Source organism: Streptomyces sp. NPDC096040 (assembly GCF_040303265.1).
Lineage (GTDB): Bacteria > Actinomycetota > Actinomycetes > Streptomycetales > Streptomycetaceae > Streptomyces.
This window is the reverse complement of record NZ_JBEOTA010000010.1, coordinates 114,754-165,630: the sequence shown is the minus strand read 5'-3', so window position 1 is coordinate 165,630 and position 50,877 is coordinate 114,754. Positions and strand designations below refer to the sequence as shown.

General features: G+C 70.3%; 44 protein-coding genes and 3 pseudogenes (2 of these 47 cut by a window edge). 18 read left to right on the top strand and 29 right to left on the bottom strand.

Annotation, left to right across the window (positions count from 1 at the left end; genetic code table 11):
• Both ABTY98_RS42290 and metG read left to right on the top strand, forming a co-directional pair.
• Positions 1 to 733, top strand: a pseudogene (locus ABTY98_RS42290) (VWA domain-containing protein); it begins 1,306 nt to the left of the window's first position.
• Positions 734 to 866: 133 nt separating this feature from the next.
• Positions 867 to 2,582: a methionine--tRNA ligase gene (metG, locus tag ABTY98_RS15825; RefSeq protein ID WP_352221477.1), complete on the top strand. Its 1,716-nt coding sequence runs from the start codon at positions 867 to 869 to the stop codon at positions 2,580 to 2,582.
• Positions 2,583 to 2,638: 56 nt separating this feature from the next.
• On the opposite strand, the gene ABTY98_RS15820 is transcribed toward metG, so the two are convergent.
• From ABTY98_RS15820 to ABTY98_RS15810, 3 genes and pseudogenes are all read right to left on the bottom strand, one after another.
• Complete coding sequence (locus ABTY98_RS15820; RefSeq protein WP_352221476.1) at positions 2,639 to 2,986, bottom strand: DoxX family protein; 348 nt, start codon at positions 2,984 to 2,986, stop codon at positions 2,639 to 2,641.
• Between the two features lie 521 nt (positions 2,987 to 3,507).
• The gene (locus tag ABTY98_RS15815; RefSeq protein ID WP_352221475.1) at positions 3,508 to 3,720 is read right to left on the bottom strand and encodes a DUF397 domain-containing protein; all 213 of its coding nucleotides are present in this window, start codon (positions 3,718 to 3,720) and stop codon (positions 3,508 to 3,510) included.
• Positions 3,717 to 4,592: pseudogene (locus ABTY98_RS15810) on the bottom strand (helix-turn-helix domain-containing protein). Before ABTY98_RS15810 ends, ABTY98_RS15815 begins: the two are co-directional and overlap by 4 nt.
• Positions 4,593 to 4,747: 155 nt before the next feature.
• On the opposite strand from ABTY98_RS15810, the pseudogene ABTY98_RS15805 reads away from it, so the two are divergent.
• Positions 4,748 to 5,199: pseudogene (locus ABTY98_RS15805) on the top strand (ATP-binding protein).
• Positions 5,196 to 5,573: a hypothetical protein gene (locus tag ABTY98_RS15800; protein WP_352221474.1), complete on the top strand. Its 378-nt coding sequence runs from the start codon at positions 5,196 to 5,198 to the stop codon at positions 5,571 to 5,573. The pseudogene ABTY98_RS15805 and the gene ABTY98_RS15800 overlap by 4 nt, the downstream one beginning before the upstream one ends.
• Before the next feature lie 177 nt (positions 5,574 to 5,750).
• Here the strand turns inward: ABTY98_RS15800 and ABTY98_RS15795 are convergent, their stop codons facing one another.
• Positions 5,751 to 6,134, bottom strand: a complete 384-nt coding sequence (locus ABTY98_RS15795; protein ID WP_352221473.1) for a hypothetical protein — start codon at positions 6,132 to 6,134, stop codon at positions 5,751 to 5,753.
• A gap of 229 nt (positions 6,135 to 6,363) precedes the next feature.
• Positions 6,364 to 7,713 carry a pectate lyase family protein gene (locus tag ABTY98_RS15790; RefSeq protein ID WP_352221472.1) on the bottom strand — a complete coding sequence of 450 codons (1,350 nt, stop codon included), beginning with the start codon at positions 7,711 to 7,713 and terminating at the stop codon, positions 6,364 to 6,366.
• Positions 7,714 to 7,852: 139 nt separating this feature from the next.
• On the opposite strand from ABTY98_RS15790, the gene ABTY98_RS15785 reads away from it, so the two are divergent.
• On the top strand, positions 7,853 to 8,326 hold the full coding sequence (locus ABTY98_RS15785) for a hypothetical protein (protein ID WP_351738215.1): 474 nt from the start codon (positions 7,853 to 7,855) through the stop codon (positions 8,324 to 8,326).
• Between the two features lie 21 nt (positions 8,327 to 8,347).
• Here ABTY98_RS15785 and ABTY98_RS15780 read toward each other — a convergent pair whose 3' ends face one another.
• Together ABTY98_RS15780 and aspS are read right to left on the bottom strand one after the other, a co-directional pair.
• Complete coding sequence (locus ABTY98_RS15780) at positions 8,348 to 8,524, bottom strand: hypothetical protein (protein ID WP_352221471.1); 177 nt, start codon at positions 8,522 to 8,524, stop codon at positions 8,348 to 8,350.
• 162 nt (positions 8,525 to 8,686) lie between these two features.
• Positions 8,687 to 10,450, bottom strand: a complete 1,764-nt coding sequence (gene aspS / locus ABTY98_RS15775) for an aspartate--tRNA ligase (RefSeq protein ID WP_352221470.1) — start codon at positions 10,448 to 10,450, stop codon at positions 8,687 to 8,689.
• A gap of 156 nt (positions 10,451 to 10,606) precedes the next feature.
• On the opposite strand from aspS, the gene ABTY98_RS15770 reads away from it, so the two are divergent.
• Positions 10,607 to 12,712, top strand: a complete 2,106-nt coding sequence (locus ABTY98_RS15770; RefSeq protein WP_352221469.1) for a SpoIIE family protein phosphatase — start codon at positions 10,607 to 10,609, stop codon at positions 12,710 to 12,712.
• Between the two features lie 31 nt (positions 12,713 to 12,743).
• Here the strand turns inward: ABTY98_RS15770 and ABTY98_RS15765 are convergent, their stop codons facing one another.
• The 4 genes from ABTY98_RS15765 to ABTY98_RS15750 all read right to left on the bottom strand — a co-directional run bounded on the left by ABTY98_RS15765 (position 12,744) and on the right by ABTY98_RS15750 (position 17,671).
• Positions 12,744 to 13,775, bottom strand: a complete 1,032-nt coding sequence (locus tag ABTY98_RS15765; protein ID WP_352221468.1) for an AI-2E family transporter — start codon at positions 13,773 to 13,775, stop codon at positions 12,744 to 12,746.
• 101 nt (positions 13,776 to 13,876) lie between these two features.
• A complete protein-coding gene (locus tag ABTY98_RS15760) occupies positions 13,877 to 14,854 on the bottom strand; it encodes a pirin family protein (protein WP_352221467.1) in 978 nt (325 codons plus the stop codon).
• A gap of 114 nt (positions 14,855 to 14,968) precedes the next feature.
• Positions 14,969 to 16,924 (bottom strand): YncE family protein, encoded by a 1,956-nt coding sequence (locus ABTY98_RS15755; RefSeq protein WP_352221466.1) that lies wholly within the window; start codon positions 16,922 to 16,924, stop codon positions 14,969 to 14,971.
• A 267-nt stretch (positions 16,925 to 17,191) separates the two neighbouring features.
• Entirely contained in the window at positions 17,192 to 17,671 is a 480-nt protein-coding gene (locus tag ABTY98_RS15750; protein ID WP_352221465.1) for an SseB family protein, read from the bottom strand.
• A gap of 176 nt (positions 17,672 to 17,847) precedes the next feature.
• Here ABTY98_RS15750 and ABTY98_RS15745 point away from each other — a divergent pair, with 176 nt between their 5' ends.
• From ABTY98_RS15745 to ABTY98_RS15735, 3 genes are all read left to right on the top strand, one after another.
• On the top strand, positions 17,848 to 19,674 hold the full coding sequence (locus ABTY98_RS15745; RefSeq protein WP_352221464.1) for an acyl-CoA dehydrogenase: 1,827 nt from the start codon (positions 17,848 to 17,850) through the stop codon (positions 19,672 to 19,674).
• Between the two features lie 116 nt (positions 19,675 to 19,790).
• Complete coding sequence (locus ABTY98_RS15740; RefSeq protein WP_352221463.1) at positions 19,791 to 21,089, top strand: M18 family aminopeptidase; 1,299 nt, start codon at positions 19,791 to 19,793, stop codon at positions 21,087 to 21,089.
• A gap of 74 nt (positions 21,090 to 21,163) precedes the next feature.
• Entirely contained in the window at positions 21,164 to 21,409 is a 246-nt protein-coding gene (locus ABTY98_RS15735) for a DUF6458 family protein (RefSeq protein WP_352221462.1), read from the top strand.
• Between the two features lie 9 nt (positions 21,410 to 21,418).
• Here ABTY98_RS15735 and ABTY98_RS15730 read toward each other — a convergent pair whose 3' ends face one another.
• Both ABTY98_RS15730 and ABTY98_RS15725 read right to left on the bottom strand, forming a co-directional pair.
• The gene (locus ABTY98_RS15730; protein WP_352221461.1) at positions 21,419 to 23,254 is read right to left on the bottom strand and encodes a thioredoxin-like domain-containing protein; all 1,836 of its coding nucleotides are present in this window, start codon (positions 23,252 to 23,254) and stop codon (positions 21,419 to 21,421) included.
• 66 nt (positions 23,255 to 23,320) lie between these two features.
• On the bottom strand, positions 23,321 to 23,713 hold the full coding sequence (locus ABTY98_RS15725) for a cupin domain-containing protein (protein ID WP_352221589.1): 393 nt from the start codon (positions 23,711 to 23,713) through the stop codon (positions 23,321 to 23,323).
• 74 nt (positions 23,714 to 23,787) lie between these two features.
• On the opposite strand from ABTY98_RS15725, the gene ABTY98_RS15720 reads away from it, so the two are divergent.
• Both ABTY98_RS15720 and ABTY98_RS15715 read left to right on the top strand, forming a co-directional pair.
• Complete coding sequence (locus ABTY98_RS15720; RefSeq protein WP_352221460.1) at positions 23,788 to 24,786, top strand: GlxA family transcriptional regulator; 999 nt, start codon at positions 23,788 to 23,790, stop codon at positions 24,784 to 24,786.
• The gene (locus tag ABTY98_RS15715) at positions 24,783 to 25,277 is read left to right on the top strand and encodes an LURP-one-related/scramblase family protein (RefSeq protein ID WP_352221459.1); all 495 of its coding nucleotides are present in this window, start codon (positions 24,783 to 24,785) and stop codon (positions 25,275 to 25,277) included. Before ABTY98_RS15720 ends, ABTY98_RS15715 begins: the two co-directional genes overlap by 4 nt.
• 7 nt (positions 25,278 to 25,284) lie before the next feature.
• Here ABTY98_RS15715 and ABTY98_RS15710 read toward each other — a convergent pair whose 3' ends face one another.
• Entirely contained in the window at positions 25,285 to 26,103 is an 819-nt protein-coding gene (locus ABTY98_RS15710) for a carbon-nitrogen family hydrolase (protein WP_352221458.1), read from the bottom strand.
• A 181-nt stretch (positions 26,104 to 26,284) separates the two neighbouring features.
• Between ABTY98_RS15710 and ABTY98_RS15705 the strand changes: the two genes are divergently transcribed.
• Both ABTY98_RS15705 and ABTY98_RS15700 read left to right on the top strand, forming a co-directional pair.
• Entirely contained in the window at positions 26,285 to 27,109 is an 825-nt protein-coding gene (locus ABTY98_RS15705; protein ID WP_352221457.1) for a maleylpyruvate isomerase family mycothiol-dependent enzyme, read from the top strand.
• An 80-nt stretch (positions 27,110 to 27,189) separates the two neighbouring features.
• On the top strand, positions 27,190 to 27,954 hold the full coding sequence (locus ABTY98_RS15700) for an SAM-dependent methyltransferase (protein WP_352221456.1): 765 nt from the start codon (positions 27,190 to 27,192) through the stop codon (positions 27,952 to 27,954).
• 450 nt (positions 27,955 to 28,404) lie between these two features.
• On the opposite strand, the gene ABTY98_RS15695 is transcribed toward ABTY98_RS15700, so the two are convergent.
• Both ABTY98_RS15695 and ABTY98_RS15690 read right to left on the bottom strand, forming a co-directional pair.
• Positions 28,405 to 29,706 carry an MFS transporter gene (locus ABTY98_RS15695; protein WP_352221455.1) on the bottom strand — a complete coding sequence of 434 codons (1,302 nt, stop codon included), beginning with the start codon at positions 29,704 to 29,706 and terminating at the stop codon, positions 28,405 to 28,407.
• On the bottom strand, positions 29,703 to 30,353 hold the full coding sequence (locus ABTY98_RS15690; protein ID WP_352221454.1) for a GntR family transcriptional regulator: 651 nt from the start codon (positions 30,351 to 30,353) through the stop codon (positions 29,703 to 29,705). The genes ABTY98_RS15695 and ABTY98_RS15690 overlap by 4 nt, the downstream gene beginning before the upstream one ends.
• 196 nt (positions 30,354 to 30,549) lie before the next feature.
• Here ABTY98_RS15690 and ABTY98_RS15685 point away from each other — a divergent pair, with 196 nt between their 5' ends.
• Positions 30,550 to 31,449 (top strand): D-alanyl-D-alanine carboxypeptidase family protein, encoded by a 900-nt coding sequence (locus tag ABTY98_RS15685; RefSeq protein WP_352221453.1) that lies wholly within the window; start codon positions 30,550 to 30,552, stop codon positions 31,447 to 31,449.
• A gap of 88 nt (positions 31,450 to 31,537) precedes the next feature.
• Here the strand turns inward: ABTY98_RS15685 and ABTY98_RS15680 are convergent, their stop codons facing one another.
• From ABTY98_RS15680 to pdhA (ABTY98_RS15670), 3 genes are read right to left on the bottom strand one after another with little or no spacing between them, the layout of a single operon-like run.
• A complete protein-coding gene (locus ABTY98_RS15680; protein ID WP_352221452.1) occupies positions 31,538 to 32,965 on the bottom strand; it encodes a dihydrolipoamide acetyltransferase family protein in 1,428 nt (475 codons plus the stop codon).
• 10 nt (positions 32,966 to 32,975) lie between these two features.
• Positions 32,976 to 33,956, bottom strand: a complete 981-nt coding sequence (locus tag ABTY98_RS15675; protein ID WP_352221451.1) for an alpha-ketoacid dehydrogenase subunit beta — start codon at positions 33,954 to 33,956, stop codon at positions 32,976 to 32,978.
• Between the two features lie 2 nt (positions 33,957 to 33,958).
• A complete protein-coding gene (gene pdhA, locus ABTY98_RS15670) occupies positions 33,959 to 35,173 on the bottom strand; it encodes a pyruvate dehydrogenase (acetyl-transferring) E1 component subunit alpha (protein WP_352221450.1) in 1,215 nt (404 codons plus the stop codon).
• A 544-nt stretch (positions 35,174 to 35,717) separates the two neighbouring features.
• On the opposite strand from pdhA (ABTY98_RS15670), the gene ABTY98_RS15665 reads away from it, so the two are divergent.
• On the top strand, positions 35,718 to 36,761 hold the full coding sequence (locus ABTY98_RS15665) for a phosphotransferase (RefSeq protein ID WP_352221449.1): 1,044 nt from the start codon (positions 35,718 to 35,720) through the stop codon (positions 36,759 to 36,761).
• Between the two features lie 37 nt (positions 36,762 to 36,798).
• Here ABTY98_RS15665 and ABTY98_RS15660 read toward each other — a convergent pair whose 3' ends face one another.
• Entirely contained in the window at positions 36,799 to 38,391 is a 1,593-nt protein-coding gene (locus tag ABTY98_RS15660) for a protein kinase domain-containing protein (protein WP_352221448.1), read from the bottom strand.
• A gap of 318 nt (positions 38,392 to 38,709) precedes the next feature.
• Here ABTY98_RS15660 and ABTY98_RS15655 point away from each other — a divergent pair, with 318 nt between their 5' ends.
• Positions 38,710 to 40,383, top strand: coding sequence for a protein kinase domain-containing protein (locus ABTY98_RS15655; protein ID WP_352221447.1), 1,674 nt, complete (start codon positions 38,710 to 38,712; stop codon positions 40,381 to 40,383).
• Positions 40,384 to 40,512: 129 nt separating this feature from the next.
• Here the strand turns inward: ABTY98_RS15655 and ABTY98_RS15650 are convergent, their stop codons facing one another.
• Positions 40,513 to 41,055, bottom strand: a complete 543-nt coding sequence (locus ABTY98_RS15650; protein ID WP_352221446.1) for a bacterial proteasome activator family protein — start codon at positions 41,053 to 41,055, stop codon at positions 40,513 to 40,515.
• 184 nt (positions 41,056 to 41,239) lie between these two features.
• On the opposite strand from ABTY98_RS15650, the gene ABTY98_RS15645 reads away from it, so the two are divergent.
• Complete coding sequence (locus ABTY98_RS15645) at positions 41,240 to 41,758, top strand: hypothetical protein (RefSeq protein ID WP_352221445.1); 519 nt, start codon at positions 41,240 to 41,242, stop codon at positions 41,756 to 41,758.
• Between the two features lie 248 nt (positions 41,759 to 42,006).
• On the opposite strand, the gene ABTY98_RS15640 is transcribed toward ABTY98_RS15645, so the two are convergent.
• From ABTY98_RS15640 to pdhA (ABTY98_RS15610), 7 genes are read right to left on the bottom strand one after another with little or no spacing between them, the layout of a single operon-like run.
• Positions 42,007 to 42,987 carry an NAD(P)H-quinone oxidoreductase gene (locus tag ABTY98_RS15640; protein ID WP_352221444.1) on the bottom strand — a complete coding sequence of 327 codons (981 nt, stop codon included), beginning with the start codon at positions 42,985 to 42,987 and terminating at the stop codon, positions 42,007 to 42,009.
• Between the two features lie 37 nt (positions 42,988 to 43,024).
• Positions 43,025 to 44,122 carry a potassium channel family protein gene (locus ABTY98_RS15635; protein ID WP_352221443.1) on the bottom strand — a complete coding sequence of 366 codons (1,098 nt, stop codon included), beginning with the start codon at positions 44,120 to 44,122 and terminating at the stop codon, positions 43,025 to 43,027.
• On the bottom strand, positions 44,119 to 45,513 hold the full coding sequence (locus tag ABTY98_RS15630; RefSeq protein ID WP_352221442.1) for a molybdopterin molybdotransferase MoeA: 1,395 nt from the start codon (positions 45,511 to 45,513) through the stop codon (positions 44,119 to 44,121). Before ABTY98_RS15630 ends, ABTY98_RS15635 begins: the two co-directional genes overlap by 4 nt.
• Positions 45,510 to 46,412 (bottom strand): NTP transferase domain-containing protein, encoded by a 903-nt coding sequence (locus tag ABTY98_RS15625; RefSeq protein ID WP_352221441.1) that lies wholly within the window; start codon positions 46,410 to 46,412, stop codon positions 45,510 to 45,512. Before ABTY98_RS15625 ends, ABTY98_RS15630 begins: the two co-directional genes overlap by 4 nt.
• Before the next feature lie 58 nt (positions 46,413 to 46,470).
• Positions 46,471 to 47,808 carry a dihydrolipoamide acetyltransferase family protein gene (locus ABTY98_RS15620; protein ID WP_352221440.1) on the bottom strand — a complete coding sequence of 446 codons (1,338 nt, stop codon included), beginning with the start codon at positions 47,806 to 47,808 and terminating at the stop codon, positions 46,471 to 46,473.
• A complete protein-coding gene (locus tag ABTY98_RS15615; protein ID WP_352221439.1) occupies positions 47,808 to 48,812 on the bottom strand; it encodes an alpha-ketoacid dehydrogenase subunit beta in 1,005 nt (334 codons plus the stop codon). Before ABTY98_RS15615 ends, ABTY98_RS15620 begins: the two co-directional genes overlap by 1 nt.
• Entirely contained in the window at positions 48,812 to 49,954 is a 1,143-nt protein-coding gene (gene pdhA, locus ABTY98_RS15610; RefSeq protein ID WP_352221438.1) for a pyruvate dehydrogenase (acetyl-transferring) E1 component subunit alpha, read from the bottom strand. Before pdhA (ABTY98_RS15610) ends, ABTY98_RS15615 begins: the two co-directional genes overlap by 1 nt.
• 175 nt (positions 49,955 to 50,129) lie before the next feature.
• On the opposite strand from pdhA (ABTY98_RS15610), the gene ABTY98_RS15605 reads away from it, so the two are divergent.
• On the top strand, positions 50,130 to 50,630 hold the full coding sequence (locus ABTY98_RS15605; protein WP_471503838.1) for an Lrp/AsnC family transcriptional regulator: 501 nt from the start codon (positions 50,130 to 50,132) through the stop codon (positions 50,628 to 50,630).
• A gap of 16 nt (positions 50,631 to 50,646) precedes the next feature.
• On the opposite strand, the gene ABTY98_RS15600 is transcribed toward ABTY98_RS15605, so the two are convergent.
• Positions 50,647 to 50,877 carry the 3' portion of a TetR/AcrR family transcriptional regulator gene (locus ABTY98_RS15600; RefSeq protein ID WP_352221437.1) on the bottom strand. Its footprint extends 357 nt past the window's final position, so 231 of the gene's 588 nt are visible here — the last part of the coding sequence; its start codon lies off the right edge, out of view — the gene reads right to left on this strand; its stop codon occupies positions 50,647 to 50,649.

The following is a 50,877-nucleotide window of genomic DNA, read 5'->3' as shown; positions in this document are numbered from 1 at the left end:
GCACGGGTGGGCGCAGCGGCACCCTGCCGGCACCGGTTAAGCGACGCCCCCGCCCTCAGCCCCCGCCGCCCCCACCACCCCCACCGCCACCGCCACCGCCACCGACAACGACGCCGCCGCCACCGCCCTCGCCAAGGCCGGCCTCACCGGCACCCGCGCCGTCACCTACCTCGTCCTCGACCGCTCCGCGAGCATGCGCCCGTACTACAAGGACGGCTCCGCCCAGGCCCTGGCCGACCAGACCCTCGCCCTGGCCACCCACCTCGCCCCGAACCCCGAGGCCCCCTCCGTCCACGTCGTCTTCTTCTCCACCGAGGTCGACGGCACCATCGACCTCACCCCCGCCTCCCCCGAGAACGCGATCGACGAGGCACACGCGGGCCTCGGCCGTATGGGCCGTACCAGCTACCACGCCGCCGTGGAAGCCGTACTCGCGCACTACGACAAGAACGCCACCCCCGGCGCCCCGGCGACCCCCGCCCTCGTCGTCTTCCAGACCGACGGCGCCCCGGATGCCAAGACCCCCGCCACCCAGTCCCTCACCGACGCCGCGAAGACCCACCCCTCGGTGTTCTTCTCCTTCGTCGCGTTCGGCGAGCACGAGAACAAGGCCTTCGACTACCTCCGCAAGCTGAAGACCGACAACACGGCCTTCTTCCACGCGGGCCCGACGCCCCTGGAGCTCACGGACGCGGAGCTCTACGATGGCGTCCTGATCGACTGGCGCCCGTAGCACCTGTGTCCCATGCCGCCCGCTTCTCACCCAATAAAACGGGAAGCGGGCGGCATACACATGTCGGCTACGATTTCAAGGTTCACACCTGTAGGAACCAGCTACAGCAACCGCGACCTGGGAGCAGCCCCCGATGGCTCGACACCTCATCACCAGCGCCCTTCCGTACATCAACGGGATCAAGCACCTGGGCAACATGGTGGGGTCCATGCTCCCGGCGGACGTGTACTCCCGGTACCTCCGCCAGCGCGGCCACGACGTCCTCTACATCTGCGCGACGGACGAGCACGGCACCCCCGCCGAGCTCGCGGCCAAGGAGCAGGGCCTCCCGGTCGACGAGTTCTGCGCCCAGGCGCACGACGCCCAGAAGGCGGTCTACGACGGCTTCGCACTCGCGTTCGACTACTTCGGCCGCAGCTCCAGCCCCGAGAACCGCGAGATCACCCAGCACTTCGCCCGCCGCCTGAACGAGAACGGCTTCATCGAGGAGCGGTCGATCCGCCAGGTGTACTCCCCGGTCGACGGCCGTTTCCTCCCGGACCGCTATGTCGAGGGCACCTGCCCGCACTGCGGCTACGACAAGGCGCGCGGCGACCAGTGCGAGAACTGCACCCGCGTTCTTGACCCGACCGACCTGATCAACCCGCGCTCGGCGATCTCCGGTTCCACGGACCTGGAGATCCGCGAGACCAAGCACCTCTTCCTCCTCCAGTCCAAGCTGGAGAACGAGGTGCGGGAGTGGGTGGCGAAGCACGACAAGGACTGGCCGCAGCTGGCCTCCTCCATCGCCCACAAGTGGCTCACCGAGGGCCTGCACGACCGCGCGATCACCCGCGACCTGGACTGGGGCGTCCCGGTTCCGGCCGACACCTGGCCGGAGCTGGCGGCCGAGGGAAAGGTCTTCTACGTCTGGTTCGACGCCCCGATCGAGTACATCGGCGCGACAAAGGAGTGGGCGGACCAGGACCCGTCCACCCGCGACTGGAAGTCCTGGTGGTACGACGTCGACACCGACGTCCGCTACACGGAGTTCATGGCGAAGGACAACGTCCCCTTCCACACGGTCATGTTCCCGGCCACCGAACTCGGCGTCCGCGAGCCGTGGAAGAAGGTCGACTACGTCAAGGCCTTCAACTGGCTGACGTACTACGGCGGAAAGTTCTCGACCTCCCAGAAGCGAGGCGTCTTCACCGACCAGGCGCTGGACATCCTCCCGGCGGACTACTGGCGCTACTTCCTCATCGCCAACGCCCCCGAGTCGGACGACTCGTCCTTCACCTGGGAGCACTTCACGGCCACGGTGAACAAGGACCTGGCCGACACCCTCGGCAACTTCGTCAACCGCGTCCTGTCCTTCTCCAAGAAGCGCTTCGGCGAGGAGGTCCCGGCCGGCGGCGAGCCCGGCGAGGCCGAGGCGAAGCTGGGCGAGCAGATCGCAGAACTCCTCGCCGAGTACGAGTCCCAGATGGAGTCCCTCCAGTTCCGCAAGGCCGCGGCAGCCCTGCGCGCCCTGTGGTCGGCCGGCAACTCCTACCTGGAGGAGAAGGCCCCCTGGCTGGAGATCAAGACGAACAAGGACGGCGCGGCCCTGACCCTGCGCACGGCGATGAACCTGATCCACCTTTACGCGGTGGTCTCGGAGCCCTTCATCCCGTCGACGGCGAAGACGATGCGCGAGACGTTCGCCCTGACCGAAGACACGGCGACCTGGGTCACGGCCGCCGAGGCGAAGTCCCTGGCCTCCGTCCCCACCGGCACTCCCTTCACGGTCCCCCCGGTCCTCTTCGCCAAGCTCACGGACGAGGACCTGGAGACCTACAAGGAGCGCTTCGGCGGCACGGAGGCCTGACCGCCCGCCCGGCCCCTTGACGACCCCGCCCACCGGCGTCAAGGGGCCGCCGCACGTCAGCTCAGCAGCCCCAGCACCAGCGCCCCCGCCACCGGCGCCGCGTACACCAGCGGGAACGGGATGTGCGAGTACCACCTCGCCCGCGCGACGGTGACCGCGGCGCCGGTGAAGTAGAGCAGCAGCCCCACCCCCGCCAGCACCCCGACCACCGGCACGGCCAGCCCGACCACCAGCCCCACCGCCCCGGCGGCCTTGGCCACCCCGAGCGGCGTCCACCAGGCCCGCGGCACCCGGTAGTCGGTGAGCGCCTTGACGATCCACTCAGCCCGCACCAGAAGCACGGTCCCGGAGAACCCGGCCAGCACAGCGGCGACCAGGGTGACGACGACATGGGCGATACGCACGAAGGACTCCCCTCACAACAACCTGCCGAACACCTCACTGACGCGCACGCCGCGATTTGTGTGACAAGGCAGCAAAGATCGCGCTAGCCCCCATCCCCTTGCATGGCTCTGCGGGCCCTGAGCACATAGCGCTCACGACGGGTTTCACCACCCATCCCGCACCTAGACTCTTACGAGCGCCGAGGAGAGGGAAGCCAGTGGCAGCTGGGGGGACGAGCGAGACGGTCGTGCAGCCGACAAGCCCTGACACCGTCAGTACGCAGGTACCGGCACCAGGGCAACGGCCGGTACAAGGCAGAGGTAGAGAAGGGCCTGCACACCCCGGAGGCCAAGCGTCGCCGCGCTGCTGCCCGCAAGGCAAAGGCGAAGGCTCGAGCCGCCGCGCGCACTTCGCAGAGCGCCAGCGCCCCGGAGACCTTCGACGACGGTGGGCTCTTCCCTGAGCCGGACGCCCTCTTCTGAGCTACACGACAGCGCCCCGCGCCAATGACAACCAGGCGCGGGCGCGTGCAGTTGAGGAGTCAGCTCCCCGACGCGTATGCCACGAAGTCCGCCCAGGCTTCCGGCGCCAGCGCGAGGCGCGGGCTGACCTCGCGGTACTTGGAGTCGCGGACGTGGATGATGCCGGGGGTGGTGGCGACCTCGACGCAGGAGTCGCCCTCGTTGCCGTCGCTATAGCTGCTCTTGAACCACGCCAGTTCGGAGGCGTCTCCGGCGTAGGGCTTGCGGATCATGTCTCTCCCAGCAATTGCTCAATGAAGGCCAGCAGCGACTCCCGAGGCGCAAGAGCCTGAGCCCGGATGGTGCCCTAGCGCAGCTCAAGGATGTGCACCTGCCTCGGGTCCGCAACAGGACGGCCGTTGAACGCACCGTCGGAGCGCCCTGTCGCCGTACCGTCCGCGAACTTCAGCAGCTCGATCCGTCCGTCCAGACCGGGGTGGACCTCGACGTGCGTAGGCATCACCTGAAGTGTGACGTTACGCAACCGGCCCACCTCCAACAGACGTTCGAGCTGCCGTCGCCACACCATTGTGCCGCCCAGAGGCCGCCGCAACAGCGTCTCTTCCAGCACGAAGCCGAGCGCGGGGGCTGGATCTCGCTCGAAGATGGACTGCCGAGCCACGCGCGCGGCAACCAAGCGCTCCACCTCGGCTTGTGGGTAAGGGGGTTGCCGCGACTCGAACGCGGCACGAGCATGATCCGACGTCTGCAACAACCCATTGATGCTGTTGCAGACGTACACCCCGATCTCGACCGCCTTCGCCTCCATGTCCGCCAGATCCCGCACCTTCTTCGGGTACCGGACCTTCTTCACGTCCTCCCAAGTCGCCGCGATGAGGCCGCCCGCGCCCAACACCTCGTCGGCCTTGTACAGATACTCCTGCCGAGGAATCCGCTGCCCGGACTCGATCTTGTACACCATGTCCTCGCCGTACCCGAGCCGCTTGCCGAACTCCCCGGCCCGCATGCCCACCGACTCCCGCCGCAGCTTCAACTGCCGCCCCACGGTGGCGACAACGGCCACGCCCCACTCGTCGTCCGGGTCCACCTCCCAACCCGGCTCGTCTGCCTCGGTCCTGAGCCGTACCTCGCCGTCCACCGACATGCGCACCCCTCCGCCGTACCGCCTCGAACCGCGACGCCCCTACCCGCACGCACCGCCCCGACAAGCCCGGACACCACCGGACAACCCTGGACAGTGACTGTACGCAACAGCGTCGTCACTCCTCACGGTAGGCGCATCCGGCCACGCTGAGTGACGTGAATCAGAAACTCGCCGAACAGACAGCCCCACCCACCCAGCCCGCCGAACCCGCCCGCCCCCTCCGCAACTTCCACGTCCTCCTGTCCCCCACCCCACGCGGCGCCCGCCTCGCCCGCCTGCTCACCACCGAACAACTGCGCGCCTGGGGACTCCACTTGGACCCGGCGGCGCTCGTCGTCGCCGAACTCGCGAACAACGCCGCCACCCACGGCCGCGTCCCCGGCCGGAACTTCCAGCTCCTGCTCTACGTCGTCGGCGACACCCTCCGCGTCGAAGTCACCGACACCCGCAGTGACCGGCTACCGCACCCCCAAGCCCCACCACCCCCGCCCGCGAAACCGGCCGTGGCCTGTTCCTCGTAGACGCTCTCGCCGACCGCTGGGGAGTGACTCAGGACCGACCGCCCCGCAAAACGGTCTGGGCCGAACTCACATACTCAAGTCAATGACGACCGTTCTGCGGGACACACCGCAGAGTGTCGCCAACCCGATCATCGAACTCGTCGCACAAGGCCTGGGCAAGCACCCAGCCGCACAACTGTGGAGGAAACTGGTGGCCGTGGACCTCTCCTTTTACAAGTCAGACCTCGCCCAGGAAACCCTCAAGGAAATCCGCGAGGAAATCCGCGCCGAGGGCTTGGCTCAGGGCGAGGCGCAACGCGCCGCCGAGGACGTCCTGGCCATCCTGGAAGTGCGTGGCATCGACGTCCCCGAAGCGGTCCGGGAACGCATCACCAGGTGTGGCGACCCCGAGATCCTGAGCCGCTGGCTGCGGCGTGCCGTCACAGCCCCCACGGTCGAAGACGTCTTCACGGACGAGTAGCCCGAGGCCATGGCAGAGAGGCCGACCCGGTACGCGGGCCGGCCTCGGGAGGCAGGGCGGTGAACGGCGAGAGCTGGCCGGAGCGCAGGCGTGCGCTCCTGAGGGACGACCCGGCGGCTGCCAAGAGAAGGCAGTGCGCGAGTGCGCTTCTCTACTCCGGCTGCACCACGAACACTGTCACCCCCCGCATCCGCACCCCGTACCACGCGGCTCCAAGTCCCCCGTCACGGCCACCTCCAGCCCACGTCGCCAGGCATCGGTGGCCTTGTCGATGTCTTCCTGGCGAAGCTCCACCCGGACCCGCCGCTGCCGCGAGGTGTCCTCGTGTACGAAGGAGCCGTAGATCGTCGCCTCACGCGGGTTCACGTCGCGGTGCAGTTTCGTCACCACCTCGTGCAGAACGGCCCCTTGCTCCCGCCCCAGCCGTTCACGGAGATCCTTCGCCACCGCCTCCAGCGCCCCCGCATGGTCACGGCTGAAGGCGACTGGTGGTGAGGGCTGTTCGACCGGCAGCTCGGACGACCACGCGAAGGACAGCGAGAAGTCCCCACAGAGATTCACGGACCTCACTGACCGGGCATTGTCCGACAACATCGAACTCGGTGTGGTTGCCCGTGATCCGCACCTGGTGGAGCCGCTCGTGGACCATTTCCGCTGGCTTCTGGCCCCCGAAAACCAGGTCATGCGGCCTGCGTGAACCCGGCTCAGAGCCGACCGCTGTGCGTGCAGTTGCGGACCGAGGGAAGGGCGTTCGACCTGAGACGCGCCGCTTCCCCCGGTACCCGGTCGGTCAGCTCGCGGTCAGCACGCCCGCGCCCGTCGTCTTCGCCAGCTCCGTCGGCAGGTTCTTCACGCTCGACTCCAGGCCCGCCGTCAGGGTCGGTGTCCAGTTGACCGTCGTCTTGATCTTCTTGGAGTTCGCGGCGTTGTAGGCGGCGACGAGGTCGGTCGTCGTGCCGTTGACGAGGTTGCCGCTGCCCGCGACGGAGCCGGTGCCGTCGCCGCTCAGGAGCTTGGAGACCTTGAGGGAGCTGGGCACGGTCCAGTAGTTGTTCTGGGCCACGACCTGCGCTTTCGCGCGGGAGTTGATGCTGTACTGCAGCGAGTAGCCGTTGAGGGGCGTGACGTCGTAGACGTTGTTGTAGATGTGTACCTGGCCGACGCGGGTCAGCGGGGCGCGCTGGACGATGCCCTTCCAGATGTTGTGGTGCAGGGTGACGCGCAGCTTGCCGCTGGGCTCGCTGTCGCTGCTGCCGATCAGCATCGTCTTGTCGTGGCTGGTGAACTGGTTGTGTTCGACGGTCACCAGGTCCGAGCTCTTGGTGATGTCGAGTTCACCGTCGTGGACCTGGTACTCACGGCCGTAGTACTTCGGGTTGGTGCTGTCGAAGTGTCCGGCGTCGGTGAACGTGTTGTGGTCCGCCCAGACGTGCGTCGCGCCGCGGAGCGTCACCGAGTCGTACGCGGAGTTCCAGTTGCCGTCGTCGCCGTCGGTCGGATCCCACTGGGGGAAGCAGTCCTCGGTGTCGGCGAAGGTCAGGTTGCGGACGATGACGTTGTCGACCTTCTGGATCTGCAGCATGCCGCCGGTGATGCCGGCGTTGGTGCCGGGGACGCCGACGATCGTGGTGTTGGCCGGCACCCTGAAGACGATGTTCTTCGCCTGCTTGTCCTGGGCCGCGGCACGGGCCTTCTCCTGGGTGCCGGAGGGCAGCTTCGAGCGGCCGTAGGTGGCGGGGTCGAACGCCTTCAGATAGGCCGACAGCGAGTACCCCGTGCCCGCCGCGTAGTCGGCGCAGGTCAGCTTCTTGCCGGAGTCGTCGGTGTTGGCGTCGATGGTCCCCTTGACCTTGATGATGCGCGGGCTGGTGGCGGAGACGGAGCCGAGCGCCTTCACCAGCTGGGCACGGGTGGAGACGGTGAAGGTGTGCGCGGAGTCGGCCTTCGCACCGCCGGTCGTACCGGCACCGGAGGACGCCCAGCCGTCCTTGGCGGCGAGTGTCCGGTGGTAGAGATCGGTGCCGGAGGCATTCGCGTTCAGCACGAGCGCACCGGCACCGGCACCGGCGGCCACGACGGCGGCGGAGACGACGAGGGTACGGCGCGTGCGAAGGGACCGACGGTGAGAGGCAGAGGCCACGGGGGAGTCCTTACGTGCTTCCTGGACGGGCGATTTCTCACTCCTCTGTGGTTGTGGAGATCGAAAAGGTTGCCGGGATTTTTCCCCACCCACCCGACCCCGCCTGCGCATGCCCACGACACATCCGTATGGTTTCGCCATGACCCCTGAGCTCATCCCGATCGCCTACGAGCCGCACGGCCGTACCGAGGCGATCGGCCGCTATTCCGACGGACAGTTCCTGGCGTCGGTCACGTACGCGTTCCCCGAGGGGTTCCGGCTGGACGAGGGCTGGGAGGAGCAGAAGCGGCTCTACTCCGTGCTCCATCTCTTCGACGCCGAGGGCCGCTACCGTGACTCGCAGATCTGGTGCGCGGGCAGCTGGGCCGAGCAGCGTCGGGACCCGGACGGCACGGACTCGGTGCTGTCCCGGGCCCGGGCCCGGCTGGCGACCATGCTGCGCAGTCTGCCCCGGCGTACGTACACGGACATAGCGATCCGCCCGTTCCGGCTCACCGTCGACGGCGTGCTGTTCGGCCTGGTGGCCAAGGAGGACGAGGACGGCCCGTGGGCCGAGCTGTACCCGGACCGCCTGGGCTTCGGCGAGCCGTGGGACGGCCGGTACGACACCTGACGTACCGGCCGTCCATGGGGATCAGCCGGCTGATGGCGACGGGGCCGGGCCGCCGCCGCCCTCGCCGTCGTTCGTCGCGTCCTGGTCGACGGACATGGTGATCGAGCCCTGGACGCCCCTGGCGATGTCGTCCTTGCGGTAGCGGAGCTTCAGCAGGCCGCCCTGGGTGCCGGACTGGTCGTAGGTCGTTTCAATCATGCTGTTCCGTCAGCCTGTTGAGGCTCCGGAAGCTGTTCGTTGTCTGTCATGCCGCCGGAAGCTAGAGGCGCAGCCTGTCAACGACCTTGGAAAAAAGCCCCCTTGCGCACTCCCGCGCGCAAGGGGGCTGGAAATCGACGCCGGCCTGCCCAGGCCTGCTCGCTACTTCGGCTGGGGCTTCCGGATGGACAGGTGCAACTCGCGCAGCCGGGCCTCGTCCAGCTCGGTCGGCGCGCCCATCATCAGGTCCTGGGCGTTGCCGTTGAGCGGGAAGGCGATGGTCTCGCGGATGTTGGGCTCGTCGGCGAGGAGCATCACGATGCGGTCCACGCCCGGGGCGATGCCACCGTGCGGCGGGGCGCCGAAGCGCAGCGCGCGCAGCATGCCGGCGAACTCGCGCTCGACGGTCTCCTCGTCGTAGCCCGCGATCCCGAACGCCTTGAGCATGATGTCCGGCTCGTGGTTCCGGATGGCGCCGGAGGACAGCTCGACGCCGTTGCAGACGATGTCGTACTGCCAGGCCAGGATGTCCAGCGGGTCCTGGGTCTCCAGGGCCTCCATGCCGCCCTGGGGCATCGAGAACGGGTTGTGCGAGAAGTCGATCCTGCCGGTCTCCTCGTCCTTCTCGAACATCGGGAAGTCGACGATCCAGCAGAACCGGAAGACGTTCTCCTCGAAGTGCCCGGCACGGCGAGCGGCTTCCACCCGCACCGCGCCCATGATCTTGGAGACCTCGTCGAACTCGCCCGCGCCGAAGAAGACGGCGTGACCGGCGGCCAGCTGGAGCCGCTTGGTCAGCTCGGCCACGTTCTCCTCGGTGAGGAACTTGGCGATCGGGCCGGAGAGCGAGCCGTCCTCGGCGACGCGGACCCAGGCCAGGCCCTTGGCGCCCTGCGAGACGGCGTAGTCACCGAGCTGGTCGAAGAACTTGCGGGGCTGGTCCTGGACCGCCGGCACCGGCAGCGCACGCACATGCTTGCCGGCGAAGGCCTTGAACTCCGAGCCCTCGAAGATGTCGGTGATGTCGACCAGCTCCAGCTGGGCGCGCAGGTCCGGCTTGTCGGAGCCGTACTTCAGCATCGCCTCGCGGAACGGGATCCGCGGGAACGGCGAAGTGACCTCACGGCCGCCGCCGAACTCCGTGAACAGCTCGGTCATCAGCTGCTCGATCGGGCGGAAGACATCCTCCTGCTCGACAAAGCTCATCTCGACGTCGAGCTGGTAGAACTCGCCCGGCGAGCGGTCGGCGCGGGCGTCCTCGTCGCGGAAGCAGGGCGCGATCTGGAAGTAGCGGTCGAAGCCGGAGATCATCAGCAGCTGCTTGAACTGCTGCGGGGCCTGCGGCAGGGCGTAGAACTTGCCCGGGTTCAGACGGGACGGCACCACGAAGTCACGGGCGCCCTCGGGGGAGGTGGCGGTGAGGATCGGGGTGGCCATCTCGTTGAAGCCGAGGGCGACCATCTTGTGGCGGATGGCCGAGATCACGGCCGTACGCAGCATGATGTTGCGGTGCATGCGCTCGCGGCGCAGGTCCAGGAAGCGGTACTCCAGACGCCGCTCCTCGTTGACCCCGTCCTCGGCGTTGATCGTGAACGGCAGCGGGGCGGCCGCGCCGAGCAGCTCGACCTCGCCGACCTCGACCTCGACCTCGCCGGTGGGCAGGTCGGGGTTGATGTTCTCGCTGCCGCGGGAGACGACCTTGCCGTCGACTCGTACGGTCGACTCCTTGCTGAGCTTGTCCAGGGCCTCGTAGGCAGGCGTGCCCGGACGTGCCACGAGCTGGGTGATGCCGTAGTGATCGCGCAGATCGATGAAGAGGATGCCGCCCAGGTCGCGCCGATTGTGCAGCCAGCCGCTCAGCCGGACGTCGGTGCCGACGTCAGAGGAGCGGAGCTCGCCGCAGGTGTGGGACCTGTACCGATGCATCGTGGTTCATCCAGCCTTCGCGGATCGGGGTGTGGTATCAGCCTGGCGTTTCACGTGAAACACCCCCAGCGTACCGGGCCCCCCAGCGCCGACTCTCACCATTACCAGGTCGGTGATCGGTAGCGTTTTTCGATCTGATCTTCTTAAAGTGGGGCAATGCGAACTGGCGAGCCCCTGCCCGCCGTGGAGGACGTCCTCACCGCCCTCGCGACCGGACTGTGGCACTGGGACACGGCTACCGGGCTGGTCACCGCGGATGCGGAGGCGGCGCGGCTCATCGGGCTGCCTGCCGAACCGTCCCTCCTGTCGGAGGCCCTGGTCCGGTCCCGTTTCCACCCCGTGGACTGGAACGAGAACACCAGCATCACCCGGCTGGCCGCCATCGAGGGCACGCTCGGCGAGGTCCGGATGCGGGTCATGGACGAGCGGGGCCGGCTGATCCGTACCGTCCGCAGCCGTTTTCGACCGGTGTACGACGCCGAGGAGCGCGTCTACCGGGTGACGGGCACCATCCAGGAGGTCACCGAGCCGTCCCCCGGCGCTGCCGCCCAGCATCCGGTCACCGGCGACTGGCGGCGCTCCCGTGAGGCGTTTCTGCTGGACGCGGGCCGGGCGCTGGCCGAGGCGCGGTCCACCGAGGAGGTGCTGCGGGTCGCCGGGGGGCTGTCGATGCCCGGGTTCTCCCCGGACGGGCTGGCCGTCTTCGGGGCCAAGGGCGACCGGCTGACGATGATCGGCCACCACGGTCAGCAGATCGACGAGGACAGCCCCTTCTCCAGCATGCCGCTGGACACCGACTACCCGGCGGCGGAGGTGGTACGGACCGGCCGGGCCGTCTATCTCTCCTCCCCCGAGCAGTACAGGTCTCGCTACCCGGTCACCTGGCCGCTGGCCGAGCGGTTCGGCCGTCAGTCCTGGGCCTTTCTGCCGCTGACGGTGGCCGGGCGGACCATGGGCGCCTGGATGGCAGGGTTCGCCTATCCGGTGTCGTTCACACCCGACGAGCGGTCCGTGCTCACCACGGTGGCCCGGATGCTGGCACAGGCCCTGTCGCGGGCCGGGATCGCCGACTCGGAGCGGGAGCTGACGGACGGGCTCCAGCGCACCATGCTGCCGACGCTCGGCCCCGAGATACCCGGCATGGACTCGGCCGCCCGCTATATCCCGACCGGCGGCGGCCTCCAGGTGGGCGGCGACTGGTACGACATGATCCCGCTGCCGTCCGGCCGGTACGCCCTGGTCATCGGCGATGTCCAGGGCCATGACGTACGGGCCGCGGGCATCATGGGCCAGCTCCGGATCGCGCTGCGTGCCTACGCCTCCGAGGGCCACCGCCCGGACGCGGTCCTCTCCCGGGCCTCCCGTTTCCTGCACGGGATCACCTACGACGAGGAGATCACCGACCTCCGCTTCGCGACCTGCCTGTACGTGGAGGCGGACCCGGTGACCGGGGTGCTGGAGATCGCCCGCGCGGGACATCTCGACCCCGCGATCCGGATGACCGACGGCACGGTGCTGCGGCGGCCGACGGCGGGCGGGCTGCCGCTCGGCATCGACCCCGACGCGGACTATCCGACCACACGGTTCACCCTCGAACCCGGCGAGATCATGATGATCTGCACCGACGGTCTGATCGAGACCGGCGGCCATGACATCGAGAGCGGCTGGCAGCGGGTCCGGGCGATCATGGAGGACCACGACGGCGACCTGGAGAAACTGGCCGACGCCCTGGTCCAGGCCGTGCACGGCCCCTCCTCGCACCACACCACCGGGCCGCTGGCCGACCGCCGCGAGGACGACATCGCGGTCCTGCTGCTGTCCCGGCCGGGCGCCGGCCCCATAGCCGTACGGCCCCGGGTCCGCCGCACCCTGCTGTCGGTGGCCCAGGACGAGCCCGAGCGGGTCGCCGAGGCCCGCCAGCAGCTGCGCGAGCTGCTGCACGACTGGGACTCGCCCGACCAGGTCGACTCGGCGGTGCTGCTGCTCTCCGAGATGCTCACCAACGTCCTGGTCCACACCGACGCGGACGCGCTGCTGCTCGCCGAGGTCTGCGGTCCGGCCCCTGAGCGCCGTCTGCGCGTCGAGGTCACGGACACCGGCGACGACCTCCCGCACAAGCGCCGCCCCGGCGAACTGGCCTCGTCCGGCCGCGGCCTGGTGCTGATGGAGCTCCTGGCGGAGGCCTGGGGCGTCGACCCGCGCGGGGAGGGCAAGAGCATCTGGTTCGAGCTGTACGAGAACGGCGAGGGCGACGGGTCCTAGGCGGTCCACGAGCGCGGGACGGGTCCTGGCGCTAGGCGGTCGCGTAGCGCGCCCGTAGCTCGTGTACGACGCCGAAGGCGGCCGCGGTGAGCGGTACGGCGAGCAGCATGCCCAGGATCCCTGCGACGGAGGCCCCTGCGGTGATGGCCAGCATCACCACCGCCGGGTGCATCTGCACGGTCCGGCTCTGGATCATGGGCTGCAGCACATGACCCTCCAGCAGCTGCACGGCGAGGACGACGCCGAGTGTCCACAGCGCGATGACGAAACCCCGGTCGGCGAGGGCGACCAGTACGGCGACGGCACCGGAGATGAAGGCGCCGAGGTAGGGGATGTAGGCGCCGACGAGGACGAGCGCGCCGAGTCCGACGGCGCCCGGGACCTGGAGGATCAGCAGGCCGACGGTGATGCAGACGGCGTCGATGAACGCGATGACGGTGGTGCCGCGCATGAATCCCTCGATGCCCTCGAAGGCACGACGGGCCATGGCCTCCAGCAGATCGGCGCTGCCGCCGGGCGCCACGGTCCGGATGGACTCGACGACGAGATGCGAGTCACGGAGGAAGAAGAAGACCAGCAGCAGCGCCAGTACGGCCATGGCGATGCTCTCGCCGACCACGCTCACGCCGCTGATGACGTTGGAGGCGGCCGTCCCGCCGAACTTGCTCAGCAGTTCTTTGGCGTTGCCGGCCAGGTCGTCGAGCGAGGTCCCGGCGGCCCCGAAGTGCTGGGCGAGCGACTTCGCGGCGTTCTTGAGGGACGAGGTGATCTGGCCGCCGGTGTCGATGAGCGCGGCGACGACGATATAGACGGCTCCGCCGACTACCGCGACGACCGCGACGCAGGTGAGCCCGGCGGCGAGGGACCGCTGCACGCCGGCCGCGACGAGCCACCGGTACAGGGGCCTGAGCAGGGCGGTGCCGAGGAGGGCGAGCAGCACGGGTGTGACCGCGGTACGGAACTCCGAGCAGAGCCGGACACCGATCCAGCCGACGCCGGCGGCCAGCAGCAGAACGGCACACCACGCGGCGAACCGGCGCACGGGCTCGGGCAACAGCGACACCGCACCAGCGGATCACGCGAGGCCGGTGGGTGCCCTGCCGTACGCGACCGGGTGGGTGAGCCGGAACCCGGCTCACCCACCCGGTCGGTCGACGAGAACCGTTACGCCTGCGGACCGCTCTCCGTCATTCCGTGGACGGCCGGGACGGTGCCCAGGCGGCCCTTCTGGAAGTCCTCGAAGGCCTGCATCAGCTCGTCCTTGGTGTTCATGACGAACGGGCCGTAGTGGGCCATCGGCTCCCGGATCGGCTGTCCGCCGAGGAGGACGACCTCCAGGTCCGGGGTGTGGGAGTCCTGCTTCTCGTCCGCGCGGACGGTCAGCGAGGAACCCGCGCCGAAGACGGCCGTCTGACCGAGGTGGATCGGACGGCGCTCCGCGCCCACCGCACCCTTGCCCGCCAGCACGTACGCCAGCCCGTTGAAGTCCTCGCGCCAGGGGAGCGTGATCTCGGCGCCGGGGGCCAGCGTCGCGTGGATCATGGTGATCGGCGTGTGCGTGACGCCGGGACCGGCGTGACCGTCCAGCTCACCGGCGATGACGCGCAGCAGCGCGCCGCCGTCGGGGGTGGTCAGCAGCTGGACGTTGCCACCGCGGATGTCCTGGTACCTCGGCGCCATCATCTTGTCCTTGGCCGGCAGGTTCACCCACAGCTGCAGGCCGTGGAAGAGACCGCCGGACATGACCAGGGACTCCGGCGGCGCCTCGATGTGGAGCAGGCCGGCACCGGCCGTCATCCACTGGGTGTCACCGTTGGTGATGGTGCCACCGCCGCCGTTGCTGTCCTGGTGGTCGAAGATGCCGTCGATGATGTAGGTGACGGTCTCGAAGCCACGGTGCGGGTGCCAGGGCGTGCCCTTGGGCTCGCCCGGCGCGTACTCCACCTCACCCATCTGGTCCATCATGATGAACGGGTCGAGATGGCGGTAGTTGATCCCCGCGAACGCCCGGCGTACCGGGAAGCCCTCGCCCTCGAAACCGCTCGGCGCGGTCGTGACGGCGAGCACGGGACGGGCCACGGCGTCGGCCGGTGCGGCCACCCGGGGAAGGGTCAGCGGGTTCTCGACGGTCACTGCAGGCATGTTGGCTCCTCCTTGTACGCCCAGTTTAGTTGAGCGTTGAACTTTCTGCCACCTCTAACGGAGAAAGCCCGGAGGACATTCCCTCCGGGCTTAGGTCATCCGCCGAACGGTGGATCAGTTGCTGAAGTAGATGTACTTCCAGCCGCTGTACGTCGTGGAGTTCACGGTGTCGCCGGACGAGCCGTTGACGTACACCGAACGCAGCCGCGCCCGGATGCCGGACTCGCCGGGTGCGCCCAGCCGTACGGCCGACTTGCCGCTCGTGCCGAGCGCGAAGTACTCGGAGTCCGTCGAGTACCACTTGCCCTGGTAGTAGACCTCGAGGTCCAGACGGTGCTCGCGACCCGGGTAGTAGGTCATGGTCGTGGTGAACACCGGGTCGGTGTTCTTGTGGAACCAGTAGTACGACGTCGAACCGATCTTCGCCGTCTTGTAGTGCTTGGAGACCGCGGTGGAGATCTTGACCCGCGCGTACGCCGTGGCCTTCACGGTCTTCGGCGCGTAACGGGCGTCGCCGTCGAAGACCGCGGAGACGGCCGTGTCACGGGTCATGTCCACCCAGGCGGCGATGTTCCCGTGGGAGTCCACCTTGCCGGCCTTGATCAGCTTCTTGCCCTTGTCGCCGCCGAAGGGGTCCGCGTAGATCTTGACCGAGCGGTTCTTGTACGTCGTCCCCAGGTGCGCCGTGAACTTCACGTCAGCGCCGTAGTTGTACAGCTTGCCGTTGTTGTTCAGGCTCAGGCTCGACGCCGTGCGGGAGACCGCGACCTTGTCGGAGGCGGAGACGGCGGTGTGCCCGGCGTCGCCCGCGAAGGTCACCTTGTACGTGACCGTGCCGCCGGCCGGCGGGGTGTCCGGGAAGGAGTACGTGCCGTCCGACTTGACCGTGACGGAGGCGAGCGCCTTGCCGCTGGGGGTGGAGATGTCGGTACGAGTGACGGAGAGCTTGGTGCCGGCGGCGAGCGGGACGGTCGCCGAGAGCTTGCCGGTGACGGTGAGCTGCTTGGCGCGGGCCGCCGAGCTCGGGGCGTTGACCGTGAGCGTCGGCACATTGAGCGTCGGCTGGGTCAGGACCTTGAGCGTGTAGGTGCCGCCGCTCGGCGCCAGCGCGAAGATCCGCGAGGAGTCCGGCGCCCAGCGCACGTTGCCGACGGCGTAGTCGGACGAGGAGCCGACGGTGTAAGTCCGCAGCGGCTTGGTGGCGTCGGGCCGGTAGACCGCGACCTTGCCGGCACCGACCTGGGCGACCAGCCCGTTCGCCGCGACGTCGGCGCCCCACCCGCCGGGGTAGGCGCCGGCCTTGCTGAACTTGCCGTCCGCCCACGCGTCCCGGTCGGTGCCGTTGACCAGCACCTGGTCGGCGCCGGGGACGAGGTCGATGTCCCCGATGCCGCTGTTCAGGGTGTAGTCGCCGGAGTACCAGGCGGTGACCTTGGCGGCGTCGCCGGAGACGTCGAGGACCGCCATGGAGTCGGTGGAGATGCCGGTCTCCCCGACGGCCAGCAGGCCCGGCCGGGTCGGGTCGGTGTCCAGCAGCCCCTGCCCCCAGATGCCGCTGGAGGTGCCCTCGGTGGGGAACTGCGCCATCGCCACCGGGTCGGTCCCGCCCGCCGGGTCCACCGCCGGGTCGATGGAGCCGATGTCGCCGTCCCACTGGTCGCCGTACGAGAACCACGCCTTGCCGCCGGCGAAGGCCAGGTGGCGTGGGCCGGTGTCGGTCGGGATGCTGTACGTCGCTTTCACGTCCAGCGTGGCCGTGTCGAGTGCGAGGACCTGGTGGGTGTTGGGCAGGGCCGCGTACAGGGTGGAGCCGTCGTCCGACAGGGCCAGGTCGCTGACGCTGCCGAAGCCGGTGTGCGAGTCGACGAGGGTGCCGCTGTAGTCGGCGGCGAGGATCCGGCCGTTCGCGGCGTCGCCGACGAACACGCGCTGGAGCGCGCCGTCCACGACGAGACCGCCGGTGTTGGTGACGGTGGTGGCGGCCGCCGAGGCGGTCCCCGCCGCCACGACGCTCAGCGCCGCCGAGCTGAAGAGGACCGCGAGTGCCGTCGCGACCGAAGTGCTGCGCATGCGCACAGTGATGAAACCCCCAGTGGAAACCCGGGTTCGCCGGGTGGATGAGAGCGCCGCGCGGCACCCGCACACGACCGCGGAAGAGCGGTTGCGCGTGGGGCGCGGCTGCCTGGGGCAGCCTATGGCATGGCTGTGACAAAGGGGGAGCGGGTTTTGCCGGGGGTCCCGAGAACTCCGAGGGCCGCGCGGGCAGCGGTCCGCGGTAGTGAAGGGGGCGTCCAGCCGCGGTGAAGGGGAGCGTCTAGCCGCGGTGAAGGGGAGCGTCTAGCCGTACATCCGCCGCATCGCGAAGTCCACCATCTGTTCGACCGCCTTCGCGTCGAAGACCATCCGGTGCTCGCCCTCCATGTCAAGGACGAAGCCGTAGCCGGTCGGGAGCAGGTCGATGACCTCCGCGCCCGTGATCGCGAAGTACTTGGACTCCTTGCCCGCGTAACGGCGCAGCTCCTTCAGCGAGGTGAACATCGGGATCACCGGCTGCTGGGTGTTGTGCAGGGCGAGGAAACCGGGATTGTCGCCGCGCGGGCAGTACACCTTGGACGTGGCGAAGACCTGCTGGAAGTCCTCGGCGGTCAGCTGGCCCGTGGTGAAGGCACGCACCGCGTCCGCGAGCGAGGGCGGGGACGGCTCCGGGTAGAGCGGAGGCTGCTGGCCGTACCCGCCGACGCCGCCGGGCATCTGCTGCGGCGGGGCGTACTGCTGCTGAGCGGCGCTACCGTCCATGGGCTGGCCGTATCCGTACATGGCCGCAAGCCTACCGAGACACGCGGCGCCCGCGAGAAGGTAGACCCTTCTCACACTTCACCTGAGGGGGTTGCGTCTTATTACCGACGGGTAGCATCATCGGAGCTACTCGTTGGTATATGAACGCTTGCGCGAGGAGTCAGTGCCTCGCCGAATCCGGATACGGAGCCGTCACCATGGGGCACTACAAGTCCAACCTCCGCGACATCGAATTCAACCTGTTCGAAGTGCTCGGTCGCGACAAGCTGTACGGCACCGGCCCGTTCGCCGAGATGGACACCGACACCGCGAAGAGCGTCCTGGAGGAGCTGGCCCGGCTCGCCGAGAACGAGCTGGCCGAATCCTTCGCCGACGCCGACCGCAACCCGCCGGTCTTCGACCCGGAGACCAACACCGCGCCGGTCCCGGCGTCCTTCAAGAAGAGCTACAAGGCCTTCATGGACTCCGAGTACTGGCGGCTCGGCCTGCCCGAGGAGATCGGTGGTACGACCGCTCCCCCATCGCTGATCTGGTCGTACGCGGAGCTGATCCTCGGCGCCAACCCGGCCGTGTGGATGTACTCCTCCGGCCCGGCGTTCGCCCGCATCCTCTTCGAGGAGGGCACCGAGGAGCAGAAGAAGTGGGCCCAGATCGCGGTCGACAGGACCTGGGGTTCGACCATGGTGCTCACCGAGCCGGACGCCGGCTCGGACGTCGGCGCCGGCCGGACCAAGGCGGTCCGGCAGGAGGACGGCTCCTGGCACATCGAGGGCGTGAAGCGCTTCATCACCTCCGGTGAGCACGACATGGAGGAGAACATCCTTCACTATGTGCTGGCCCGGCCCGAGGGTGCCGGCCCGGGCACGAAGGGGCTGTCGCTCTTCCTCGTCCCGAAGTACCTCTTCGACTTCGAGACCGGCGAGCTGGGCGAGCGCAACGGCGTCTACGCCACGAACGTCGAGCACAAGATGGGCCTCAAGGCCTCCAACACCTGCGAGATGACCTTCGGCGACCGGCACCCGGCCAAGGGCTGGCTGATCGGCGACAAGCACGACGGCATCCGCCAGATGTTCCGGATCATCGAGTTCGCCCGGATGATGGTCGGCACGAAGGCGATCTCCACGCTGTCGACGGGCTACCTCAACGCCCTCGAGTACGCCAAGGAGCGCGTCCAGGGTCCCGACCTCGCGAACTTCATGGACAAGACCGCGCCCAAGGTCACCATCACCCACCACCCCGACGTCCGCCGCTCGCTGATCACCCAGAAGGCGTACGCCGAGGGCATGCGCGCCCTGGTCCTCTACACCGCCTCCATCCAGGACGCGATCGCGCTCAAGGAGACGACCGGCGAGGACGCCTCCACCGAGCACGCGCTGAACGACCTCCTCCTGCCGATCGTGAAGGGCTACGGCTCCGAGAAGGGCTACGAGCAGCTCGCCCAGTCGCTGCAGACCTTCGGCGGCTCCGGCTTCCTGCAGGAGTACCCGATCGAGCAGTACATCCGCGACGCCAAGATCGACACCCTCTACGAGGGCACCACCGCGATTCAGGGCCAGGACTTCTTCTTCCGGAAGATCGTCCGCAACCAGGGCGCGGCGCTGAACTCTCTCGCCGAGGACATCAAGAAGTTCCTGGCGCTCGGCACCGGCGGCGAGGAGCTGGCGGGCGCCCGCGAACACCTCGCCAAGGCGGCCGTGGAGCTGGAGGCGATCGTCGGCCTGATGCTGACCGATCTCGCCGCCACCGAGCAGGACGTCAAGAACATCTACAAGGTGGGCCTGAACACCACCCGCCTGCTGCTCGCCTCCGGTGACGTGATCGTCGGCTACCTGCTGCTCAAGGGTGCCGCGGTCGCCGCCGAGAAGCTCCAGACCGCCTCCAACAAGGACAGGGCGTTCTACACCGGCAAGATCGCGGCGGCGAAGTTCTTCGCGGCCAACGTGCTGCCGGGCGTCACCCTGGCCCGCAAGGTCGCGGCCGACGTCGACCTCGACCTGATGGAGCTGGACGAGTCCGCGTTCTGATCGACATGCTGAAGGACCTGCTGATCGACCGATCGACGTTCTGAACGACCGAGTCGCCCACGGTGGCCCGCTCCCTCTTCGGGAGCGGGCCACCGCACGTCGTTAAGGTGAGGAACATGAGCGAACCAGCCCGCTTCGATCGCGGCCACACCGACGACCTCATGTCCTTCCTCGCGGCCGGCCCCACGCCGTACCACGCCGTCGCGAACGCCGGCGAGCGGCTGGAGAAGGCCGGTTTCCGGCAGGTCGCCGAGACGGACGCCTGGGACGGGACGGCGGGCGGCAAGTACGTGCTGCGCGGCGGCGCGATCATCGCCTGGTACGTCCCGGAGGGCGCGGCACCCCATACCCCGTTCCGGATCGTCGGCGCACACACCGACTCCCCGAACCTGCGGGTCAAGCCGCGCCCGGACACCGGCGCGCACGGCTTCCGCCAGGTCGCCGTGGAGATCTACGGCGGACCGCTCATGAACTCCTGGCTCGACCGGGACCTGGGCCTGGCCGGCCGGCTCAGCCTGCGCGACGGCTCCACCCGCCTGGTCGACGTGCGCCGGCCGCTGCTGCGAGTCCCCCAGCTCGCCATCCACCTGGACCGTGCGGTGAGCACAGACGGGCTCAAGCTGGACAAGCAGCGCCATCTCCAGCCGATCTGGGGCCTCGGCGACGACATCCGCGACGGCGACCTCATCGCCTTCCTGGAGCAGGAGTCGGGCCTGCCGGCCGACTCGGTGACCGGCTGGGACCTGATGACCTACGCCGTCGAACCGCCGGCCTACCTCGGCCGCGACCAGGAGCTGATGGCCGGCCCCCGGATGGACAACCTGCTCTCCGTGCACGCCGGTACGGCGGCCCTCGCGGCCGTGGCGGCGGGCGGCCCCCGGCTCCCCTGCATCCCGGTGCTCGCCGCCTTCGACCACGAGGAGACCGGCTCCCAGTCCGACACCGGCGCGGACGGCCCGCTGCTCGGCAGCGTGCTGGAGCGCTCGGTGCTGGCGCGCGGCGGGTCGTACGAGGACCGGGCGAGAGCCCTCGCCGCCAGCGTCTGTCTCTCCTCCGACACCGGCCACGCCGTCCACCCCAACTACGCGGAGCGCCACGACCCCACGCACCACCCCCGGCTCAACGGCGGCCCGATCCTCAAGGTCAACGTCAACAACCGCTACGCGACGGACGGTTCGGGTCGCGCGATCTTCGCCGCCGCCTGCGACAAGGCCGGGGTCCCCTTCCAGACCTTCGTCTCCAACAACTCCATGCCCTGCGGCACCACGATCGGTCCGATCACCGCGGCCCGCCACGGCATCCGGACCGTCGACATCGGCACGGCGATCCTCTCCATGCACAGCGTCCGCGAACTGTGCGGCACCGACGACCCGTTCCTCCTCGCGAACGCGCTGACGGCTTTCCTGGAGGGGTAGTTGTACATGCCCCGGCCGCCCCGGGGTACCCGACGGGAACCGGAACCACCGAACCTGAAGGGGAGGCAACGCTCATGGGGCTAGGCGGATGCATCATCCTGATCGCCGTGGGGGCCATCCTCACGTTCGCGACCGACTGGCACATGCAGGGCGTCAACCTCGACGTGGTCGGCCTGATCCTGATGGCCGTCGGAATCATCGGGGTCGCCACGTTCACCAACATCGCCCGTCGCCGGCGGGTCGTAGCGCCTCCGACGACGGTCGTCGAGGAACGGCACCATCACCACCAGGACGAATACGGCGGCGGGTACGGCGTCTGACGGAGACGCCTAGGCGTCCTGGTCCATTCCGGCCAGGACCAGCGGCAGGCGGTTCGCTCCTCCTGCCGTGACCCGTACCGGGACTCCCCAGTCCTGCTGGTGGACATGGCAGGCCGGGTACTCGTTCGCGGAGTCGTCGTCGCAGGACGCGGCCATCGCCGAGATGTGCAGGACGCCTTCCGGCACCGCCGGGTTCAGGTCCAGCTCTCTCGTCAGGTCGGTGTCCGCGCCCTCGCCCTTGAGCAGCAGCTCCGGCGGGGTCGAGGACACCAGGAGCCTGGTCGACGGGCCGTAGCGCGTGTCCAGTTTCTGGCCCGTGGGCGCCTGGAAGATCACGTCCAGGCGGAGGCGGCCGGGGGTCACCTCGGTCGCCGCCCGCTGGGTGCGGTGGGCGACCGACTCCACCCGGACCGCCTCCTCGGGCAGCCGCAGCCGGGTCAGACGGTGACGGGCCGACTCGACCACCACGATGTCGTCGCCTGCCAGCACCGCGTCGCTCGGCTCCCGCAGGTCCGTGGCGAGCGTGGTGACCTGACCGGTCGCCGGGTCGTAGCGGCGCAGCGCGTGGTTGTAGGTGTCGGACACCGCGACCGAGCCGTCAGGGAGCGCCGTCACACCCAACGGGTGCTGGAGCAACGCCTGTTCGGCCGCGCCGTCACGGTGCCCGAAGTCGAAGAGGCCGGTACCCACGGCGGTGTGGACGTGCCCGTCCAGGTCGACCCAACGCAGGGCGCTGGTCTCGGAATCGGCGAGCCACAGCCGGTCGGCGGTGGCGGCGAGACCGGACGGCTGCGCGAACCAGGCCTCGGCCGCCGGCCCGTCTACCAGCCCCTCGTTGGTGGTACCGGCGGCGACCGCGACCGTCCCACGCTCCGGGTCGTACGCCCACAGCTGGTGCACGCCCGCCATGGCGATCCACACCCTGCCGCCGAAGACCGCCACGTCCCAGGGGGACGACAGGTCGATCTCCCGGGCCGGGCCCGAGGTCGGGGAGCCCTGCCACCACTGGCGGCCGGTGCCGGCGAGCGTGGTCACCTCGCCGGTGGCCGGGTCCAGGCGGCGCAGGGCGTGGTTGACGGTGTCGGCGACGACCACCGAACCGTCCTCGAGGAGCGCCAGCCCCTGCGGCTCACTGAAGGAGGCCTCGGCAGCCGGACCGTCGGCGAAGCCGCGCACACCGGAACCGACCCGCCGTACGACCGTCTCCGCGTCCTCGGCCAACTCCACCAGCTGGTGCCGGGTGGTGTCGCTGACCAGGAAGTTCCCGGAGGGCAGCAGCAGCGCCTTGCCGGGGAAGCGCAGGGCGGTCGGCTCGGGCTCCGGCGGCACATACGGTCCGTCGCCGCGCCGCAGGGTGCCCTTCGCCTCGTGCTCCGCCTCCAGCTCCTCGACCAGCCGCGCGATCGCGTGCGCGTGGCCCTCGCCGGCGTGCTGGGCGACGACGTACCCCTCGGGGTCAATCACCACCAGCGTCGGCCAGGCCCGCACCGCGTACTGCTTCCAGGTGGCGAGCTCCGGGTCGTCGAGCACCGGGTGCTCCACGCCGTACCGCTCCACGGCGTCGACGACCGCCTGGTGCTCCGCCTCGTGCACGAACTTCGGCGAGTGCACCCCGATGATCACCACCGTGTCCCGGTGCCTCTCCTCCAGCTCCCGCAGCTCGTCCAGGACATGCAGGCAGTTGATGCAGCAGAACGTCCAGAAGTCCAGAATGACTATCCGTCCTCGCAGGTCAGCGAGGGTGTACTGCTTGTCGCCGGTGTTCAGCCAGCCGCCCTTGCCGATCAGCTCGGGGGCGCGGACGCGGGCACGGCGTGGGGTGGGGGCCGGGGATGTGTCGCTCATGGATCAAGGGTGCCACTTGTCGCCGGGAGAGCGATCGCGCCTGTGAATAACTCGCGTCCGCGCTGGTCAGGGGAGGATGTGGCCCGTCGTCGCGTCCACATGGTCGGGGATCTCGTCGTGGCGGTCGCCGACCGTGGACGTGCCGGTCGGTTCGAAGAGGAGGATCGAGGCGCCGGCCGGGGCGGCCGGCTTGTGCTCGGTGCCGCGGGGGACGGTGAAGACCGAGCCCCTGGGCAGGACGACCGTGCGTTCGCCGGCCGGCTCCCGCAGGGCGATGTGCAGCTCGCCCTCCAGGACCAGGAAGAACTCGTCGGTGTGGTCGTGGACGTGCCAGAGGTGCTCGCCCTCGACCTTGGCGACGCGGACGTCGTAGTCGTTGACGGCGGTGACGATCCGGGGGCTCCACAGGTCCTCGAAGGAGCCGAGGGCGTGGGTGAGGGAGACGGGTTCGCTGTTCATGGCGCTGTTCATGGCGTTCATGGCGTTCATCCTGGGCGCTCGCCCGGTGGTCGGGTGAGTGCTAGAAATCGCATATGGCGCAAGGATCCTCTCAGCCGACTCATCGGGTGGCCGTGATCGTCGACGCGGGCACCAATCCGTTCGAGGTCGGGGTCGCCACCGAGCTGTTCGGGCTGCCGCGGCCCGAGCTGGGGCTGTCCGTGCCGCCGTACGAGGTGACGCTGTGCGCGCCCACGCGCGAGGTGCGCATGAACCACGGCTTCTTCACCCTGAGCGGAGTGGCCGGGCTGACGGCGGTGGACGCGGCGGACACCCTCGTCGTACCGGGGCGCCCGGACAATGTCGTACCGCGCGGTGCGGACGTCCTCGACGCGATCCGGCGTGCGCACGCGCGCGGGGTGCGGGTGGTGAGCTTCTGCACCGGGACCTTCGCGCTCGCCGAGGCCGGGCTGCTGGACGGGCGGCCGGCCACCACGCACTGGCGCTGGGCCGACACCTTCCGGCAGCTGCATCCCCGGGTGCTGCTCCGGCCGGACGTGCTCTTCGTCGACGACGGTGATCTGCTCACCGCGTCCGGCAGTGCGGCCGCGCTCGATCTGGGGCTGCACATCTGGCGGCAGGACCACGGCGCCGAGATCGCCAACGCGGTCTCCCGGCGGCTGGTGTTCGCCTCCCACCGGGACGGCGGGCAGCGGCAGTTCGTGGAGCGGCCGGTGCCCGAGGTACCGGACGAGTCGCTCGGCCCGCTGCTGGCCTGGGCGCAGGAGCGGCTGGGGGAGCCGCTGACCGTGGCGGACCTGGCCGCGCGGGCGGCCGTCTCCCCGGCGACCCTGCACCGCAGGTTCCGCGCCCAGCTGGGCACCTCACCGCTGGCCTGGCTGACCGGGGAACGAGTGGCCCTCGCCTGCCGGCTGATCGAACGCGGGGAGGAGCGCCTGGACGTGGTGGCGGCGCGCAGCGGCCTCGGCACCGCGGCCAACCTGCGCGCACGGCTGCGGCGCGAGACCGGGCTCAGCCCGTCGGACTACCGGCGGCGTTTCGGGCCGGTGGGCCGGGAAGGGGTAGGGACATGAGATTCCTGGTGAGGGACCGGCTCCTCGGCTTCGGCGAGGACTACTGGATCGAGAACGAGCACGGCGACAAGGTGTTCCTCGTCGACGGCAAGGCCATGCGGGTGCGGGACACGTTCGAGCTGAAGGACCGGCACGGGCGCGTGCTCGTCGACTTCCACCAGAAGATGTTCGCCCTGCGCGACACGATGGTGATCGAACGCGAGGGCGAACCCCTGGCCACCATCAGGCGCAAGCGGCTCTCCCTGCTGCGCAACCACTACCGTGTGCGCCTGGTCGACGGCACCGAACTGGACGTCAGCGGCAAGATCCTCGACCGTGAGTTCGCCGTCGAGTACGACGGTGAGCTGCTGGCCGTGGTCTCCCGGCGCTGGCTGCACGTACGGGAGACCTACGGCCTCGACGTCGTACGGGACGACGCGGACCCGGCGCTGCTGATCGCGGTGGCGGTGTGCGTGATCCACCTGGCCGACAAGGAGCGGGAGGAGGATTAGGGGAGGATCAACGGCGCGGGGGTTCCAGGCCGAGCAGGCGGTCCTTGAGGGCGGGGAACTGTTCGCGGGTGGCGGCGACCTTGGCCGGGTCGAGGTCGACGGTGAGGATCTCCTCGCCGGCGCCCGCCTCGGCCAGCACCTCGCCCCAGGGATCGACCACGATCGAGTGACCCGCCTGCGGAACTCCGGCATGCGTCCCGGCCGTTCCACACGCGAGCACGAACGCCTGGTTCTCGACCGCCCGCGCCTGGGCGAGGAGCGTCCAGTGGGCGCGGCGCCGCTCGGGCCAGCCCGCCGGGACCACCATCGTCTCGGCGCCGGCGTCGACGAGTGCGCGGAAGAGTTCGGGGAAGCGGAGGTCGTAGCAGGTGGCCACGCCCAGCGTGGTCTCCGGGAGCCGGACGGTCACCAGTTCCTGTCCGGCGGCCATCAGCACCGCCTCGCCCTTGTCGAAGCCGAAGCGGTGGATCTTGCGGTAGGCCGCGGCCAGATCACCGGAGGGGGAGAAGATGAGAGCCGTGTTGTAGAGGGGGCCCTCCCCCGCGGCGGAGCCGCTGTCGGATGGCGTGCGCTCGGGGATGGAGCCGGCGTGCAGCCAGACGCCCGCGTCGCTCGCCGCCTTCGCCATCGCCTCGTACGTCGGGCCTTCGAGCGGTTCGGCCTCGGTGGCGAAGTCCTGGTAGGCGAACGCGCCGGTCGTCCACAGTTCGGGCAGTACGACGAGATCGGCGCCCGCCTGCTCGCGCACCAGTGCGGTCACGCGTCGTCGGCGAGATTCGACCGATTCGTCCTCGTTTACATCGATCTGGATGAGCGAGGCGCGCACAGTACCACCGTCCTGGCATTCGAGCCGTCCATACGGGCCTACGATCGTCACACGAAAGCACTGCCCGGGTGCCTCACAGCAGCGTAACTTAGCGTCTCAAGACACCCGCCGACAGCAGCCACCTCCCGCTGGCAGCGCCGCCACAACTGCCCGAGTACCGACCGCCGAGGGGTCCCGTTCCGTGAGTCTGCATCCCACTCTCCAGCCCTACGCCGACGCCTGGACCCACTCCATCGAAGCGATATCCGAGCTGGTGACACCCCTCGTCGAGGGCGAGTGGAACCGGCGGACACCATGCCCGGGCTGGTCGGTGCGTGACGTGGTCTCCCATGTCATCGGCTTGGACTGCGAGATGCTCGGCGACCCGCGCCCGATCCACACCCTGCCGCGCGACCTCTTCCACATCACCAACGAGCACCAGCGCTACATGGAGATGCAGGTCGACGCCCGCCGCCACCACACGGCGCCCGAGATGACCTCCGAGCTGGAGTACACGGTCATCCGCCGCAACCGGCAGCTGCGCAACGAGTCGCGGGAGCCGGGACACATCGTGCGCGGGCCGATGGGCAAGGAGATCACCCTCGAGGAGGCCATGCGCAACCGTGCGTTCGACGTGTGGGTGCACGAGCAGGACCTGCGGACGGCGCTGGGGCGGCCCGGCAATCTCGACTCTCCGGGCGCGCAGGTCGCCCGGGACGTGCTGCTCGACGAGCTGCCCCGGGTGGTCGCCAACAAGGCGGACGCGCCGCGCAGCTCGGCCGTCATCTTCGATGTGCACGGGCCGGTGGAGTTCCTGCGCACCATCCGCATCGACATCCAGGGCCGCGGCACCCTGGAGGCCACCCCCGCCCTCGGCCCCGCCGCCATCTTCACCCTCGACTGGGAGACCTACGTCCGCCTGGCCTGCGGCCGCATCACCCCGGACGCGGCCGCGGACCGGGTGAAGGCGGAGGGCGACCAGGAACTGACGGCGGCGATCCTGCGGAACTTCGCGGTCACGCAGTGAGAAGCAAGGCAGTGAGAAACAAGGGTGGGCGCCGGTAATTCGGTGTCCCCCGGCGGCCGTCGAGACCTACCTTTCCCGGCATGACCACTGCCACCACAGCGCACGACGACCTCCCACCCCGCCTCACCCGGCTCACCTTCCACGGCCCGCTCTCCGAGGCCCGCGCGGCGGGAATGGTACGGCGGCTCGCCGCGTCCCGCCCTGCCACCGTGCTCGACATCGGCTGCGGCTGGGGCGAGTTGATGCTCCGGCTGCTGGGCGCCGCACCGCAAGCGCGTGGGGTCGGAGTGGATGTGAACGCCGCGGATCTGACGCGGGGGCGGCGGGCCGCGGAGGCGCGCGGGCTGGCCGACCGGGCGGAGTTCGCCGAGGAGTCGGCGATGGGCACCGGTCGCGGCCCGGCCGACGTGGTGCTGTGCCTCGGGGCGAGCCAGGCGCTGAGCGACGACCTGGTGACGGCCCTGCGGGAGCTGAGGCGGCTGGTGACCGACGGCGGGCGCGTCCTGCTCGGCGAGGGCTTCTGGCAGCGCACCCCGACCGAGGCGGAGCTCTCCGGGATGTGGCCGGGCGCCTCGACCGCCGACCACCACGACCTGGCGACCCTGGTCGACCTGGCGGTGGCGGCGGGCTTCCGCCCGGAGTGGACCGAGACGGCGAGCCTCGAGGAATGGGAGGAGTTCGAGTCGGCGTACCAGGCGGACCAGGAGGTGTGGCTGGCGACCCACCCCGGCCACCCCCTGGCCCCGGAGACCCGGGCCCGCCTGGACACCCACCGCGCGGCCTGGCTGACGTACCGGGGCGTACTGGGCCTGACCTACCTCACCCTCGTCCCGACAACGAACTAACCAACCCCCACCCACACCCGACCACCAGCCAACCGACCACCCCACCAGCGGCCACCCGACCACCGCACCACCGCACCGCCACACCACCGCACCACCGCACCACCGCACCACCGCACCACCGCACCACCGCACCAACAGCCGACCGACCGCCGCACCACCCGCCCGTCACACCGCCGGCCACCCAACCACCCGACCACCAGCCAACCGACCACCCCACCAGCGGCCACCCGACCACCGCACCAACAGCCGACCGACCGCCACACCGCTGGCGACCCAACCACCCGACAAGCGGCCAACCGGCCACCACGCCACCACGCCACCCACCCTCCCACCACACCACCGGCTGGCCGTTCCCACATGTGGAGAGCCGCCGACGGCGATCGCCCCCGCAGGTCGCCCAGCCTCTCTGCCAACTGGAAACGGGTGGTGCGTGGGTGGGAGAGAACCGGTCTACGCAGGCACGTGCACCGTCTCCACCCGGCTCGCCACCAACCGTTCCCGCTCCCGCCGCGCCGCCCGCCCCCGCAACCGCAGGATCTGGCTCACCCCAAGCGCCTGGAGCACGAACACACAGGAGAACGCCACCGAGTAGTCGTCGCCGGTCGCGTCCAACAGCACACCCACCGCGAACAACGTCGTCATCGACGCCACGAAACCACCCATATTGGTGATCCCGGACGCGGTCCCCTGCCGCTCGGGCGGATTCGCGGGCCGCGCGAAGTCGAAGCCGAGCATCGACGCCGGCCCGCACGCCCCCAGCACCGCACACAGCACCACCAGCAGCCACATCGGCGCATGCTCGGCCGGATACACCAGCGTCGCCGCCCACACGACGGCCGTCGCCCCGACCGTGCCCAGCGCCAACGGCAGCCGCGCCGCGTGATGCCGGGCGACGACCTGGCCGTAGACCAGACCGATCACCATGTTGGAGAGAACGACCAGCGTCAGCAGTTCCCCGGCCCTGGCACGGGACAGCCCCTGCGCCTGGACCAGGAACGGCAGCCCCCACAACAGCAGGAACACCATCGCCGGGAACTGGGTGGTGAAGTGCACCCACAGGCCGAGCCGCGTCCCCGGCTCCCGCCAGGACGCGGCGATCTGCTTCCGTACGTACGCCGCGCCCCGGTGCGGGAAGGGCTCCGGCTCGTACCCCTCGGGGTGGTCCTTCAGGAAGAGCAGTACGAGGACCAGCACGACCGCACCGGCCAGCGCGCTGCCCGCGAACGCCGGGGTCCACCCGATGCCGTGCAGCAGCCGGGCCAGGACCAGCGTGGAGACGAGGTTGCCCGCCATGCCGACCAGACCGGCGAGCTGTGCGACGAGCGGCCCGCGCCGCACCGGGAACCAGCGGGTGCCGAGCCGCAGCACGCTGATGAACGTCATGGCGTCGCCGCAGCCGAGCAGTGCGCGCGAGGCGAGCGCGGTGCCGTACGACGGGGAGAACGCGAAGCCCAGCTGGCCGGCCGTGAACAGCACCGCGCCGATGGACAGCACCTTCTTCGTGCCGAGGCTGTCGACCAGCAGGCCGACGGGTATCTGCATGCCGGCGTAGACCAGCAGCTGGAGTATCGAGAAGGTGGACAGGGCCGAGGCGTTGACATGGAAGCGGTCGGCCGCGTCGAGGCCGGCGACACCGAGGGACGTACGGAAGATGACGGCGACGAAGTAGACCGAGACGCCGATGGACCACACGGCGACGGCCCGGCGGCCGCCCGGCGGATCGCCGGGCAACGAGACGCTGCTGCGGCTCATCGGACGTCACCCCGCGCCAGGTGCGCGAACCAGTCGACGTGCCGGTGCACCAGCTCGACCGCGCGGTCGGCGTCCCCGGCGCGCAGCGTGTCCAGTATCTCCTCGTGCTCGGTGAGCGACTTGGCGATCCGGTCGGGGTGGGCGTGCATGATCGCGACACCCATGCGCAGCTGACGGTCGCGGAGCTGGTCGTAAAGGCGGGAGAGGATCCCGTTCCCGCCGTCGCGGACGATCTCGGCGTGGAAGCAGCGGTCCGTGACGGCCGCGGCGGCCAGGTCACCGGCGGCGGCCTCGGCCTTCTGCCGGTCCAGCAGCTCCTCCAGTCGGGCCACGAGCATCGCCGACGGCGGTATGGCCTTGCGTACCGCGTGCTCCTCGACCAGCATCCGGGTCTCCACCACGTCCGCGATCTCCTGCGCGGAGACGGGCAGCACCATGGCGCCCTTCTTCGGGTAGAGCCTGATCAGGCCCTCGACCTCGAGGCGCAGCAGCGCCTCGCGGACCGGGGTGCGGGAGACCCCCACGGCCTCGGCCAGCTCGCCCTCGGTGAGGAGCGTGCCGCCCTCGTAGTGGCGGTCCAGGACACCTTGCTTGACATGGGAGTAGACGCGGTCGGCGGCGGGTGGCTGCTTGACGGCGAGGCTCATGCCCACAGCTTAGATACAACACGTACGCAAGCGTGGGGACGTCCACCATCCGGACGTGATGTAAATCGCTCTCAGCAGCCGCACAACCATCTGTGCTACTTACGTGTCACACACGTGCGGCCCCACCCGCTTTGGCACCCCCAACTCGGCCGCATTCCAGGGGCATTACGACTCGACTCGACTCGGGGTATTTCAGTTGATTACCGGTATTAAGGGCACTCGCCTCCGCAAGGCCGCCGCCGTCGCCGTCACCTCCGGCGCGCTGCTCGCGACCGGGGCCCTCACCGCGGCGCCCGCACAGGCCGTCACCGCGCCCTCGATCGTGGCCAAGGGCGGCTACGTCATGAACAACGCGACCGCGAAGACGCTGTACACGAAGAAGGCGGACACCGAGCTGTCCACCGGCTCCACCACGAAGATCATGACCGCAAAGGTCGTGCTCGCGCAGTCGACCCTGAACCTCGACAAGAAGGTCACGATCCAGAAGGCGTACAGCGACTACGTCGTCGCCAACAACGCCTCCCAGGCGCACCTGATCGTCGGCGACAAGGTCACCGTCCGCCAGCTGCTCTACGGGCTGATGCTGCCGTCCGGCTGCGACGCCGCCTACGCGCTCGCGGACACGTACGGCTCGGGCACCACCCGCGCCAAGCGTGTCGCCAACTTCATCTCCAAGATGAACACCGCCGCGAAGAGCCTGGGCCTGACCCACACCCACTTCGACTCCTTCGACGGCATCGGCAACGGCAACAACTACTCGACGCCGCGTGACCTGACGAAGATCGCCAGCAGCGCGATGAAGAGCTCCACGTTCCGCGCGGTCGTCAAGACGAAGAAGTACACCGCGAAGACGATCACCAAGACCGGCTCCACCCGCACGATGAGCGCGTGGACCAACACCAACACGCTGCTCAGCAGTTACAGCGGCGCCATCGGCATCAAGACCGGCTCCGGCCCCGAGGCCAAGTACTGCCTGGTCTTCGCCGCGACCCGCAACGGCAAGACGGTCATCGGCACCGTCCTCGCCTCCTCCTCGATCACCCAGCGCGCGACGGACGCCACGAAGCTCCTGAACTACGGCTTCTCGACGATCTGACGCGACGCGCACTGAACGGACGAAGGCCCGCCGCAGCGTCTGCGGCGGGCCTTCGCTCCTCAGCGCCTCTCCCCGACCTCGCCAGGGTTCAGCCCCAGGTGATCAACCGCTTCGGCTGTTCCAGGATCGCCGCGATGTCCGCGAGGACCTTGGAGCCCAGTTCGCCGTCCACCAGGCGGTGGTCGAAGGACAGGGCCAGTGTGGTGACCTGACGGGGCTTCACCTTGCCCTTGTGGACCCAGGGCTGGAGTTTGATCGCACCGACCGCCAGGATCGCCGCCTCACCCGGGTTGAGGATGGGCGTCCCCGTGTCGATGCCGAAGACACCGACATTGGTGATCGTCACCGTGCCGCCCTGCATCGCGCCGGGCGAGGTCTTGCCGTCCCGTGCCGTGGTGACCAACTCACCCAGGGACTCGGCCAGTTGCGGCAGCGTCTTCGCGTGGGCGTCCTTGATGTTCGGGACGATCAGGCCCCGTGGGGTGGCCGCTGCGATGCCCAGGTTGACGTAGTGCTTGAGCACGATCTCCTGGTTCGCCTCGTCCCAGGACGCGTTGATGCCCGGGTTGCGCCGGATGGCGACCAGCAGGGCCTTGGCGATGAGGAGAAGGGGGTTCACCCGGAGGCCTTGCAGGTCCTTGTCCTGCTTCAGCTCCTCCACCAGCTTCATCGTGCGGGTCACGTCCACCGTCACGAACTCCGTGACATGCGGGGCCGTGAACGCCGAGCCCACCATCGCCGTCGCCGTCGCCTTGCGGACGCCCTTGATGGGGACACGCGTCTCACGCGTGCCGTCGTACGACGCCGCGGGAGCCGCCGGAACTGCGGGGGCCGCGGGCACGGCGGTCACCGGCTCCAGGTCCGCCGTCGGTGAGGCCGCCACCGCCGCGTGGACGTCGTCGCGCGTGATGACGCCGTCGGGGCCCGACGGGGTCACCGTGGCCAGGTCCACACCCAGGTCCTTCGCCAGCTTGCGCACCGGCGGCTTCGCCAGCGGGCGGGGACGCTCCACGGCGGGGGCCTCGGGAGCCTCGGCGACCTCGGTGGGACCGTGGCCGTTCAGCTCCTTCTGGACCGCTGCCCGGGCCGCCGCCTCGGCGACGGTCACCTCCGGGCCCTTGCGCGGGCGGCGCTTCGTGGAGGAGGCCGCCACGCCGTAGCCGACCAGGACCGGCTGACGGGCCTGCGGCTTGGGTTCCTCCGCCGGCGCGGGCTCTTCCTCCGACGCGGGCTCTTCCGCGTCAGCGGCCGCCCCGCCCGACACGTCCACCGCGATGATCGCCGTGCCCACGTCCACCGTGGTGCCCTCGGCGAAGCGCAGCTCGCGCACCACCCCGTCGTACGGGATGGGCAGTTCGACGGCCGCCTTCGCCGTCTCGACCTCGCAGACCACCTGGCCGTCGGTGACCGTGTCGCCCGGCTGGACGTACCACTTGAGGATCTCGGCCTCGGTGAGCCCCTCGCCCACGTCCGGCATCTTGAACTCGCGTACGGACGCTTCCGTCATCGTCGTCACGACCCTCTCCTCAGTACGCCAGGGCACGGTCGACGGCGTCGAGTACCCGGTCCAGGCCCGGAAGGTACTCGTCCTCCAGGCGGGCCGGCGGGTAGGGGGCGTGGTAGCCGCCGACCCGGAGCACCGGGGCCTCCAGGTGGTAGAAGCAGCGCTCGGTGATCCGGGCGGCGATCTCCGCGCCCGAACCGAAGAACACCGGTGCCTCGTGGACCACCACGAGGCGGCGGGTCTTCTCGACCGAGGCCTGGATGGAGTCGAAGTCCAGCGGGGAGACGGACCGCAGGTCGAGGATCTCCAGGGACTTGCCCTCCTCGGCGGCCGCGTCGGCGACCTCCTGGCAGAGCTTCACCATCGGACCGTAGGCGGCCAGGGTGAGGTCGGTGCCCTCGCGGACCACCCGCGCCTTGTGCAGCGGTCCGGGGATGGCCTCCGTGTTCACCTCGCCCTTGTCCCAGTAGCGGCGCTTGGGCTCGAAGTAGATCACCGGGTCGTCGCTCTGGATGGCCTGCTGCATCATCCAGTAGGCGTCCGAGGCGTTGGACGGCGAGACGATCTTCAGGCCCGCCACATGCGCGAAGAGGGCCTCGGGGGACTCCGAGTGGTGCTCGACCGCGCCGATGCCACCGCCGTAGGGGATACGGACGACGACCGGCATCTTGACCTTGCCCAGCGAACGCGCGTGCATCTTCGCCAGCTGGGTGACGATCTGGTCGTACGCCGGGAAGACGAAGCCGTCGAACTGGATCTCCACCACCGGGCGGTAGCCGCGCAGGGCGAGGCCGATCGCGGTGCCGACGATGCCGGACTCGGCGAGGGGGGTGTCGATGACCCGGCTCTCACCGAAGTCCTTCTGGAGGCCGTCGGTGACGCGGAAGACGCCGCCGAGCTTGCCGACGTCCTCGCCCATGACGAGGACCTTGGGGTCGGTCTCCAGGGCGCGGCGCAGCGACTCATTGATCGCCTTGGCCAGTGCCATCTTTTCCGCTGCCATGATCAGGCCCCCTCCACGTCCGCGAACGACGCCTGGTAGGCGGCGAACTGGGCTCGTTCCTCGTCGACGAGCGCGTGCCCGTCCGCGTACACGTTCTCGAAGACGGCGAAGTTGTCCGGGTCCGGCATGGCTCGGACCGCTTCGCGCACTCGCCTGCCCAACGCCTCGGACTCGACCTCGAGTTCCGCGAAAAATCCCTCGTCCGCGTGGTTTGAGGCCTCCAGGTACCGGCGAAGGCGCAGGATCGGGTCCTTCGCCTCCCAGGCCTCGCGCTCCTCGTCGGCCCGGTACTTGGTCGGGTCGTCGGAGGTGGTGTGGGCGCCCATCCGGTAGGTGTAGGCCTCCACGAGCGTCGGGCCCTCGCCGCTGCGGGCGCGCTCCAGCGCCCACTTGGTGACCGCGAGGCAGGCGAGGACGTCGTTGCCGTCGACGCGGACGCCGGGGAAGCCGTAGCCCTGGGCGCGCTGGTAGAGCGGGACGCGGGTCTGCCTCTCGGTCGGCTCGGAGATCGCCCACTGGTTGTTCTGGCAGAAGAACACCACCGGGGCGTTGTAGACCGCGGAGAAGGTGAACGATTCGGCGACATCGCCCTGGCTCGAGGCGCCGTCGCCGAAGTAGGCGATGACCGCCGAGTCCGCGCCGTCCTTGGCGACGCCCATGGCGTAGCCGGTGGCGTGCAGCGTCTGGGAGCCGATGACGATGGTGTAGAGGTGGAAGTTGTTGGTGTTGGGGTCCCAGCCGCCGTGGTTGACGCCGCGGAACATGCCCAGCAGGTTGGTGGGGTCGACCCCGCGGCACCAGGCGACGCCGTGCTCGCGGTAGGTCGGGAAGACGTAGTCGTCCTCGCGGGTGGCGCGCCCGGAGCCGATCTGGGCGGCCTCCTGGCCGAGCAGGGACGCCCACAGGCCCAGCTCGCCCTGGCGCTGCAGGGCGGTGGCCTCGGCGTCGAAGCGGCGGGTGAGCACCATGTCGCGGTACAGGCCGCGCAGTTCGTCGGGGGTGATCCCGGCGACGTAGGCGTCGTACTCGGCGTTCTCGACCCGCTCGCCTTCCGGGGTCAGCAGCTGCACGAGTTCGGGATCGGTGCTCTTCTTCGTGGTGGTGCGATGCGCGGTGGTGCGAGTGGTGCGCTTGGTGCCGGTCTTGCTGCCGGTGGTACCGGCTTTGCCTGCGGCGCTGCGTCGCGGTTCGCTCGCGGCACTGCTGTCCACGGTCACGTGTGCTCCTCCGTCGGTCCGGCCCCCGGGGTTGCCGGGTGAACCAGTGCGGCTCACCTGCTTCCGACACCCGTGGCACGGGGTGGGTGCCACTCGGCCGGGAACAGGCGTGACAGGTGCCCCGGCGAGCGCCCTGCAAGAGGCACGTTACCCAGTGCTCCACATTTCTGTGAAACCCCTCCTGACCTGCGATTTTGCTTGGAAATCCAAGTACTTTTTGCTTGGGTTTCCTAGTAAATCGACACGGGCCGGAAGGTCGCTGGTCAGAGCCTTGCAGGAGGCCGGAGCTACCGCACGTTATCCCGCCGCACCGGGTCACGGGAAGAGTTCACGTCGAAGACCGACGTCGGACGCGGGAAAGGACAGATCGCCATATTTCCCCGACCCGCTCCGACCGCCGTGGACGGCGAACCGTTCGCTCCCGTGCACCTGGTCATCGCACCCGAGTTCGTCACCGTCCACCATGTGACCGAAAGCGACCAACAGCGACTGCCTGCGACAATGCCCAGCTCACGGGCCCAGCCCTTGCCCTAGCATCTGGCGCGTGCCGCGCCCATGTGTACCACCCCTCCTACCCCATGCGCCCCCTCTGGGCGCCCTGCTCCGGCTGTACGCCGCCGGTTCCGCGCTCACCTGCGAGCCCGTGGAACAGGGCCTGCTCAACCGCGGCTACCGAGTCCGCACCACCCGCGGCCGCTACTTCCTGAAACACCACTTCGACCCCGACACCGCCGATCCGGCCGCCATCGAGCGCCGCCACCTGGCCACCCAGCGCCTGGCCGCCCTCGGCGTCCCGGTCGCCCCGCCGCTGGCCCACCGTGAGGGCCGTACGGTCGCCGTCGTCGGCGGCCACGCCTACGCGCTGCACCCCTGGATCGACGGCAGGCACCGGCACGGCGGACAGCTCACGCGCGGAGAGTGCGCGCGGCTCGGTGCGCTCCTGGGCGCCGTGCACGCCTGTCTGGAGCGCGTGATACCTCCCAAGGGGCGCACACGCCCGGCCACGAGCCCCCATCCCGTCGAGAGCGCCGACCCCGCCGACACCTTCGCCCTCATCGAGGACCTGCTCGTCCACGTCAGCCGCCACCGCCCGGCCGACGCCTTCGACGAACTGGCCCGCCACCGGCTGCTCGAACGCCGCTCACTCCTGGAACAGCACGCCGGCCGGCGCCCCCCGCGCGGCGCCTCCGTGGGCTGGGTGCACGGCGACTTCCACCCGTTCAACCTGCTCTACAAGGACGACGCGCCCGCCGCGATCGTCGACTGGGACCGGCTGGGCGTGCAGCCCCGCGCGGAGGAGGCCGTCCGCGCCGCCGCGATCTTCTTCGTCCGCCCGGCGGGGGCGCTCGACCTGCCGAAGGTGCGGGCCTACGCGCGCGCGTACCGGCGCGCGGCCGGCGCCACGCCCTCGGAGCTCGCGGCGGCCGTGCACCGCGTGTGGTGGGAACGGCTCAACGACTTCTGGATGCTGCGCTGGCACTACGAACGCGGCGACACCCGGGCGGACCCTCAGTTCCCGGCCGCCTCGGCACTCGCCGTGTGGTGGACGAGCGAGTACGACGCGGTGTGCGACGCGTTCGTCCGGTGAGGGCCGTTGCTCAGCCCCGCAGGGGTGTCGGTGTCCTTCAGCCGTTGCCCAGACCGGTACCGGCCACGGAGCCCGCGTCCGTGTTGCCGCCGCCGCCGTCCGCGCCCGTGGTGTCGGAGGGCTGGGCGTCGGGGGAGCTCGCGGTGTCGGTGGGCTGCGAGGCGCTCGCCGTGTCCGACGGCTCGTCGGTCGGGCCGGTGCTCTGGGTCTGGGACTGGGTGTACGACGGGGTCGACGACGGCGTGTAACTGGAGTTGTCACCGCTACCCGAGCCGCTGGTGTCGGTCGCCGTGTCCGTGGCCGTGTTGCTGGCCTTGTCGGAGGGGCTCGCGCTGGGTGTCTCGTCCTTGGTGGTCTGCGAGTCGGTCGGCGACTGCGAGGTACCCGTGTCACCACCACCGCCGCCGCCACCACCGTTGTTCAGCGCCAGCGCGACGCCCGCCGCGATGGCGATCACCGCGAGGACGGCCAGGATCCACAGCTTGCCGCGGCCGCTGCCCTTGTTGCCGTGGCCCTCGAAACCGCCGTCGTCACCGCCGCCGTAGCCGGACGGCATGATCGGCTGCGGGATCTGCGAGGTCCCGGAGGAGTTCGTCGGGTGCTGCATCACGGTCGTACCGGCGAAACCGCCCGCCGAGGCGTGCCGGCCGTCGTGGACGGTGACCCGGCCGGTGTTCCAGGTGCCGGTGTGACCGCCCTGGTCGTACAGCATCTGCAGGCCGTACTGGACCATGCCGCGCATTTCCTCGGCGGTCTGGAACCGGTCGTCGGGCTCCTTGGCGAGCGAGCGCATGACCAGACCGTCCAGCTCCGGCGGGGCGGCGCCCTCGGAGGTCTGGGACGGCGGCATCGGGATGTCCTGGACGTGCTGGTAGACCACCGACAGCGGGGTCTCACCGACGAACGGGGGCCGCAGCGCGAGGAGTTCGTACAGCAGACAGCCGGTGGCGTACAGGTCGGAGCGGTGGTCGACGGCCTTGCCGAGCGCCTGCTCCGGGGAGAGGTACTGGGGCGTGCCCATGACCATGCCGGTCTGGGTCATCGTCGTGGACGCGCCGTGCAGGGCGCGGGCGATGCCGAAGTCCATCACCTTGACGGCGCCGTTGTGGGTGATGATCACGTTGGCGGGCTTGATGTCGCGGTGCACGATGCCGTGCTGGTGCGAGTAGGCCAGTGCCTCCAGCACCCCGGAGGTGATGATCAGGGCCTGCTCGGGGCCCGGCGCCTCGGCGTTGATCAGCAGGTCGCGGATGGTGCGGCCCTCGACCAGCTCCATGACGATGTACGGCACGGACTGGCCGCCGACGACGTCCTCGCCGGAGTCGTACACCGCCACGATCGCATGGTGGTTGAGCCCGGCGACCGACTGTGCCTCGCGCGTGAAACGGGCCTTGGAGACCGGGTCCTCGGCGAGGTCGGCGCGCAGCAGCTTGACGGCCACGGTCCGGCCGAGCCGTACGTCCTCGGCGGCGAACACCTCGGCCATGCCGCCCCGGCCGAGCCGATGCGTGAGCCGGTAGCGGCCGTCGCCGACCAGGCCGCCGTTGCCCCACATCTCCGGCGTGTCTGACATGCCGCCGCCAGTCGCCTCGGGGTCGGACGGGCCCTGGGCGCTGTGCGTCTGTGCCATCGGTCCTCGCCGTCGTTTCTGCCCGCGGTGCGCGCGGTGTTGTCACGGTCTCCGTCGGCCACGCTACAGCCTCCGCGCAACCCCCAGGTCCGGGTTCCGGCCCGTGGACGGACCGGCCATCAAACCCGTACCACGCGCTGTCGTGCAAATTCTGTGTACCGGACGTACGGCCGCTGTAACGCTTCCGAGCCTCTTCTTTCGCGTACGGTCACGGAACGGGCACCGCGCTTGACGTGTCAGTGCCCTCGGGCAGACTTGGCCGCGAATGAGACTTTCGCTCAACAAGGGTGCCTGAGGTGCCAACGGGGGACGGGGAAAATGAGCCAGGACGGCGCACACGGCCGTTACGTGGGGCGGGCTCTGGCCGGTGGCCGCTACCAGCTGCGCGACCTGCTCGGCGCGGGCGGCATGGCCTCCGTGCACCTGGCGTACGACACGGTCCTGGACCGGCAGGTCGCGATCAAGACCCTGCACACAGAACTCGGCCGCGAACAGGCCTTCCGCGAGCGCTTCCGCCGCGAGGCCCAGGCAGTGGCCAAGCTCACGCACACCAACATCGTCTCCGTCTTCGACACCGGAGAGGACACGCTGTCCGACGGCGGATCCGCCACGGGTGACGGCTCGCTCATGCCGTACATCGTCATGGAGTACGTCGAGGGCCGCCCGCTCGGCTCGGTGCTCGACGAGGACGTACGGCAGTACGGCGCGATACCCGCCGACAAGGCGCTGAAGATCACCGCCGATGTGCTGGCCGCGCTGGAGATCAGTCACGAGATGGGGCTGGTCCACCGAGACATCAAGCCCGGCAACGTGATGATGACCAAGCGCGGGGTCGTCAAGGTGATGGACTTCGGCATCGCCCGTGCCATGCAGTCCGGGGTCACCTCGATGACCCAGACCGGCATGGTCGTCGGCACCCCGCAGTACCTCTCCCCGGAGCAGGCGCTCGGCCGTGGCGTGGACGCCCGCTCCGACCTCTACTCGGTCGGCATCATGCTGTTCCAGCTGGTCACCGGGCGGCTGCCGTTCGACGCGGACTCGCCGCTGGCGATCGCCTACGCGCACGTCCAGGAGGAGCCGGTCGCTCCCTCCTCGATCAACCGTGCCCTTCCCCCGGCCGTGGACGCGCTGATCGCCCGCGCGCTGAAGAAGAACCCGAACGAGCGCTTCCCGACCGCCGAGTCCATGCGTGACGAGTGCCTGCGGGTGGCCGCCTCGCTCCAGCCGGCCGCGCCGAGCATCGTCCCGGGCATCCCGCCGACGCAGAGCGGTTCCGGGGTCGGCTCCGCGGTGTTCCCGCCGGTCGACCAGGCGACGCCGGCGCCTCCGGGACCGGTGCAGACGCCGTACCAGCCGACACCGAACCCGCATCCGTACGGCACCCCCGCCGCGGCTCCGGTGCCGTCCCCCGCTCCGGCGTACGGCTATCCGCAGCAGGCGGGCTACCAGACGCCGGCCGGGTACGCCCACCCCGCGCCGACGATCCCGCCGCCGTACAACGTCACCCCCCAGTCGCCCTCCTCCGGTGGTGGGAGGGGCAACCGGCCGGTGGTCATCGGGTCGATCGCGGTCTCGCTGGTCGCGGTGATCGGTCTGGCCGTCGCGCTGGCGCTGAACAACGGCGGCGGCAGTGCGGACGACAACGGCGGAAGCGGCGGCGGCACCGCGAGCGCCGCGGCCTCGCACGCCTCGGGCCACCGCGGGCCGGACACCTCGAAGACCATCGAGAAGACCGAGTGCACCGAGCCGCAGGAGTCGTACAACGACGCCGACAAGATCCAGGTGCCGGACTTCAAGTTCAAGTACATCAAGTCGGTCAAGGAGTGCTTCCAGGCCGCCGGCTGGCAGATGAAGATCACCCACGTGGACGAGAACACGTACGGCGACGGCACGGTCATGGAGCAGTTCCCGTCCTCCGGCACGGACGTCGACCCCGAGGACATGCCGACCATCGAGCTCAGGGTGTCGACGGGCAACCCGGCCACCGGATGAGGCGGGGCGCGGTAGTGACGCAGTAGGCAGTAGTAAGGGCCCGGCGGTGGTACGCCGGGCCCTTCGCCGTATCGGGATTCCTGCTCGGAAGTACTGCTCGGAAGTACTGCTCCGAGTCCTGCTCGGAGCCTAGAGGTACGGTCCGCCGGAACGGCCGGCCGTCGGCCCGTGTTCCTCGCCCTCGTGGCCGACGCCCGGCGGCAGCGCGCGCCGCATCTGCTCCAGCTGGGCGCGGGCGGCCATCTGCTGGGCGAACAGCGTGGTCTGGATCCCGTGGAAGAGACCCTCCAGCCAGCCGACCAACTGGGCCTGCGCGATCCGCAGTTCCGCGTCGGTCGGGGTCACGTCGTCGGTGAAGGGCAGGGAGAGCCGCTCCAGCTCCTCCACCAGCTCCGGCGCCAGACCGTCCTCCAGCTCCTTCACGGAGCTGGAGTGGATCTCCTTGAGCCGGACCCGGCTGGCCTCGTCGAGAGGAGCCGCGCGCACCTCCTCCAGGAGCTGCTTGATCATGCTGCCGATCCGCATGACCTTGGCGGGCTGTTCCACCATCTCCGTCACCGGGATCTCGCGGGAGTCCTCGTCCCCGTTGCCGCCACCGAGTGCCATCCCGTCCTGGCCCACGACCAGGATCTGCGGGTTCTCGGGCGACCGTTCGTTCCTCGGCATCTCCATGCCGCCATTCTCTCGCACCCGTCCACCTCACCACCGTGGTGCCCCCCATTGCGGCTGATCCACCTTTCCGAGCCGCGCCTGACGGGCGTAGACCTATCGGCCGAATCAGACATGCCGGGCTTGTCGGTGAATGTGAGGCTGGTGTTCGTCGGCTCTGACGACTTTGTTCCAGGAGGTCACCGACGTGACTCCAAGGCCGCGATCCACCCTGGGCGGCGTACGGCTCGCGCTCGTCCGCCTGCTGCTCGTCCTGGCGACGGTCCTGCTGCCGTACGGCACGGCCGTCGCGTACGACCCCGAGCCCGTGGTCGCCCATGACCCCGAGCCGTCGGACTCCGCCAGCGCCTCCGTCTCTCCGGAGCCGTCCCGGGCCGGAACCCTGGCCGGTGAGGGCCGGCTGAGGCCGGGACGGCCGCAGGGACCGGCGGCGGCCGTCCAGGGGCAGGGCGAGGACGAGGACGAGGACGAGCCCGGTGACGAGACCGGAGACGCGAGTCCGGTCGCCACCTCGGCCCAGCCGACCCGGGAGGCCGGACTGAGGCCCACCGCGCCCCAGCCGTCCCCCACCCACCAGGCGGTGGCTCACAGCGAGGAGGACGCCTCCGAGCCCGTGCTGCACATCCTTCCGCTGGGCAGCGGCCTGGTCCTGATCGGCCTCGGGCTCGGACTCGCCTTCGTCGCTCTGCGGGTGCGCCGGAGCTAGGGCCTGTCCGGCGGATCAAGTCGCAGGACAGTGCACCTGCAAGGCGGAGGAGGCGTGGACATCAGCCTCCCCCACGCTCGAACAACCTCGCGCGGGGGCACCCCCATCGCGGCGGGCGACGCGGTGGGGGCACCCCCGGCCGAAGGCTGGGGGACGTCGGCGAGTGACGACAACGCCGCTGGGGTCCCCCCTCTGGGGAAGCGCGTGCCACACTCCGCGTCTGCGGCATGATCCGCCGGACAGGCGCCCTAGGGGGCGACCAGGAGGACCTTGCCGATATGCCCGCTGGCCTCCACCAGCCGGTGGGCCTCGGCCGCCTCGGCCATCGGCAGCTCCCGGTCGACGATCGGCCGGACATGGCCGCCCGCGATCAACGGCCACACATGCTCCCGCACGGCCGCGACGATGGCCGCCTTCTCGGTGAGCGGACGGGCGCGCAACGAGGTCGCGCTGATCGCGGCCCGCTTGGCGAGCAGCGCGCCGATGTTCAGCTCGCCCTTCACCCCGCCCTGCATACCGATGATCGCGAGCCGCCCGTTGACGGCGAGGGCGCGCACGTTCGGGTCCAGGTACTTGGCGCCCATGTTGTCGAGGATGACGTCGGCCCCGGCGCCGTCGGTGGCCTGCTTCACCTCGGCGACGAAGTCCTGGTCGCGGTAGTTGACGAGGATGTCCGCGCCCAGCTCGGCGCAGAAGTCCAGCTTCTCCTTGGTGCCCGCGGTGACCGCGACCTTGGCGCCGATCGACTTGCCCAGCTGGATCGCCATGGTGCCGATGCCGCTGGAGCCGCCATGCACGAGCAGCGTCTCGCCGGGGCGCAGGTGGGCGATCATGAAGACGTTCGACCAGACCGTGCAGGCCACCTCGGGCAGCGCGGCGGCGTGCTTCAGCTCCACGCCCTCGGGCACCGGCAGCAGCTGTCCGGCCGGTACGGCGACCTTCTGCGCATAGCCGCCACCCGCGAGCAGCGCGCACACCTCGTCGCCGACCGACCAGCCGGAGACACCCGGGCCGATCTCGACGATCCGGCCGGAGCACTCCAGACCGGGATACACGGAGGCGCCCGGCGGCGGGTCGTAGAAGCCCATACGCTGCATGATGTCGGCACGGTTGACGGCGCTGGCCACCACCTCGACCAGCACCTCGCCCTCCCCGGGCACGGGATCGGGGACCTCGTCCCACACCAGCGCCTCGGGCCCACCAGGTTCGGGAATCGTGATCGCATACATGCGGCCGACGCTACTCCCCGCCCGGCCGCGCTCCCCGTCAGGCCCGGGGCAACGGTCGTATGTCGGGGGCGACCTTGGTGCCCGGGGAGGCCCGCACGATCGTGATCAGCCGGTCCGTCAGCTGGATGGTGCCGACGGCCGGGTCGTCGTAGCCCAACACCCGGTGTCCGCGCAGGACGCTCACCACCAGGTCGGCCGTCTCGCGCGGGCTCTTGCCGACCTCGGCCTTGACCGCCGGGCGCTCCACGAGGTCCAGGCCGGTGCCCTGCTGGATCAGGTCCTCCATGACCATGCCGGCGGCCGGACTGAGCACGGACAGCCCCAGCAGGCGCCCGGCCGCGCTGGCGCTGGTGATGACGGCGTCGGCCCCGGACTGCTTGAGCAGCGGCGCGTTCTCCTCCTCACGGACCGCGGCCACGATCTTCGCGCCCTTGTTGAGCTGCCGGGCGGTCAGGGTCACCAGCACGGCCGTGTCGTCCCGCTGGGTCGCGATGATGATCTGCCGGGCCCGCTGCGTCTCGGCCCGCTTCAGCACATCGCTGCGCGTCGCGTCCCCGATCACCCCGGCATATCCTTCGGCGGTGGCCGCGTCGATCACCTTGGAGCTGGGGTCGACCACGACGACCTGCTCCTTCTTCAGCCCGGTCGCACAGACGGTCTCGATCGCCGACCGCCCCTTCGTCCCGAAGCCGACGACGACGGTGTGATCCCGCAAGGCGGACCTCCAGCGGTTCTGGCGCCATTCCTCCCGGGTGCGTTCGGTGAGGACTTCGAGGGTGGTGCCGACCAGGATGATCAGGAACAGCACACGCAGAGGCGTGATGACGAAGATGTTGGTGAGCCGGGCTGCGTCACTGACCGGGGTGATGTCGCCGTATCCGGTGGTGGAGAGGGTGACGGTCGCATAGTAGAAGGCGTCGAGGAGGTCGACGGGGCCGTCCGAGGTGTCGTTGTAGCCGTCGTGGTCGGCGTAGACGATGAACGCGGTGGCGACCAGCACCAGCAGGGCGAGTGACAGCCGTTTGCTGACCTGGCGGATCGGGCGCTCCACCACTTTCCTCGGGAGTTTCACCCGTTGGGTCACCAGATGTTCGTCCGCCTGGCGGGCGATGGCGTCATGGCCCGGAAGTTTCACGTGAAACACACCCCGATCCCCGCGGCCGCCCACGGCAGGTCAAGGAGCTCCGTCTCCTCACCCCGCTGTGCCCCGCCCGGCGGTACGACCGCGAGCGCGTCGGCGGCGGCGATGCCACGGAGCATCGCCGGGCCGTTGTAGTGCAGCGGGACGGCCACATCGCCGCGCAGGACGACCGGGATGAGCCGGGTGTCGTACGGGTGTCCGTGCGCCGCTTCCGCCAGCGGCAGCGCGTAGGGCTCGGGGGCCGGGTGGGCGGCGAGGGTGCGCAGCAGGGGTTCGGCGAGGGTGAGCAGACCGGAGACGGCGGCGAGGGGGTTGCCGGGGAGGCCGACGAGGTGCTGGTTCGGCTGGGTGCGGGCCAGCAGCATGGGGTGGCCGGGGCGGACCTTGACGCCGTCGACGAGGAGTTCGGCCCCGATGCGCTCCAGGGTTGGGTGGACATGGTCGACCGGGCCGGACGCGGTGCCGCCCGTGGTGACGATGAGATCGGCGCTGGACGAGGTGATCGCCTTGTACAGCGCCTTGGCGTCGTCGCCGAGCCGGCGTACGGCGGTCACCTCGGCGCCGAGCGCGCGCAGCCAGGGCGGCAGCATCGGGCCGAGCGCGTCCCGGATATGGCCCTCGTGCGGAAGCCCCTCGGTGAGCAACTCGTCCCCGAGGATCAGTACTTCGGCCCGGGGGCGGGGGACGACCGTGACGGTGTCGTACCCGGCGGCCGCTGCGAGGCCGAGGACGGCCGGGGTGACCAGGGTGCCGACGGCAAGCAACTGGTCGCCGCTGCGGCACTCCTGGCCGCGCGGGCGGATGTCCTGGCCGTGGACGACCTCACGGGTGGGATGCAGCCGGCCCTGGGTGTCGATACGGCCGTGTTCGCTGCGCAGCACCGCGGTGGTGTCCGCCGGGATCCGGGCGCCGGTGGCGATCTGTACCGCCTCGCCGTCGGTGAGTGGCTCGGGCTGTGTGCGCCCGGCCAGCACGCCTTCCTCGCGTACGTCCCAGGGACCGGGGCCCGCCACCGCCCAGCCGTCCATCGCGGAGGTGTCGAAGGAGGGAAGGTCGGTCAGCGCGTCCAGCGGGGCGGCCAGGGCCAGACCGAGGGCGTCGGCCAGCGACACGGAGACGGGGACCCGGCGGGCGCCGGAGCGGGCGGCACGGGCCGCAATCTCACGGGCCTGGGGCCAGGGAATGGCGCGATGCTGGTGTGCCGACCTACCGCCGTGGGCGTGCTCGCCCGGGGCGGCGGGCGGGGGCGTGTGGCCGCCGGCGGTGTCCTCACCGAACTCCCCGGGCTCCCTGGGCTCTCTCACGAGGGCGAGTGCCTCCTCGACGTCGAGATCGTCGTCGGTGCCCCCGGCGGACGTGCCGACCCGGGTGCCGGGGGCGGTCATCGGCCGGGCCCCGGGTCGGGGGCGGGCTTCCCGGAGGCGGACTGCTCGGCGGCGTTCGCCTCTTCTTCCCAGCGCAGGGCCAGCGCGGCGGCCTTGCGGGCCGCTTCGGCGACCGCTTCGGGGCCTCCCTTGCCCTGTGCGGCCGCGTAACCGACGAGGAACGTGGTCAGTGGGGCGGCCGGTCGGGCCACGCCGTGCGCGGCGTCCCGGGCCAGGTCGAGCAGGACGCCGGTGTCGACGTCCAGGTCGAGGCCCAGTTCGTCCTTGACTGCGGAGATCCATTCATCCAACACGTTCCCATGCTCCCTGATGCGTGCCCTGGCGTCGGCGATGTCGTCCCAGGTGTCGCAGTCGAAGGACGCGAGGGGGTCCGGGACGCGGGTGAGGTCGAGTGCGGCGGTCAGGCGCCGCAGGGGGAGGCCGGTGAGGCCGGAGCCGTCGGCTTCGGCGAGGGCCGTCAGGGCGTGGCGGAGCGACGCCGTGCGGTAGGCCGCGACGAGGGGCTGGTCTCTGCCCTCGGCGTCGGTGAGCAGTGCGGCGTCCGCGCCGGAGGTCTGCAGAGCCGACAACAGGTGCTCGACTGTTGCCACTTCGAGGAACGGGAGGTCTGCGGAGAGTACGACCACGCGGTCGGCGGTGGTGTGGCGCAGGCCGGCGTCGAGGGCGGCGACCGGGCCGCTGCCGGGTGGGTTCTCGCGGGTCCAGCGCACCGGACGGGAGGTGGGGCGGGGGGCTGCCACGACGACGGTGTTCCGGGCGCCGGCGCAGGCCGTGAGGACACGGTCGAGCATGGGGCGGCCGCCTACCCGGACGGAGGGTTTGTCGGCCCCGCCGAGGCGTCTCGCTGCGCCGCCGGCCAACACAATCGCGTCGTAGGTCGGCGGCTCGGTGTCGGTCACCTTTCGAGTATGGGGGGAGGGTGGATCACTGGGAACCGATAGGGCCGGGTGAGGCGGTTCAGAGCGTCCTGAGAAGTACTGCCGGCTGTTCCACGCAGTCCGCCACGTACCGCAGGAAGCCGCCCGCCGTGCCGCCGTCGCAGACCCGGTGGTCGAAGGTCAATGACAGCTGGACCACCTGGCGGACCGCCAGCTCGCCTTCGTGCACCCATGGCTTCGGGACGATGCGGCCCACTCCCAGCATCGCCGCTTCGGGGTGGTTGATGATCGGGGTGGAGCCGTCGACGCCGAAGACGCCGTAGTTGTTCAACGTGAAGGTGCCGCCGGTGAGTTCGCCCGGGGTGAGCGTTCCGGCATGAGCCGACTCGGTGAGGCGGGCGAACTCCGCGGTCAGGGCCTCGGCGTCGCGGGCGTGGGCGTCCCGGACGACGGGGACGACCAGGCCCCGGTCGGTCTGGGCGGCGAAGCCCAGATGGACATGGTCGAGCCGGACGATCTCGCGGGCCTCGACGTCGACGTAGGAGTTCAGCTCGGGGTAGCGGGCCAGGGCTGCCGTGCTGATCCGGGCGAGGAGCGCGAGCAGGGAGATCTTGGCGCCCTTCGCCGCGTTCATCGCGGTTCGCGCGCGCATCAGCTCGGTCGCGTCGGCGTCCACCCAGCAGGTCGCGTCGGGGATCTCCCGGCGGCTGCGGGAGAGCTTGTCGGCGACCGCTCCCCGAATGCCCTTGAGGGGCGTACGGGTGCCGGGCTGGGTGCTCGGCGCGCCGACCGAGGCTTTCGGCGGGCTGGGCGCGGTCTTGGTGCCGGTGGTGGCGCGGGCCGCGCTGACCCGCAGGGCGTCCTCGACGTCGGCGCGCAGAATCAGGCCGTCGGGGCCCGAGCCGGACAGCCGGCGCAGGTCAAGGCCGTTGTCCCGGGCGAGGCGGCGGACCAGCGGGGAGATCACCGGGACGGGGCCCTCGGTGACCGGGGGCGGTGCGGGCACGTGCGCGTGGGCCGCCGTTTCGACGACGGCTGCGGTCTTGCCGGCCATGCCGTTCGCCTGCTCCGGTGCGGTGGGGCGGGCCCTGCGGCGGCGCGCCGGGGGTGCCCCGGTGCCGTAGCCCACCAGGACGTTGCCGGAGCCCTCCGCCTCGGGGACCGAGGTGGCCTCGCCGACGGCGACCGTCAGCAGCGGGGCGCCGACGGGCAGTTCGGTGCCCTCCTCGCCGAAGCGGGCGGTGACCACACCGCCGTAGGGGCAGGGGACCTCGACCATCGCCTTGGCCGTCTCTACCTCGACGACGGGCTGGTCGATCGCGACGACCTCGCCGACCTGGACCAGCCAGTTGACGATCACCGCCTCGGTCAGCCCCTCCCCGAGGTCGGGCAGTTTGAACTCCAGCACTTGTGCCATCAGCCCTCGGCCTCCCACTGCAGACGCGCCACCGCGTCCAGGATGCGGTCGACGCCGGGCAGGTGGTGGCGCTCCAGCATCGGCGGCGGGTAGGGGATGTCGAACCCGGCCACGCGCAGCACCGGCGCCTCCAGGTGGTGGAAGCAGCGCTCCGTGACCCGGGCCGCGATCTCCCCTCCCGGTCCGCCGAACCCGCCCGACTCGTGTACGACGACCGCGCGCCCGGTGCGCCGTACCGAGGCGCAGACCGTCTCGTCGTCGAACGGCACCAGGGAGCGCAGGTCGACGACTTCGAGGTCCCAGCCCTCCGCCTGGGCGGCCTCGGCGGCTTCGAGGCAGACCGGTACGGACGGGCCGTAGGTGATGAGCGTGGCGCTGCGCCCTGTGCGGCGCACCACCGCGCGGCCGATGGGTTCAACGTCCGTCGGGTGCTCGGGGTTCCAGGTGTCCTTGGACCAGTAGAGGCGCTTGGGTTCGAGGAAGACGACCGGGTCGTCGGAGGCGATGGCGGCACGCAGCAGGCCGTAGGCGTCGGCGACCGTGGCGGGGGTGACGACGTGCAGGCCGGGGGTGGCCATGTAGTAGGCCTCGGAGGAGTCGCTGTGGTGCTCGACGCCGCCGATGCCGCCGCCGTAGGGGATGCGGACGGTGATCGGGAGGGGCATCCGGCCGCGGGTGCGGTTGCGCATCCGGGAGACATGGCTGATCAGCTGCTCGAACGCGGGGTAGGCGAAGGCGTCGAACTGCATCTCGACGACCGGGCGCAGCCCGTACATGGCCATGCCGACGGCGGCGCCGAGGATGCCGGCCTCGGCGAGCGGGGTGTCGGTGCAGCGGTCCTCGCCGAACTCCTTGGCGAGGCCGTCGGTGACCCGGAAGACCCCGCCGAGGGTGCCGACGTCCTCACCCATGACGTGCACGGCGGGGTCGGCGGCCATCGCGTCGCGCAGCGCGCGCGTGAGGGCCTGCGCCATGGTGGCGGGCTTGACGGCGACGGTCGTCATCAGCGGCCGCCTTCCCGGTCGGACTGCTCGGCTTCCAGTTCGGCCCGCAGCATGGCGCGCTGCTCGCGCAGTTGGGTGGTGGTCTCGGCGTACACCTGGTCGAAGAGGGCCATGGGGTCGAGTTCCGGGTCGCGGTTCATGCGCTCGCGCAGGTCGGCGGCCATGGTCTCGGCGGCTTCGCGCGCGTGCCGTGCGAAGTCCTCGTCGAGCAGTCCGCGGTCGGTCAACTCGCGCTCCAGCAGCAGGATCGGGTCGTGATCGCGCCAGGCGTCGACCTCGTCGTCGCCGCGGTAGCGGGTGGCGTCGTCGGCGTTGGTGTGGGCGTCGATGCGGTAGGTCACCGCCTCCACCAGGGTGGGGCCGCCGCCCTCGCGCGCGTGCCGTACGGCGTCGGAGAGGACCTCGTGCACGGCGGCCGCGTCGTTGCCGTCGACCAGGCGGCCCCGCATGCCGTATCCGACGGCTTTGTGGGCCAGGGAGGGGGCGGCGGTCTGCTTGTCGAGTGGGACGGAGATGGCGAAGCCGTTGTTCTGGACCAGGAAGACGACCGGGGCCTGCCAGACGGCGGCGAAGTTCAGCGCCTCGTGGAAGTCGCCCTCGCTGGTGCCGCCGTCGCCGACCATGGCGAGCGCGACCACGTCGTCGCCCTTGAGGCGGGCCGCGTGGGCGAGGCCGACGGCGTGCGGGAGCTGGGTGGCGAGCGGGGTGGACAGGGGGGCCACTCGGTGGGCGTAGGGGTCGTAGCCGGTGTGCCAGTCGCCGCGCAGCAGGGTGAGTGCCTCGACGGGGTCCACGCCCCGGGCGACGACCGCGAGGGTGTCGCGGTAGCTGGGGAAGAGCCAGTCGCGTTCCTGAAGGGCGAGCGCGGCGGCGACCTCGCAGGCCTCCTGGCCGGTGCTGGACGGGTAGACGGCGAGGCGGCCCTGTTTGGTGAGGGCGGTTGCCTGGGTGTTGTACCGGCGGCCGTGCACCAGCTGGGTGTAGAGCCGGCGCAGCAGCTCCGGGTCGGCCTTGGCGGCCGCCTCGGTCCCGAGGACGCGGTACGGCCGCTCGTCGGGCAGCAGGGGCGCGGGGTCCGTCCGGGGTTGCCAGGCGGGCGGCGGCGATGGGCGGTATGCGCCTCGCTGCTCCAGGACCGTCATGACGGCACCTCCTCGTGGGGGTGGCTGCGGGAGACGGATCGGCTGTGACCCGTCCCACCTACCGATTGTTCGGTCGCCAGCACATTTTGGCTACAGGCGGCTCCAGGCTGTGGACAAACGGTTCTCCACAGCCTGGAATGAACGCAGTACGTCCACGGCAGGAAGGCGGGGGGACATGCCACCTGAACAAATGGCCGAGGGCCCGCAGGACCGCGCTACGCTGCCGCCCGCGCGCCCGCTGGACGCCATTGATCAGGACATCCTGCAGATCCTCCAGGCGGACGGCCGGGCCTCGATACGGTCGGTCGCCGAACGTGTCCATGTCTCGCGCGCCAACGCCTACGCGCGTATCAACCGTCTCATCGAGGACGGGGTGATCCGCGGTTTCGGCGCCCGGGTGGACCATGAGCGGGCCGGCCACGGCACCTCCGCCTACATCACGCTGAAGATCGTCCAGAACACCTGGCGCACGGTCCGCGAGGAGTTGCGGCAGCTGCCCGGCGCCGACCACATCGCCCTGGTGGGCGGGGACTTCGACGTCCTGCTCCTGGTGCACACGCCGGACAACAGGGCGCTGCGCGAACTGGTGCTGACCCGGCTCCAGGCGATCCCCGAGGTGCTCAGCACCCGCACGCTGCTGGTGTTCGAGGAGGAGGACCTGGAGCCGGGCGGCTGACGCCGGACGGCCCGGGTCAGGCCGCGCGGAGACCCGAGAACACCAGGCGCGCCACCGCGTCGGAGACCTCGCGCTCGCTCGCGCCGCGCCCGTCCGGGCGGTACCACTCCACTATCGAGTTGACCATGCCGAAGACCAGCCGGGTCGCGAGGCGCACCTCGATGTCACCGCGTACGTCCCCGTCGGCGGCGGCCGCCTTCAGCAGGTCGGCCACCCGGTGGTCGAAGTCGCGGCGCAGCTCCAGCGC

Bases quoted from the DNA above. Each gene is read 5' to 3' on its own strand.
- ABTY98_RS15605 (WP_471503838.1), top strand. From the start codon at position 50,130: ATGCCACCTGAACAAATGGCCGAGGGCCCGCAGGACCGCGCTACGCTG.
- ABTY98_RS15760 (WP_352221467.1), bottom strand. From the start codon at position 14,854: ATGCCTGCAGTGACCGTCGAGAACCCGCTGACCCTTCCCCGGGTGGCC.
- ABTY98_RS15735 (WP_352221462.1), top strand. From the start codon at position 21,164: ATGGGGCTAGGCGGATGCATCATCCTGATCGCCGTGGGGGCCATCCTC.
- ABTY98_RS15720 (WP_352221460.1), top strand. From the start codon at position 23,788: ATGGCGCAAGGATCCTCTCAGCCGACTCATCGGGTGGCCGTGATCGTC.
- ABTY98_RS15630 (WP_352221442.1), bottom strand. From the start codon at position 45,513: ATGACCGCCCCCGGCACCCGGGTCGGCACGTCCGCCGGGGGCACCGAC.
- ABTY98_RS15750 (WP_352221465.1), bottom strand. From the start codon at position 17,671: ATGTACGGATACGGCCAGCCCATGGACGGTAGCGCCGCTCAGCAGCAG.
- ABTY98_RS15815 (WP_352221475.1), bottom strand. From the start codon at position 3,720: ATGATCCGCAAGCCCTACGCCGGAGACGCCTCCGAACTGGCGTGGTTC.
- ABTY98_RS15740 (WP_352221463.1), top strand. From the start codon at position 19,791: ATGAGCGAACCAGCCCGCTTCGATCGCGGCCACACCGACGACCTCATG.
- aspS (WP_352221470.1), bottom strand. From the start codon at position 10,450: ATGCATCGGTACAGGTCCCACACCTGCGGCGAGCTCCGCTCCTCTGAC.
- ABTY98_RS15640 (WP_352221444.1), bottom strand. From the start codon at position 42,987: ATGTATGCGATCACGATTCCCGAACCTGGTGGGCCCGAGGCGCTGGTG.
- ABTY98_RS15700 (WP_352221456.1), top strand. From the start codon at position 27,190: ATGACCACTGCCACCACAGCGCACGACGACCTCCCACCCCGCCTCACC.
- ABTY98_RS15785 (WP_351738215.1), top strand. From the start codon at position 7,853: ATGACCCCTGAGCTCATCCCGATCGCCTACGAGCCGCACGGCCGTACC.
- ABTY98_RS15655 (WP_352221447.1), top strand. From the start codon at position 38,710: ATGAGCCAGGACGGCGCACACGGCCGTTACGTGGGGCGGGCTCTGGCC.
- ABTY98_RS15725 (WP_352221589.1), bottom strand. From the start codon at position 23,713: ATGAACAGCGAACCCGTCTCCCTCACCCACGCCCTCGGCTCCTTCGAG.
- ABTY98_RS15620 (WP_352221440.1), bottom strand. From the start codon at position 47,808: ATGGCACAAGTGCTGGAGTTCAAACTGCCCGACCTCGGGGAGGGGCTG.
- ABTY98_RS15675 (WP_352221451.1), bottom strand. From the start codon at position 33,956: ATGGCAGCGGAAAAGATGGCACTGGCCAAGGCGATCAATGAGTCGCTG.
- ABTY98_RS15660 (WP_352221448.1), bottom strand. From the start codon at position 38,391: ATGGCACAGACGCACAGCGCCCAGGGCCCGTCCGACCCCGAGGCGACT.
- ABTY98_RS15615 (WP_352221439.1), bottom strand. From the start codon at position 48,812: ATGACGACCGTCGCCGTCAAGCCCGCCACCATGGCGCAGGCCCTCACG.
- ABTY98_RS15715 (WP_352221459.1), top strand. From the start codon at position 24,783: ATGAGATTCCTGGTGAGGGACCGGCTCCTCGGCTTCGGCGAGGACTAC.
- ABTY98_RS15770 (WP_352221469.1), top strand. From the start codon at position 10,607: ATGCGAACTGGCGAGCCCCTGCCCGCCGTGGAGGACGTCCTCACCGCC.
- ABTY98_RS15800 (WP_352221474.1), top strand. From the start codon at position 5,196: ATGACGACCGTTCTGCGGGACACACCGCAGAGTGTCGCCAACCCGATC.
- ABTY98_RS15780 (WP_352221471.1), bottom strand. From the start codon at position 8,524: ATGATTGAAACGACCTACGACCAGTCCGGCACCCAGGGCGGCCTGCTG.
- ABTY98_RS15695 (WP_352221455.1), bottom strand. From the start codon at position 29,706: ATGAGCCGCAGCAGCGTCTCGTTGCCCGGCGATCCGCCGGGCGGCCGC.
- metG (WP_352221477.1), top strand. From the start codon at position 867: ATGGCTCGACACCTCATCACCAGCGCCCTTCCGTACATCAACGGGATC.
- pdhA (WP_352221438.1), bottom strand. From the start codon at position 49,954: ATGACGGTCCTGGAGCAGCGAGGCGCATACCGCCCATCGCCGCCGCCC.
- ABTY98_RS15650 (WP_352221446.1), bottom strand. From the start codon at position 41,055: ATGGAGATGCCGAGGAACGAACGGTCGCCCGAGAACCCGCAGATCCTG.
- ABTY98_RS15690 (WP_352221454.1), bottom strand. From the start codon at position 30,353: ATGAGCCTCGCCGTCAAGCAGCCACCCGCCGCCGACCGCGTCTACTCC.
- ABTY98_RS15730 (WP_352221461.1), bottom strand. From the start codon at position 23,254: ATGAGCGACACATCCCCGGCCCCCACCCCACGCCGTGCCCGCGTCCGC.
- ABTY98_RS15745 (WP_352221464.1), top strand. From the start codon at position 17,848: ATGGGGCACTACAAGTCCAACCTCCGCGACATCGAATTCAACCTGTTC.
- ABTY98_RS15755 (WP_352221466.1), bottom strand. From the start codon at position 16,924: ATGCGCAGCACTTCGGTCGCGACGGCACTCGCGGTCCTCTTCAGCTCG.